General features: G+C 73.4%; 45 protein-coding genes and 1 pseudogene (1 of these 46 cut by a window edge). 21 read left to right on the top strand and 25 right to left on the bottom strand.

Translation table 11 applies throughout. The features are described from left to right. The 5 genes from AB0B76_RS32825 to AB0B76_RS32805 form a co-directional block, all read left to right on the top strand. Positions 1–471, top strand: a 471-nt coding sequence (locus tag AB0B76_RS32825; RefSeq protein ID WP_360382679.1) for an extracellular solute-binding protein, incomplete at its 5' end; no start/stop codon positions are given. Then, on the top strand, positions 472–1,347 hold the full coding sequence (locus tag AB0B76_RS32820) for a sugar ABC transporter permease (RefSeq protein WP_360382677.1): 876 nt from the start codon (positions 472–474) through the stop codon (positions 1,345–1,347). After that, entirely contained in the window at positions 1,344–2,147 is an 804-nt protein-coding gene (locus AB0B76_RS32815) for a carbohydrate ABC transporter permease (protein WP_360382675.1), read from the top strand. The genes AB0B76_RS32820 and AB0B76_RS32815 overlap by 4 nt, the downstream gene beginning before the upstream one ends. Before the next feature lie 9 nt (positions 2,148–2,156). Next, positions 2,157–3,992, top strand: a complete 1,836-nt coding sequence (locus tag AB0B76_RS32810) for a beta-L-arabinofuranosidase domain-containing protein (RefSeq protein ID WP_360382674.1) — start codon at positions 2,157–2,159, stop codon at positions 3,990–3,992. Between the two features lie 21 nt (positions 3,993–4,013). Beyond that, positions 4,014–5,711 carry a CBM35 domain-containing protein gene (locus AB0B76_RS32805; protein WP_360382672.1) on the top strand — a complete coding sequence of 566 codons (1,698 nt, stop codon included), beginning with the start codon at positions 4,014–4,016 and terminating at the stop codon, positions 5,709–5,711. A 2-nt stretch (positions 5,712–5,713) separates the two neighbouring features. Here AB0B76_RS32805 and AB0B76_RS32800 read toward each other — a convergent pair whose 3' ends face one another. After that, on the bottom strand, positions 5,714–6,103 hold the full coding sequence (locus AB0B76_RS32800; RefSeq protein WP_360382687.1) for a VOC family protein: 390 nt from the start codon (positions 6,101–6,103) through the stop codon (positions 5,714–5,716). A gap of 62 nt (positions 6,104–6,165) precedes the next feature. Between AB0B76_RS32800 and AB0B76_RS32795 the strand changes: the two genes are divergently transcribed. After that, entirely contained in the window at positions 6,166–6,603 is a 438-nt protein-coding gene (locus tag AB0B76_RS32795) for a VOC family protein (protein WP_360382671.1), read from the top strand. 163 nt (positions 6,604–6,766) lie between these two features. On the opposite strand, the gene AB0B76_RS32790 is transcribed toward AB0B76_RS32795, so the two are convergent. Next, complete coding sequence (locus tag AB0B76_RS32790) at positions 6,767–7,582, bottom strand: SDR family NAD(P)-dependent oxidoreductase (protein ID WP_360382669.1); 816 nt, start codon at positions 7,580–7,582, stop codon at positions 6,767–6,769. A gap of 61 nt (positions 7,583–7,643) precedes the next feature. Between AB0B76_RS32790 and AB0B76_RS32785 the strand changes: the two genes are divergently transcribed. Beyond that, positions 7,644–8,579: a helix-turn-helix transcriptional regulator gene (locus AB0B76_RS32785; protein WP_360382667.1), complete on the top strand. Its 936-nt coding sequence runs from the start codon at positions 7,644–7,646 to the stop codon at positions 8,577–8,579. Here AB0B76_RS32785 and AB0B76_RS32780 read toward each other — a convergent pair. The 3 genes from AB0B76_RS32780 to AB0B76_RS32770 form a co-directional block, all read right to left on the bottom strand. Beyond that, on the bottom strand, positions 8,556–9,671 hold the full coding sequence (locus tag AB0B76_RS32780; RefSeq protein WP_360382665.1) for a hypothetical protein: 1,116 nt from the start codon (positions 9,669–9,671) through the stop codon (positions 8,556–8,558). The genes AB0B76_RS32785 and AB0B76_RS32780 overlap by 24 nt on opposite strands. Positions 9,672–10,024: 353 nt before the next feature. Next, a complete protein-coding gene (locus AB0B76_RS32775; RefSeq protein WP_360382663.1) occupies positions 10,025–12,463 on the bottom strand; it encodes a glycoside hydrolase family 3 N-terminal domain-containing protein in 2,439 nt (812 codons plus the stop codon). Positions 12,464–12,531: 68 nt separating this feature from the next. After that, entirely contained in the window at positions 12,532–12,876 is a 345-nt protein-coding gene (locus tag AB0B76_RS32770; protein ID WP_360382661.1) for a helix-turn-helix domain-containing protein, read from the bottom strand. A 75-nt stretch (positions 12,877–12,951) separates the two neighbouring features. Between AB0B76_RS32770 and AB0B76_RS32765 the strand changes: the two genes are divergently transcribed. After that, entirely contained in the window at positions 12,952–13,809 is an 858-nt protein-coding gene (locus AB0B76_RS32765) for an alpha/beta hydrolase (RefSeq protein WP_360382659.1), read from the top strand. Between the two features lie 133 nt (positions 13,810–13,942). Here the strand turns inward: AB0B76_RS32765 and AB0B76_RS32760 are convergent, their stop codons facing one another. The 3 genes from AB0B76_RS32760 to AB0B76_RS32750 are packed head-to-tail and all read right to left on the bottom strand — an operon-like array spanning position 13,943 to position 17,129. Beyond that, positions 13,943–14,671, bottom strand: a complete 729-nt coding sequence (locus AB0B76_RS32760; RefSeq protein ID WP_360382657.1) for an ABC transporter permease — start codon at positions 14,669–14,671, stop codon at positions 13,943–13,945. Then, positions 14,668–16,200 (bottom strand): ABC transporter permease subunit, encoded by a 1,533-nt coding sequence (locus AB0B76_RS32755; protein ID WP_360382655.1) that lies wholly within the window; start codon positions 16,198–16,200, stop codon positions 14,668–14,670. Before AB0B76_RS32755 ends, AB0B76_RS32760 begins: the two co-directional genes overlap by 4 nt. Next, complete coding sequence (locus tag AB0B76_RS32750; protein WP_360382653.1) at positions 16,197–17,129, bottom strand: ATP-binding cassette domain-containing protein; 933 nt, start codon at positions 17,127–17,129, stop codon at positions 16,197–16,199. Before AB0B76_RS32750 ends, AB0B76_RS32755 begins: the two co-directional genes overlap by 4 nt. Before the next feature lie 86 nt (positions 17,130–17,215). On the opposite strand from AB0B76_RS32750, the gene AB0B76_RS32745 reads away from it, so the two are divergent. From AB0B76_RS32745 to AB0B76_RS32730, 4 genes are all read left to right on the top strand, one after another. Further along, complete coding sequence (locus AB0B76_RS32745; RefSeq protein ID WP_360382651.1) at positions 17,216–17,878, top strand: response regulator transcription factor; 663 nt, start codon at positions 17,216–17,218, stop codon at positions 17,876–17,878. A gap of 298 nt (positions 17,879–18,176) precedes the next feature. After that, positions 18,177–19,235 (top strand): HAMP domain-containing sensor histidine kinase, encoded by a 1,059-nt coding sequence (locus AB0B76_RS32740; RefSeq protein WP_360382649.1) that lies wholly within the window; start codon positions 18,177–18,179, stop codon positions 19,233–19,235. A 90-nt stretch (positions 19,236–19,325) separates the two neighbouring features. Then, entirely contained in the window at positions 19,326–19,778 is a 453-nt protein-coding gene (locus AB0B76_RS32735; protein ID WP_360382647.1) for a hypothetical protein, read from the top strand. Between the two features lie 77 nt (positions 19,779–19,855). Next, positions 19,856–22,042, top strand: coding sequence for a tetratricopeptide repeat protein (locus AB0B76_RS32730; RefSeq protein ID WP_360382645.1), 2,187 nt, complete (start codon positions 19,856–19,858; stop codon positions 22,040–22,042). On the opposite strand, the gene AB0B76_RS32725 is transcribed toward AB0B76_RS32730, so the two are convergent. From AB0B76_RS32725 to AB0B76_RS32715, 3 genes are read right to left on the bottom strand one after another with little or no spacing between them, the layout of a single operon-like run. Then, positions 22,039–22,791, bottom strand: a complete 753-nt coding sequence (locus tag AB0B76_RS32725; RefSeq protein ID WP_360382643.1) for a class I SAM-dependent methyltransferase — start codon at positions 22,789–22,791, stop codon at positions 22,039–22,041. The two genes, AB0B76_RS32730 and AB0B76_RS32725, sit on opposite strands and share 4 nt — an antisense overlap. Further along, complete coding sequence (locus AB0B76_RS32720; protein WP_360382642.1) at positions 22,788–25,073, bottom strand: excinuclease ABC subunit UvrA; 2,286 nt, start codon at positions 25,071–25,073, stop codon at positions 22,788–22,790. Before AB0B76_RS32720 ends, AB0B76_RS32725 begins: the two co-directional genes overlap by 4 nt. A gap of 9 nt (positions 25,074–25,082) precedes the next feature. Next, a complete protein-coding gene (locus AB0B76_RS32715; RefSeq protein WP_360382640.1) occupies positions 25,083–25,832 on the bottom strand; it encodes an aminoglycoside adenylyltransferase domain-containing protein in 750 nt (249 codons plus the stop codon). A gap of 385 nt (positions 25,833–26,217) precedes the next feature. On the opposite strand from AB0B76_RS32715, the gene AB0B76_RS32710 reads away from it, so the two are divergent. Next, on the top strand, positions 26,218–26,751 hold the full coding sequence (locus AB0B76_RS32710) for a helix-turn-helix domain-containing protein (RefSeq protein ID WP_360382639.1): 534 nt from the start codon (positions 26,218–26,220) through the stop codon (positions 26,749–26,751). A 90-nt stretch (positions 26,752–26,841) separates the two neighbouring features. Here the strand turns inward: AB0B76_RS32710 and AB0B76_RS32705 are convergent, their stop codons facing one another. Next, the gene (locus AB0B76_RS32705; protein WP_360382637.1) at positions 26,842–28,149 is read right to left on the bottom strand and encodes a pectate lyase; all 1,308 of its coding nucleotides are present in this window, start codon (positions 28,147–28,149) and stop codon (positions 26,842–26,844) included. Positions 28,150–28,302: 153 nt separating this feature from the next. On the opposite strand from AB0B76_RS32705, the gene AB0B76_RS32700 reads away from it, so the two are divergent. The 3 genes and pseudogenes from AB0B76_RS32700 to AB0B76_RS32690 all read left to right on the top strand — a co-directional run bounded on the left by AB0B76_RS32700 (position 28,303) and on the right by AB0B76_RS32690 (position 30,328). Then, a complete protein-coding gene (locus AB0B76_RS32700) occupies positions 28,303–29,544 on the top strand; it encodes an MFS transporter (RefSeq protein ID WP_360382636.1) in 1,242 nt (413 codons plus the stop codon). Positions 29,545–29,814: 270 nt separating this feature from the next. Continuing rightward, a pseudogene (locus AB0B76_RS32695) lies at positions 29,815–29,952 on the top strand (hypothetical protein); the annotation flags it as partial. A 190-nt stretch (positions 29,953–30,142) separates the two neighbouring features. Continuing rightward, positions 30,143–30,328 (top strand): hypothetical protein, encoded by a 186-nt coding sequence (locus AB0B76_RS32690; RefSeq protein ID WP_360382689.1) that lies wholly within the window; start codon positions 30,143–30,145, stop codon positions 30,326–30,328. Between the two features lie 167 nt (positions 30,329–30,495). On the opposite strand, the gene AB0B76_RS32685 is transcribed toward AB0B76_RS32690, so the two are convergent. From AB0B76_RS32685 to AB0B76_RS32665, 5 genes are all read right to left on the bottom strand, one after another. Continuing rightward, a complete protein-coding gene (locus tag AB0B76_RS32685) occupies positions 30,496–32,256 on the bottom strand; it encodes an ATP-binding protein (RefSeq protein WP_360382635.1) in 1,761 nt (586 codons plus the stop codon). Between the two features lie 3 nt (positions 32,257–32,259). After that, entirely contained in the window at positions 32,260–33,627 is a 1,368-nt protein-coding gene (locus tag AB0B76_RS32680; RefSeq protein ID WP_360382633.1) for a hypothetical protein, read from the bottom strand. 67 nt (positions 33,628–33,694) lie between these two features. Continuing rightward, positions 33,695–35,971, bottom strand: coding sequence for a hypothetical protein (locus AB0B76_RS32675; protein WP_360382632.1), 2,277 nt, complete (start codon positions 35,969–35,971; stop codon positions 33,695–33,697). Beyond that, positions 35,971–38,283, bottom strand: coding sequence for a hypothetical protein (locus tag AB0B76_RS32670; RefSeq protein ID WP_360382631.1), 2,313 nt, complete (start codon positions 38,281–38,283; stop codon positions 35,971–35,973). The genes AB0B76_RS32675 and AB0B76_RS32670 overlap by 1 nt, the downstream gene beginning before the upstream one ends. A 37-nt stretch (positions 38,284–38,320) precedes the next feature. Further along, the gene (locus AB0B76_RS32665) at positions 38,321–40,183 is read right to left on the bottom strand and encodes a ricin-type beta-trefoil lectin domain protein (protein WP_360382629.1); all 1,863 of its coding nucleotides are present in this window, start codon (positions 40,181–40,183) and stop codon (positions 38,321–38,323) included. A 103-nt stretch (positions 40,184–40,286) separates the two neighbouring features. Here AB0B76_RS32665 and AB0B76_RS32660 point away from each other — a divergent pair, with 103 nt between their 5' ends. Then, positions 40,287–41,123, top strand: a complete 837-nt coding sequence (locus tag AB0B76_RS32660) for a DMT family transporter (RefSeq protein ID WP_360382627.1) — start codon at positions 40,287–40,289, stop codon at positions 41,121–41,123. A gap of 44 nt (positions 41,124–41,167) precedes the next feature. Here the strand turns inward: AB0B76_RS32660 and AB0B76_RS32655 are convergent, their stop codons facing one another. From AB0B76_RS32655 to AB0B76_RS32640, 4 genes are all read right to left on the bottom strand, one after another. Continuing rightward, the gene (locus AB0B76_RS32655) at positions 41,168–41,626 is read right to left on the bottom strand and encodes a hypothetical protein (RefSeq protein ID WP_360382625.1); all 459 of its coding nucleotides are present in this window, start codon (positions 41,624–41,626) and stop codon (positions 41,168–41,170) included. Then, on the bottom strand, positions 41,623–42,012 hold the full coding sequence (locus tag AB0B76_RS32650; RefSeq protein ID WP_360382623.1) for a hypothetical protein: 390 nt from the start codon (positions 42,010–42,012) through the stop codon (positions 41,623–41,625). The genes AB0B76_RS32655 and AB0B76_RS32650 overlap by 4 nt, the downstream gene beginning before the upstream one ends. A 55-nt stretch (positions 42,013–42,067) precedes the next feature. Next, on the bottom strand, positions 42,068–43,126 hold the full coding sequence (locus AB0B76_RS32645) for an alpha/beta hydrolase (protein WP_360382621.1): 1,059 nt from the start codon (positions 43,124–43,126) through the stop codon (positions 42,068–42,070). Between the two features lie 369 nt (positions 43,127–43,495). Further along, on the bottom strand, positions 43,496–44,167 hold the full coding sequence (locus tag AB0B76_RS32640) for an SDR family NAD(P)-dependent oxidoreductase (RefSeq protein ID WP_360382619.1): 672 nt from the start codon (positions 44,165–44,167) through the stop codon (positions 43,496–43,498). Positions 44,168–44,420: 253 nt separating this feature from the next. Between AB0B76_RS32640 and AB0B76_RS32635 the strand changes: the two genes are divergently transcribed. Next, a complete protein-coding gene (locus tag AB0B76_RS32635) occupies positions 44,421–46,340 on the top strand; it encodes an elongation factor G (protein WP_360382617.1) in 1,920 nt (639 codons plus the stop codon). Positions 46,341–46,417: 77 nt separating this feature from the next. Further along, positions 46,418–47,317: a hypothetical protein gene (locus AB0B76_RS32630; RefSeq protein ID WP_360382615.1), complete on the top strand. Its 900-nt coding sequence runs from the start codon at positions 46,418–46,420 to the stop codon at positions 47,315–47,317. A gap of 2 nt (positions 47,318–47,319) precedes the next feature. Here the strand turns inward: AB0B76_RS32630 and AB0B76_RS32625 are convergent, their stop codons facing one another. The 3 genes from AB0B76_RS32625 to AB0B76_RS32615 are packed head-to-tail and all read right to left on the bottom strand — an operon-like array spanning position 47,320 to position 49,037. Next, positions 47,320–47,535: a hypothetical protein gene (locus AB0B76_RS32625; RefSeq protein WP_360382614.1), complete on the bottom strand. Its 216-nt coding sequence runs from the start codon at positions 47,533–47,535 to the stop codon at positions 47,320–47,322. 10 nt (positions 47,536–47,545) lie between these two features. Continuing rightward, positions 47,546–48,358: an SAM-dependent methyltransferase gene (locus AB0B76_RS32620; RefSeq protein ID WP_360382612.1), complete on the bottom strand. Its 813-nt coding sequence runs from the start codon at positions 48,356–48,358 to the stop codon at positions 47,546–47,548. 37 nt (positions 48,359–48,395) lie between these two features. After that, positions 48,396–49,037, bottom strand: coding sequence for a TetR/AcrR family transcriptional regulator C-terminal domain-containing protein (locus tag AB0B76_RS32615; RefSeq protein ID WP_360382610.1), 642 nt, complete (start codon positions 49,035–49,037; stop codon positions 48,396–48,398). 72 nt (positions 49,038–49,109) lie between these two features. Here AB0B76_RS32615 and AB0B76_RS32610 point away from each other — a divergent pair, with 72 nt between their 5' ends. Beyond that, positions 49,110–50,390, top strand: coding sequence for an FAD-dependent monooxygenase (locus AB0B76_RS32610; protein WP_360382608.1), 1,281 nt, complete (start codon positions 49,110–49,112; stop codon positions 50,388–50,390). Here AB0B76_RS32610 and AB0B76_RS32605 read toward each other — a convergent pair. Further along, positions 50,351–50,764, bottom strand: coding sequence for an SRPBCC family protein (locus AB0B76_RS32605; RefSeq protein WP_360382606.1), 414 nt, complete (start codon positions 50,762–50,764; stop codon positions 50,351–50,353). The two genes, AB0B76_RS32610 and AB0B76_RS32605, sit on opposite strands and share 40 nt — an antisense overlap. Before the next feature lie 57 nt (positions 50,765–50,821). Here AB0B76_RS32605 and AB0B76_RS32600 point away from each other — a divergent pair, with 57 nt between their 5' ends. After that, positions 50,822–51,517, top strand: partial view of a sigma-70 family RNA polymerase sigma factor gene (locus AB0B76_RS32600; RefSeq protein WP_360382605.1) — the 5' portion only. Its footprint extends 207 nt past the window's final position; 696 of the gene's 903 nt are visible here — the first part of the coding sequence; its start codon is at positions 50,822–50,824; the stop codon falls past the right edge of the window.

Here is a 51,517-nt window from a genome sequence, read left to right as displayed (position 1 = left end):
TTCGCGTTCGCGGAGAACGGCACGTGGCAGCTGGGCAACGCGAAGAAGGCGGGCTTCGAGTACGGGATCATCCCGATCCCGTCGAAGGCCGGCGGCACCGCGCCCGCCCCGACCGGCGGCGAGTTCGTCACCGCACCGGTGCAGAAGAACACCGGCAAGTACGCGACCACGCAGAAGCTCATCGCGTGCCTCAGCAACGCCGACAACGCCTTCACCACCGACACGACGCTGTCCTACATCGCCGCCACCGACGCCGTGCAGACCAAGCAGGTCGCAGCGAACGCTGAGCTGAAGGTGTGGGTCGAGGCGGTCAAGGCGGCCAAGGGCCGCACGAGCGACAACCTCGGCACGAAGTACCCGAAGATCTCCGAACCCATGTGGAAGGGCTTCCAGTCCGCCCTGTCCGGCGGCAAGTCGCCGCAGGACGCCTTCGCCGCAGCCCAGACCAGCGCCGCCGCGGCCACCAAGTAGATGCAACGAACGCGCGACGGGCGGTGGGCCGCGTGGGCGTTTCTGACGCCCGTCGCGGTCTACCTGCTCGCCTTCTACGCCTATCCGCTGTACCGCAACCTCGACCTGAGCCTGCACAAGTACACCGTCCGCTCGTTCGTGCAGGGCAACGCGCCGTTCATCGGCCTGGACAACTACGACACCGTCCTGTCCGACCCCACGTTCTGGCCGGCGGTCTGGCACACGGCCGTGTTCACCCTGGTCTCGCTGCTGTTCCAGTTCACCATCGGTATGGCCCTGGCGCTCTTCTTCCACCAGCACTTCCCGCTCTCGGCGACGCTGCGGGCGCTGTTCCTCGTACCGTGGCTGCTGCCGCTGATCGTCTCGGCGTCGACGTGGTCGTGGATGCTCAACAGCGACTCCGGCATCGTCAACGCGGCGCTGCGCCTGGTGGGCGTCGACCCGGTCAACTGGCTCACGTCGCCGGCCTGGTCGCTGGCCTCGGTGACGCTGGCCAACATCTGGATCGGCATCCCGTTCAACCTGGTCGTGGTCTACAGCGGCCTGCAGGCCATCCCGGGCGAGATCTACGAGGCCGCGGCCCTGGACGGGGCCAGGCCGTGGAGCACGTTCTGGCGCATCACGTTCCCGCTGCTGCGGCCGGTCTCGGCGATCACGCTGCTGCTCGGGCTCATCTACACGCTCAAGGTCTTCGACATCATCTGGATCATGACCAAGGGTGGCCCGGCCGACGCGTCCACCACCCTGGCGACCTGGTCCTACCGGCTCGGCTTCGGCAACCTGCTGCCGTCGTTCGGCCCGGGCGCGGCGGTCGGCAACCTGCTCATCATCGTCGCGATGGTCTTCGGCCTCGTCTACATCAGGACGCAGCGATGAAACTCAAGACCGTCATCGGTGTACTGCTCACCGCCGTCATGCTGTTCCCCGTCTACTGGATGCTCAACGTGTCCCTGACCCGGGACACCGACATGCGCGACGATCCGCCGCACCTGTTCCCGCTGCACGGCACCCTCGAGGGGTACCGCGCGGTGCTGGACCAGCAGCTGCCGTACCTGATCAACAGCCTGCTGGTCGGCCTCGGCACCGTGGCGCTCACGGTCGCGCTGGCCGCGCCCGCGGGCTACAGCCTGGCCAAGCTGCGCCCGCGCGGCGGCGGCGTGCTCAGCTTCGTGCTGCTCGTGGCCCAGATGATCCCCGGCATCATCATGGCGATGGGCTTCTACGCCATCTACCTGCGTCTCGGCGTGCTCAACAGCACGGGCGGGCTGATCCTGGCCGACTCGACAATCGCGGTGCCGTTCGGCGTGCTGATCTTCACCGCGTTCATGTCCGGCATCCCCGCCGAGCTGCTGCAGGCGGCCCGGGTCGACGGGGCGGGCACGCTGCGCACGTTCTGGTCGGTGGTCCTGCCGGTGAGCCGCAACGCCGTGGTCACCGTGAGCCTGTTCGCCTTCCTGTGGGCGTGGTCGGACTTCGTGTTCGCCAGCACCCTCGACGGCGGCGGCACCCAGCAGCCGATCACCCTCGGCATCTACCACTACATCGGCAACAACAACCAGCAGTGGAACGCCATCATGGCCACCGCCGTGGTCGCGTCCATCCCCGCGACGCTGCTGCTCATCGTGGCCCAGCGGTACGTGGCCGCCGGTGTGACCGCCGGCGCCGTCAAGGACTGAGGAAACCCCATGCACAACCCTTTCGGCCCCGCCGTGCCCACCGACCGCGCGATCAGCGCGCTGCGTCCCCTGCCCGCCGGCGCCATCCGCCTCGACCGCGGCGGCCTGCTCGGCGGCTGGCAGGAGCGTAACCGCGCCGCGACGCTGCCGCACTGCATCGAGCGGCTGCACGAGCGCGGCAACCTGGACAACCTGCACCGGGTCACCGGCGACTTCCACGGGCCCTTCGTGGGCTGGTGGTTCGCCGACACCGACGTGCACAAGACGCTCGAGGCCGCGCTGTGGGACGGCGGGTTCGCCGGGTTCGTGGCCGACGCCGCGGAGCTGCTGGAGAAGGTCCAGGACCCGGACGGCTACCTCGTGTCGTACTTCCAGGCCGGCGAGCGCGACCGCCAGTGGCGCGAGCTACCGTCCAGCCACGAGATGTACACCGCCGGGCACCTCGTGCAGGCGGCCGTGGCGGGGGCCCGCACCGCCCCCGCCGACCCGGCCGTCCAGCAGCTGCTCGGCGTCGCCCGGCGCTTCGCCGACCTGCTCGTCGAGCGCTTCGGCGCCGGCGGCGAGGACGCGGTCGACGGGCACCCCGAGGTCGAGACGGCGCTCGTCGAGCTGTTCCGGGTCACCGGGCACCGGCCGTACCTGGACCTCGCCGCCCGCCTCGTCGACCTGCGCGGCCACGGGCTGCTGGGCCCGGAGAGCCGGTTCGGCCAGCGCGCCTACTACCAGGACCACCGCCCGGTCCGCGACGCCACCGAGGTCACCGGGCATGTCGTCCGTCAGGTGTACCTGCTCGCCGGCGCCGTCGACGTGGCCGTCGAGACCGGCGACAGCGAGCTGCTGCGGGCGGCCGAGCGGCTGTGGGACTCGGCGCTGGCGTCGAAGACGTACCTGACCGGCGGGCAGGGCTCCCGGCACCGCGACGAGGCCTTCGGCGACGCGTACGAGCTGCCGCCGGACCGCGCCTACGCCGAGACGTGCGCGGCGATCGGCAGCTTCCACTGGGCGTGGCGGCTGCTGCTGGCCACCGGCCGGGCCCGCTACGCCGACGAGATGGAGCGGCTGCTGTACAACGGCATCGCCGGCAGCACCGCAACGTCCGGCACGGCGTTCTTCTACTCCAACCCGCTGCAGCTGCGCACCGGGCACGACGGCTCCGACGAGGACGCGCCCGGGGAGCGGCTGGCGTGGTACAAGTGCGCCTGCTGCCCGCCCAACCTCGCCCGGCTGATGGCGTCGCTGCACACCTACGCGGCGACCGGCGACGCGAACGGGCTGCAGCTGCACCTGTACACGCCGGGCACCTTCTCGGCCGGCGGCCACACGTTCACCGTCGCCACCGACTATCCGTGGGACGAGACGATCACGCTCACCGTCGGCTCCTCGGCGGGCGTCCCGTTCACCCTGTCGCTACGGGTCCCGGCGTGGTGCGCCGACGCCCGCGTGGTCGTCAACGGCACGCCCGCCGCCGCGTTCGTCGAGGACGGACACCTGCGCCTGGAGCGTGTCTGGCGGGCCGGCGACCGGGTCGAGCTCGTGCTGGCCATGGCGCCCCGGCTCGTGACCCCGCACCCGCGCGTCGACGCCGTGCGCGGTACCGCCGCCCTCGCCCGCGGCCCCGTCGTCTACTGCCTCGAGCACGCCGACGTGCCGGGCCGCTACTTCGAGGACCTCCATCTCGACGGCGACGCCCCGATCGAGGTGCGGCGGGACCATCCGCTCGCGCCGGTCGCCCTCGCCGTGACCGTCCGGGACGAGGCAACCGTCACCGTCCCGGCCATCCCCTATTTCCTGTGGGCCAACCGCGGTCCCGGACCAATGCGGGTCTGGATTCCGCTCCTTCCCTAATACACCCCCAGAGGTGATGCAGTGCGCATCCGAACCGCCGCTGCCACGGCGATCCTGACCACCCTCGTCACGACCGGCGTCTTCGCCGGAACGGCCCACGCGGCCGGCAACACCCTCACCGTCAACGTCGGCACCGTCGTACGCCCGGTCACGCAGGTCGCATCCGGCGGCCTCTACGGCGTCGACACCGGCAGCAAGCCGCCGCTGGCGCAGTTGTACCCGCTGCGCATGAACCACTTCACCCAGCCCCCGCCCGGCGGCCAGCAGCTCGGCAACGGCGCCACCCAGCCGTGCTGCGACGGCCTGCAGGTCGCGGGCAAGGTGACGAGCGCCGGCGCCCGGCAGTTCTACCGGCTGCCGGACATCTACCCGAACTTCCCGTACCGCTGGGTCAGCTGGGCGGACTGGGAGGCGAAGGTCCGCACCATGGTGAACGCCCGGGTCAACGCCACCGGCGTGACGAGCGTCGACGGCTACGAGCTGTGGAACGAGCCCGACTGGACGTGGAACACCGCCTCGGCGGGCTCGTTCAACGCCGGCTGGACCCGCACCTTCCAGCTCGTGCGCTCGCTCGACCCGGTGACCCCGATCGTCGGGCCGAGCCACTCGGTCTACAACCACAGCTGGATGGTGGACTTCCTCACCAACGCGAAGAACACCAACACGGTGCCCGACGTCGTCGTCTGGCACGAGCTGGACAACGACAGCTACCTCAACGTCGGCGCGCACGTGGCCGACTACCGGGCGATCGAGTCGTCGCTGGGCATCTCCCCGCGGCCGATCTCGATAAACGAGTACGCCTCGCCGAGCCAGGTCGACATCCCCAGCGTGGCCGTGCACTACATGGCGGTCTTCGAGCGCTACGGCATCCGTGACGCCGAGCGCGCGTACTGGTACGAGGCCGGCACCCTCAACGGGCTGCTCTACAACAACGCGCCGACGTCGTCGTACTGGGCCTACAAGTGGTACGGCGACATGGCCGGCAACGTCGTGCAGACGGTGCCCGGATCGTGGCTGGAGGGCGTCGCCGCGTACGACCCGAACCGCAAGTTCGTCAACGTCGTCTTCGGCGGCGACAGTGGCAACAACACCGTGCGCGTCACCGGCCTCGGCGCGCTCGGCTCCCAGGTGCGCGTGACCCTCTCGCGCACGGGCACCACGGGACGTACCACCAACCAGGGCGCGCCGACGACGGTGTCGACCGCCACCTACACCGTCTCCGGGGGCGCGATCAGCGTGCCCGTGAACGGCATGGACGCGTGGGCGGCGTACCAGCTGCTCATCACGCCCACGTCCGGGATCGCGACCTGGCAGCAGCGGTACGAGGCCGAGAACGCGGCGGTCGTCAACGCCAACCGGTTCTCGTCGTCGTCGGCCTCCAACGGCGGCTACGTCGGGCAGATCGACGGCATGGCCAACAGCCGCAACGACGCGTTCGTGGACTTCATCGTCAACGTCCCGCAGACCCGGTCGTACACGATGAACATCCGCTACGCGAACGGGACCGGCGCGACGGCGACGCAGGGGCTGGCGTACAACGGGGGCGGCTGGTCGACGGTCAGCTACCCGGCGACGGGTGCCTGGGGGTCCTTCGGCTCGTCGGTCAATGTGACGGTCGCGCTGACCGCCGGGTACAACACCATCCGGCTGGCGAAGGGTGCGCCCTTCTTCGCGGGCGGCACCGGCTTCGCCGAGCTGGACGCGATCACGCTGTCCTGACGTTATTTCTGGGCGGCGATCTGGATCAGGTTGCCGCAGGTGTCGTCGAACACCGCAGTGGTCACCGGCCCCATGTCGGTGGGCGGCTGGGTGAACACGACACCTGCGGCGACCAGACGGTCATACTCCCGCTGGACGTCCTCGACGGCGAAGGACGTCCACGGGATCCCGTCGTTGTTGAGGGCCTCGCGGAACGGGGCGACGGCCGGGTGGCTGGCCGGCTCCAGGACCAGCTCGACGCCGTCGGGCTGGTCGGCCGAGACCACGGTCAGCCAGCTCACGCCCGGGCCGAGCGGGATGTCGGTCTTCTTCACGAAGCCGAGGACCTCGGTGTAGAACCGCAGGGCCGCGGCCTGGTCGGTCACGAGCACGCTCGCCAGGTTGATTCGCATCGTCACGCCCGCCAGCATATGCAAGTCGCGGCTTGCCTATCAACCCCGGCACACTCCGGCGTATGACGACCCCGTTCACGCTGACCTTCGACTGCGCCTCCCCGGCCGCGCTGTCCGCCTTCTGGTGCACCGCCCTCGGCTACGTCCCGGCGTCCCCGCCCGCCGGGTTCGACAGCTGGGAGCAGTGGCTGCGGCACTTCGCCGTGCCCGAGCAGGAGTGGGACGACGGCGCCGCGATCGAGGACCCGACCGGCGCCGGGCCGCGCATCTCGTTCCTGAAGGTGCCGGAGCCGAAGACCGCGAAGAACCGGGTCCACCTCGACGTGCAGGCCGGCGGGGGCCGGGCGACGCCGTGGGAAGAGCGCTGGCCCCGGGTGCGGGCCGCGGCCGACCGCCTGGTCGCCGCGGGCGCCACCGAGCTGGCGGTCGCCAACCTCGACGGCCGCCCGGACCACGTCGTGCTCGCCGACCCCGAGGGCAACGAGCTGTGCGTAGTGTGAATGTCATTCGGATGTTCGGTACTCGATAGACCTGCGTCACTGTCGCGGCCGAGGGTCGGGCCCATGACGATCACTCGCCGGGCCGCCCTGGTCCTCACGGCGGCCCTGCTGGCCGGCGCCGCCGTCGCGACCCGCGCCCAGGCCCCCTGGCAACGCGGCCCTGTCAAGCGTCCGCCGTTGCCGCCAGGTCGCGCCAGGCCCGCCAGGTTTCGAGGCGCTGGGCGTACGCGCGCTCGGCGATCGCGTACGGGTAGGTGCCCAGGAACAGCCGCAGCGGCGGCTCCGGGGCGTCGACGAGCTCCAGCACCGCCTTCGCGGTCGCGCGGGGGTCGATCGGCTTGTGGCCGATCGCCGCCGTGCGCCGGGCCGCGCGGAACTTCTCGTACGCCGGGTCCGGCTCGGCCCGCACCGCCGAGTCGCCGCCCCAGTCGGTACCGTAGGGTCCGGGCTCGACGATCGTCACGCGCACCCCGGCCGGCGCCGCCTCCTGCGCGAGCGCCTCGGAGAGCCCCTCCAGCCCCCATTTGCTCGCGTTGTACAGCCCGAGCAGCGGAAACGCCGCGACGCCCCCGATGCTCGACACCTGCAGGACGTGCCCGCGGCCCTGGGCGCGCAGGATCGGCAGGGCGGCCTGGGTGACCCAGAGCGGGCCGAGCAGGTTGGTCTCCAGCTGGTCGCGGGCCTGCTCCTCGGACAGCTCCTCGACCGCCCCGAAGAGCCCGTACCCCGCGTTGTTGACCACGACGTCCAGCCGCCCGAACCGCTCGTGCCCGGCCGCGACCGCCGCGAACGCGGCCGCGCGGTCCCGCACGTCGAGGGCCACCGGGAGTACCGAATCGGCAAAACGCTCGACGAGGGCATCGAGGCTCCCGGTGTCCCGCGCGGCCGCCACGACCCGGTCGCCGCGCTCGAGGGCCGCCTCCGCCCAGACGCGGCCGAGGCCCCGGGACGTGCCGGTGATGAACCAGATCTTCGCCATGACCCGATCTTGTTCCGCCGGTGCGGTGGCAGCCAGTACCCGGCCAGGGTCACCATAGGGCGTGGACGACAACCGGCTCGGGGAGTACCTCAAGGCGCGCCGCGGCCTGATCCGCCCCGACGCGCCGACCGGCCGGCGGCGCGTGCCCGGGCTGCGCCGGCCCGAGCTGGCCGCGGCCGCCGGGATCAGCGAGCAGTACCTGGTCCGCCTCGAGCAGGGCCGCGACCGCCACCCGTCGGAGCAGGTCCTGGCCGCGCTCGGCCGCGCCCTGCGCCTCGACGGCGCCGCCCTGGCCCACCTGCGCCGCCTGGCCGCCCCGCCGGCGGTGGCGACCGGCCCGGAGACCCTCGCCGACGGCGTGGCGGAGCTGCTGGACGCGTGGGCGGGCGTGCCCGCGTACGTGCGCGGCCGCCGCTTCGACGTCCTCGCCGCCAACGCCCTGGCCCGCGCCCTCGTGCCCGCCCACCGCCCCGGCCGCAACCTGGTCCGCGACGTGTTCCGCGACCCGTCGATGCGCGCCTTCTACGCCGACTGGCCGGCGGTGGCCCGCTCGACCGTGTCCGCCCTGCGCGACGCGGTCGGGGCCGCGCCGGGCGACGCGGTGCTGGCCGCGCTCGTCACGGAGCTGCTGGCGGCGAGCCCGGAGTTCGGCGAGCTGTGGGCGCGCCACGACGTGCAGCCGACGCGCGACGAGCAGAAGCTGTTCCGCCACCCTTCGATCGGAACCTTTCCGTTGTACCGACACGTGCTGCACATCGCCGGCACGGACGGACAGGTGATCATCGCGTACCGCGCGGGGCCGGACTCGGACGTGCTCGCGCGTCTCGCCGCAGGCCTCGCGGAGGCCGACTCGGACGGTCCCTCCCACTCGGACACGCGCCTCGCTGGGCCCGGCTCCGATGTTCACCCCCGCCTCGCGGAGGCCGACCCGGGCGTTCCCTCCCGCCCGGGCGCACCCTCCGCGGGGCCCGGCTCAGGCCTCGCCGGTCTCCCGTAGCCGGGTCCGGAACTGCTCCAGCGTCTCCCCGATCCGATCCGGTCCGGCCTCGGTGGCCCCGCGCAGGGCGCCGAACACCGCGTCGAGCGGATCGGGATCGCGGGCCGCGATGACGGCGCTGATCGCGCTGACCGCCGGCTCGATGCGCGACGGCTGCGGACTCGGCCCGAACGTGACCGTCGCGTGGTGTGTGATCCGTTCCCGGGGCACGTCCAGCCACCGGCTGATCGCGGCGTCGAAGTCCGCGAACGAGGCCGGCGGCGGACTCCCCGTGTCGAGCGCGTCCAGCGCCGCGGCGACCCACCCCTGCGAGTCGAGCCCCGCGAGCACACACGCCCGCCGCGCCGCCCAGCCGGCCACCGCCCGCAACCGCCCGCCGTCGGCGTCGTCGGCGGCGGCCGCGGCGATCTCGGCGATCTCGTCGACCAGCGCCCGGTCGAGCCGCGCGATCCCGACCACGGACGGCGCGATCGCGAGCAGCCGCGGATCCTCGGGAACGGCCCCGCCCCAGTACCGCTCCTGATCCTTGCGCCGCAACTCCGCGTCGCGCCGCCGCCGCTGCTCCTCCTCGTCCCGCGCCCGCTCGGCCCGCTCGGCGGCGGTCGGCGGCGCGGCCCGCTTCCGGGCGACGCCGTGCCAGTACCCGGCCGCGGCGCTGGTCTGCCGCAGCACCGCATCGCCCGCGGCCGGGGCGGCCCAGAACTGCACCAGATAGCGTTCGCTCTCCTCGCGGTCGAAGTCCCGGCAGCTGTACCGCACGCGATACTCCCCACCCGGCAGCCCGAGCTCGATCGCGTCCCCTTCCCAGAGCGCGAGCACCACGTCCTCGTCGGGCGTCCGGTAGGACACCTCGACAACCTCGGTCCACTCGTCACCGGCCGGCCCGGGCGCACCGTCGAGCAGCTCGACCCGCAACCGCACCGGCCCGGAGTGCGTGCCGGCGAGGAACACGAGCATCCCCGGCTCGGCCGCCCCGCACAGCCCGTTGCGCTGCCCGCCGACACCGTCCGCGGTGCTGAGCTCGTCCTCCTCGCGGATCCAGAAGAGGTGGTACGCCACGGGAATCACGCCATCGAACAGCACCAGGCTCATAGACCGTCGATGGTATGCGGCCCGCCCCCGCCGGGCTGCCCCGCCCGCCGCCGCACCGTCTCGGCGACGAAGTCGCTAGCCCAGCCCTCGAACGGCGGCAGCAACTTCCCCGCCGCAACGCCTCGGCGACAAAACCGCTCGCCCAACGCTCGAACTGCGGCAGCACGCTCGCCGCCGCAACACCTCGGCTACAAAATCGCTAACCCAACGCTCGAACTGCGACAGCGAGTGGCGCCCGCGCTCACCCGGCGGCGCGAACGCCGAGTCGACGCCCGCTGGATTCCGCGCCATCCGGATGAGCAGCGCGTTCGCCGCCCGGGTCGCCCGCCAGCCCGGGCGCGAGCGCCGCCGGTCTACGACACGGTGCAGGCGGCTCCGTTCAGGGTGAAGGACGTCGGGCGCGGGTTGGAGCCGGTGTACGTGGCGTTGAAGCCCGCCGACTGCGACGCGCCCGGGGCCAGGGTGCCGTTCCACGCCTCGCTCTTCGCGGTCACCACCGCCCCCGACTGGGACCAGGCGGCCGACCAGCCCTGCGAGACCTTCTGGTTGCCGGGGAAGGTGAAGCTCAGCGTCCAGCCGTTCACGGTCGTGGTGCCCGTGTTCTTCACCGACACGGTGCCGGTGAAGCCGCCGCCCCAGTCGTTCACCGAGTACGTCACGGCGCACCCGGCCGCCGGCGGCGGCGTCGACGGTGAGGGCGACGTCGTGGTCGGCGGGGTGGTGACCGTGGCCGCCGCCGAGGCCGGGCCGGTGCGGCCCGCCGAGTCGGTCGCGACGACGGTGTAGGACGTGGTCGTGTTCGGGGTGAGACCGGTCAGCTGGTACGTCGTGGAGGCGACCGTGGCCAGCAGCGCCGAGCCGCGGTACACGCCGTACGACACGGCCGTCGTCCCCGTCGTCGGGACGGTCCAGGTCAGCGTGGCCGAGGTGCTGGTCACGGCCGAGACGGCCGGGGTGCCCGGCTGGCCCGGCGCGCCCGGCGGGGGCGTCGTGGTGTAGGTCAGGCCGTAGCCGTAGGCGAACAGCGGCGTCTTGCCGTCGCCGTCGTTGATCGGTTCCTGCGACGCCGACTGCATCCACGTCACCGGCAGCTTCCCGGTCGGCGCGTAGTCGCCGAACAGCACGTCGGCCACGCCGCCGCCCTCGGTGCCGGGCAGCCACGCGGCGACCAGGCCGCTCCAGTCGGGCAGCTGCGCGGCGATGTCCAGCGGCCGGCCGGAGACGAGGACCACGACGACCGGGACGCCGGAGGCCTTGAGGGTGTTGAGGGTCGCGAGGTCGGTGGCGTCCAGGCCGAGGGAGCTCGGGCGGTCGCCCTGGCCCTCCGCGTACGGGGTCTCGCCGACGACCGCCACGGCGACGCCGTAGCCGCGGTCGATGCCGGAGCCCGAGGAGTTGTACGTGACCGTCGCCGACGACCCCGCCGACGCGCGGATGCCCTGCAGGATCGTGGTGCCCGATGTCGTGTTGCCGGCCGCGCCCTGCCAGCTGACCGTCCAGCCGCCGCTCTGCAGGCCGATGTTGTCGGCGCTCTTGCCGGCCACGAAGATCTTGCCGCTCTTGGCCAGGGGCAGCACGCCGCTGTTCTTGAGCAGCACCTGGGACTCGCGCACGGCCTGCCGGGCGACCGTCCGGTGCGCGGCGTTGCCCACGGTGCCGGTGAGCGAGCGGTCCGCGTACGGGTGCTCGAAGAGCCCGAACTCGAACTTCTTGGTCAGGATGCGGCGCACCGCGTCGTCGATGCGGGCCTGCGGCACCCGCCCGGCCTGGACCTCGCCGCGGAGCGTGTCGATGAACTGCTTCCACGCCGTCGGTACCATCACCATGTCGATGCCCGCGTTGACGGCCCGCCGGACCTCGGAGGCGGTGAAGCCCTCGCCGCCCTCGATCTGGTCGATGCCGTTCCAGTCGGAGACGACGAACCCGTCGAAGCCGAGCTCGCCCTTGAGGACTCCGTTGATCAGGTAGTCGTTGCCGTGCAGCTTCTGGCCGTTGAACGACGAGAACGACACCATCACGGAGGCGACGTGGCGGCGCACCGCCTCCTGGAACGGCGGCAGGTGGATCGCGCGCAGCTCGGTCTCGGAGATCTGGGTGTCGCCCTGGTCGACGCCGCCGGTGGTGCCGCCGTCGCCGACGTAGTGCTTGGCCGTGGCCAGGATGCCGCCGGACTGGTACCCGTCGATGATCGTCGCCATCGAAACCGGCAGCTCGGGCTTCTCCCCGAACGACTCGTAGGTGCGGCCCCAGCGGTCGTTGCGGGCCACGCACAGGCACGGCGAGAACGTCCAGTGCACGCCGGTGCCCTTGACCTCGTCGGCGGTGACCCGGCCGACCTGCTGGGCCAGCGCCGGGTCACGGGTGGCGCCGAGGCCGATGTTGTGCGGGAACATCGTGGCCCCGACGACGTTGTTGTGCCCGTGCACGGCGTCGGAGCCGTACAGGATCGGGATCTTCAGCGGCGTGGCGAGCGCCCCGCGCTGGAAGTTGTCGGTCATGTCGGCCCAGGCGCTCGCGTTGTTCGGCGACGGCGCCGAGCCGCCCCCGGACAGGATCGACCCGAGCCGGTAGTTCGTCACGTCCGCGGCCGACGCCGACCCGCGCTCGGCCTGCGTCATCTGCCCGAGCTTCTCGTCGAGGCTCATGCGCGACATGAGGTCGGCGACCCGCTGCGACACGGGCAGGGTCGGGTCGAGATACGGCTCGGCGGCCGCGGCGGGCAGCACGCCGACGAGTGTGGCGGCGGCGACCGAGACGGCGGCCAGTGCGGCGATGACGACGGGGCGGCGCATGCCCGGAGATTAGGCCGGGGGTACGACACTTTTGCGCGGACTGATCGACGGGCGTGAAAGTGTGCAGGTCAGGACGCTGGTGACGGTGTAACATTCATCGCCGCCCAGTCGCAGATCGCCTGCAGCGGGCCCTCGAGCGTCTTGCCCAGCGGGCTCAGCGCGTACTCCACGTGCTGCGGCGCCGCCTCCTTCAGCACCCGCCGCTCCACCAGCCCGTCGGCCTCCATGCCGCGCAGGGTCTCGGTGAGCACCTTCTGCGTGATGCCGGGCACGCGCCGGCGCAGCTCGGCGTGCCGCTGCGGACCCGCGGCGAGGGCGTAAACCAGGAGCACCCGCCACTTGGCGGCGAGCCGCTCGAGGGCCTGCCGCGTCGCGCACGTCTCGTCGAGAACGTCGGGGATCACCAGCGCCACAAGGCCTCCCGCCGGCATGGGCACCACGAAGTGCCTTCTGGTTCGGTACCGCCGGCAAAGCCTAACGTTCGGCGCATGGCGGTACACCTCGAAGCAATTGCATTTGTAACTGACGGCATAGAGCTCGCCGGGCACCTGCGCCGCCCCGAAGGCGCCCAGCGGCGACCGGCGCTGGCGGTCACCGGCCCGTTCACCGGCGTCAAGGAGCAGGTAGCGGGCGCCTACGCGCAGCGCCTGGCCGAGGCCGGCTTCGTCACGCTCGCGTTCGACCACCGCGGCTTCGGCGCCAGCGGCGGCCGCCGCGGCCACGAGGACACCCAGGGCAAGCTCGCCGACCTGAGGGCCGCGGTGTCCGCGCTGGCCGCCCACCCGGCGGTCGACCCGGCCCGGATCGGCCTGCTCGGCGTGTGCCTGGGCGGCGGCTACGCGGTGCGCGCGGCGGCCCAGGACCCGCGGGTGAGGGCCGTAGCCGGTATCGCGGGCGGCTACAACAGCCCCGATTTCTCCGACGGGTACCGGGCGGCGCTGCAGACCTTCATCGAACGCTACGACGAGTACATCCCGGCCGTGGCGGACGACGGCACCGAGGCCGCGATGGGCGGCGACGAGCCGTGGGCCTACTACGGCACCGCCCGCTCCGCCGCCGCCACCTGGGAGAACCGGGTCACCCGCGGCTCCCTGCACAGCCTGATGACGTTCGACGCCCTGGGCGCCGCACCGCTGCTGGCCCAGACCCCGCTGCTGGTCGTGCACGGCAGGGTCGACGCGTACTGCTCCCCGGACCTCGCCGCCCGCCTCTACGAGGGGGCGACGGGCCCGAAGCGCATCGAATGGCTGGACTGCGACCTGCACATCGACCTGTACGACAACGAGCCCTACGTAGCCCGCGCCGCCCAGGCCGCCACCGAGTTCTTCACCGAGCACCTGGCCTGAAGCCCGCGCCGTACAAAGAACCACCCCCAGCTCCACAACACCGGCCTACCCGCCGCGACGGACACGCACGACCCGGCTCGCCACTTCTCCGGCGAACACCAGGCCACTCCGTCGCGACGGACCAGCACCAGGCCTATCCGTCGCGACGGACCAGCACCACCCAGCCCAGCAGCAGGGCGCCGAGGGCCCACAGAGCCAGCACCCCCAGCCCGGCCCAGGGCTGGATCGGCAGCGCCGCCAGGTCCTTCGTGGCCTGCACGGCGCTGCCGGCGGTCCCCGGCCCGACCTGCTCCAGGTGCCGCCGCCACGTCTTGTCGGACATGGCCAGGGCGAGGATCGGCCAGGCGTACAGCAGCCCCAGCACGATCCCGGCCGCCGCCGCGGGGCTGCGCACGGCCGTCGCCAGACCGAGGCTCAGCAGCGCGATCAGCTCGAGGTACAGCACCGAGCCGACCACCGGCCGCCACACGAACTCGTGCGCGGGCAGCAGCGCCCGCCCGGCGAGGACCGACCCGGCGACACCCACCACCGACGCCGCCGTGGTCGTGGCGAGCAGCACCGCGGCCTTGGAGGCGAGCAGGCGGGTGCGGCGCGGCACCGCGGCGAGGCTGACGCGCACCATGCCGGTCGCGTACTCGTTCCCGATCACCAGCGCCGCCAGGATCGCGATCACGGCCTGCCCGAGCTGCACCCCGGTGAGCGAGACCTTGCCGAGATCGGCGGAGCAGCGCACGGCGCACGAGACCGCCCCCGAGGCGAACGCGCTCAGCCCGATCGTCGCCGCCGCGGCGCCGAGCAGCAGCCACCAGGTGCCCGGGGCCGTGCGCAGCTTCGTCCACTCGGCGTGCAGTGCGGTCCTCACGCGTCCCTCCGCCCCAGCCGGTACCCGGCCCCGCCGAGCACCACGGCGACCCACACGGCGAGCACGGCCAGGCCGCCCCAAGCGGAGAGCGGGAAGTACCCGTCGGCGGGCGAGTAGATGTTGTCGACCTGCTCCCAGCGCGGCTCGCTCTGCTGCAGCGCGAAGGCCGCCGCGGGGGTGAACCGCAGCAGCCAGTCGCTGGCCCGCAGCGGCAGCACCGTGACCGACAGCAGGTACGGCAGCACGATCACGACGATCGACACCGTGACCGCGGTGACGCCCCGGCGCACCAGCGACCCGACGCCGACCGCGAGCGCCGCGCACCCGGCCAGCAGCAGCCCGGTGCCGGCCATGACCCGCAGCTCGGTCGCGGCCGAGACGTAGGCCACCGCGACCCCGTTGCCGCGCAGCACCGCCTGCCCGCCGGTGACCACGACGGCCGCGACGGCCAGGCCGAGCCCGAACACCGCGGCGCCGAGGACGAGGGCCTTCGCGGCCAGGACACGTCCGCGGTGCGGTACGGCGGCGAGCGTGGTACGGATCATGCCGCGGCGGTACTCCCCGGTGACGTAGACCGCCCCGACCACCACGATGAAGATCAGCCCGAGGAAGGTGCCGACCAGCGTCTGGCTGATCGTCACGCTGCCGCCGGACGCGCCCGACACGGCGGGCCCGATGTCCCCGGACCCCGTCACGGTCCAGCCGCCGGCGGTCTTCACGAAGCCGGTCTGCGGCCCGGCCGACCGGGCCCGGGTCGCGTCCGGCGCGCTCGGCGCCGCCGGCTCCTGCGGGGCGACGCCGGCGGGCCCCTCCCAGTCCGGCGAGAAGGCGCCGCTGGTCGCCGGGTTCTCGAACGTGCCGGTGGCGATGCTCGGGCCGCCCGAGACGCCGGAGAGCACGACGGACTCGTCGACCTGCTCGGAGTACTGCGGCGAGGTGGCGAACATCCCCGCGGTCACGGTCGCGGGCAGGCCCGGCAGCCGCGCGGTGCCGACCTCGGTCCACGCGCTGCCGTCGGTCGACTGCTCGGCCTTGACCGTGTCGCCGGTGCGGGTCAGCCGCAGCCACACCGGTTGCGGCTTGATCTTCGCGCTGCCGGGGCGGCCCTGGTCGTGGACGTAGTTGTACTGCATCCGCACGCCGTGCTCGCCGGTCAGCATCACGGCCGCGTACGCCGAGCCGGCCTTGGTGCCGTCCTTGATCATGAGGCCGGCCTTGGACCACGGCGCGAGCCCGTCACGCATCTGCGGCCCGTCGAAGGCCGGCAGCTGCCCGGTGAGGTGCGCGACCCGCACAGTGATGCTGCCGTCGCCGGTGAGGGTTCGGTGCACGTAGGTGGAGTTGTCGGCGACGGCCTGGCCCTCGGGCCCGAGCGCCGGGGTGCAGTCGGAGACGTCGCACGAGCCCATCCGGCCCGGGGCGAGGCCGAGCGCGACGATGACCGCGGCCCCGGCGAACAGCCCCAGCACCCAGCCGCGCAGGGTGCGCAGCTTCGTCCACTCGGCGTGCAGTACGCGCAGGAAGCTCATCGGTCCTCCCCCGGGGTCGTGGCGCGGAACTCGACCGCGTCGCGGGTCAGTTCGAGGTAGGCGTCCTCGAGGGTGGCGCGGTGCGCGGCGACCTCGGAGAAGGGGACGCCGGCCCGGGTGAGCGCGGCGATGACGTCCTCCGCGGCCGAGCCGGTGACGGTCAGGGTGCCGTCGCCGTTGGGAACGACGGTTTCGGCTTCCTGCTGCAGTACCGCAGAAGCCCGCTCGATCGCGGCGGACCGCACGACGATCCTGCCGTTGGCGGCGCCGGCCAGCAGCTCCGCCACGCCCGCGTCGGCGATGACCCGACCGCGGCCGACCACGACCACGTGGTCGGCGGTGCCCTGCAGCTCGCTCATGAGGTGGCTGGAGACGAGCACCGCACGGCCCTCGCGGGCCAGCTCGCGCAGGAACGTCCGCATCCAGATGATGCCTTCCGGGTCCATGCCGTTGAACGGCTCGTCGAGCATCAGCGCGGGCGGGTCGCCGAGCAGGGCGGCGGCGATGCCGAGCCGCTGCCGCATGCCGAGGCTGTAGCCGCCGGCGCGCCGCTGACCGACACCGCCGAGGCCGGCCAGCTCCAGCACCTCGTCGACGCGGCGGGACGGCAGCCCCTGCGAGTGGGCGAGCCACAGCAGGTGGTTGCGCGCCGTGCGGCCCGGCTGCAGGGCCGCGGCGTCCAGCAGCGAGCCCAGGTGGCACAGGGGGCGGTCAAGGGCGCGATATGGCCGCCCGCCCACGAGCGCGGCGCCGGCCTCGGCGGCGTCGAGCCCGAGGATCACGCGCATGGTGGTCGACTTCCCGGCCCCGTTCGGTCCGACGAACCCGGTGACAAGCCCGGGCCGGACCGTGAACGTCATGCCGTCGAGGGCGAGGGTGGGGCCGAACCGCTTGCGCAGCCCGTCGACGGTGATGGTGGCGTCATGCATGGTTTCGGTTCTACGCGGCGGGCGGTGGCAGCCAGGTGTCATCGGGTGTCACCTCGTTGACACCAGGGGCCTGGCAAGGTGGAGGCATGCGCGTGCTCGTCGTGGAGGACTTCGAGATTCTGGCCCGGACCATCGGAACCGGTTTGCGCCGCGAGGGCCTGGCCGTGGATGTGGTCCTCGACGGCGCCGAGGCGCTCGAGCGTATGGCGGTCACGCGGTACGACGTGGTCGTCCTCGACCGCGACCTGCCCCGCGTCGCCGGCGACACGGTGTGCCGGCACATCGTCGCCGAGCACCCGGCCAGCCGCGTGCTCATGCTGACCGCGTCGGGCACCGTCCGCGACCGGGTGGAGGGGCTCGGCCTGGGCGCCGACGACTATCTGCCCAAGCCGTTCGACTTCGACGAGCTCGTGGCCCGCATCCGGGCCCTGGGCCGCCGCCCGACGACCGCACTGCCGCCGGTGCTCACCGTCGGCGATCTCACCCTGGACCCGTCCCGGCACATCGCCACCCGCGGCGGGCTGCGCCTGGACCTGAGCCCGAAGGAGTTCGGCGTGCTGGAGTGCCTCATGGCCGCGGGCGGGCGCCCGGTCTCCGCCGAGGACCTGCTGGAGCGGGTCTGGGACGAGGCCGCGGACCCGTTCACGACGGCGGTGAAGACGACGGTGCGAAGGCTGCGCAGCCGCCTCGGCGACCCGCCCGTCATCCACACGGTCCGCGAGGCCGGCTACCGGGTCGGCCCGGCATGAGGAGAGCGATGGACGGCACGTCGTCAACTGACGTTCCCGGTGCCGGGCGCCGGGCTGCCGGTCGGCCCGGCACGAGACCGGCGATGGACAGCACGCCTTCGACTGACGCGGTCGGTCGCCGGGCTGCTGGCCGGCCCGGCACGAGACCGGCGATGGACAGCACGCCTTCGACTGACGCGGTCGGTCGCCGGGCTGCTGGCCGGCCCGGTTCGGGGTGGCGATGGACGGTGCGCTGTCAGCTGCCCTTCCCGGTGTCGGGCGGCGTGCTGGTGGTCGGCGCGAGCGAGGGTGGCCCGGCATGAGATGGCGATGGACGGTGCGCCGCCAGCTGACGTTCCTGTACGCCGGCCCGTTCCTGGTGTCCGGCATCGTGCTGCTGCTCGTACCGCTCTTCGGCGCGAGCCAGAGCTCACCCGTCGGCGACGGCACCGTGCCGCCGGAGGGTGCCGACGTGGAGACGCCCTCGCGGCTCGTGCCGCTCGTGGTCTTCTCGATACTGGCCATGCTGGTCGTCGCGATCGCGCTCGGCTGGTTCGTCGCCGGCCGCTTCCTGCGGCCCCTGCGCAGCATGGTCGACACGGCCCGGGAGATCTCGGCGACCAACCTGCACCGCCGCCTCGGCCCGACCGGGCGCCGCGACGAGTTCGGCGAGCTCGCCGGGACCCTCGACGACCTGTTCGCCCGGCTCGAGGCGTCCTTCGCCGCCCAGCGCCGGTTCGTGGCCAGCGCCGCGCACGAGCTGCGCACACCGCTGACCGCCCAGCGGGCCCTGCTGCAGGTGACGCTGGCCGACCCGGATGCCTCGCGGGACGAGCTGCGGGCCGCGGCCCACGAGGTGCTCGCGCTGGGCGAGAGCCAGGCCCGTCTCATCGACTCCCTGCTGACCCTGGCCACCGGCGAGCAGGGCGTCGAGCACGCCGCCCCCTTCGATCTCGCCGAGGCCGTCGCCCGCACGCTCGACGTGGTCCCGCTGGACGGCCCGAGGCTGCGGCCGACCCTGCGGGCGGCCCCGCTCACGGGGGACGCCGACCTGGTGGAGAGCATGATCGTCAACCTGATCGGCAACGCGGTCAAACACAACGTGGAGGGCGGCACCGTGACCGTGGCGACGGATCTCGTCGACGGCCGGGCGACGCTGGTGGTGGAGAACACGGGCCCGGTGGTACCGCCGGACGAGCTGGACCGCCTCTTCCAGCCCTTCCAGCGCCTCGGCGCCCAGCGCGTGCGCGCCGCCCGCGACGGCTACGGTCTCGGCCTGGCCATCGTGCGCGCGATCGCCAACGCCCACGGCGCCGACCTGTCCGCGCAGCCACGGCCCACGGGCGGTTTACGTGTCACGGTGACCTTCCCGCCCTGATCCGGCTGACCGTCCGGGCGATCAGATTTGAGCCGGACGGCCGCCCTGGTCCGGGTTCCGCCGTGGTGCCCGGCTGCGACAATCGACGGCATGACCGGCCTGGACATCATCATCGCCGCGCTCGTCGCCGGGGCCGCCTCGGGCACGTCGGCGGCGGCGAGCACCGCGGTCGGCGACGCGTACGCGGGTCTGCGCAGCGCCCTGCGGCACCGGCTCGACGGGCGCGCCTCCGCCGTGCAGCTCGACGCCGAGCCGACCGCCGATCCGCAGGTGTGGCAGGCCCGGCTCGGCGCGGACCTCGGGGCGAGCGGCGCCGACCGCGACGAGGCGATCCTGGCCGCCGCGCGCAAGGTCCTCGACCTGGCCCGGCCGGCCGCCAAGTACCAGGTGGACGTGCGCGACAGCCACGGCATCCAGATCGGCGACGGCAACACCATGCAGGTGGGCACCAGCTACGGCCCGGCCGCGGCCACCATGACGGGGCCCGTGACCGTGCAGTACGGCCAGGTCCCGAGCCCCCCAGCCCCGCCGGCGGCGGAGTAGGGTCCTCCCCCGCCGGGCCCGTCCTCGGCCCGACCGGCAACTTCTACGGCCCGGTCACCGTCACCGAGCGGCGGGCGGTGACGTGGCCGGTCCAGGTCGGCGTCGTGCCGGTGCTGGCCGACCGGCGGCTGGACCGGCCGGTGGACCGGAGCCTGGCCACGAAGGTCGCGTCGAACGACGCCCGCCCCGTCGTGGTGTGTCAGGTCCTCGCCGGCATGGGCGGGGTCGGCAAGACGCAGCTCGCCGCGGGGCTGGCCCGCCGCCAGTGGGACGAGGACCGCATCGATCTGCTGGTCTGGGTCACCGCGGGATCCCGGGCGAGCGTCATCACCGCCTACGCCGACGCGGCCGCGCGGGTGACCGGCGCCGACGAGGCCGACCCGGCGCGGGCCGCGAACCGCCTGCTCGAATGGCTGGCCGAGCCGCACACGCACCCGGGCACGGGCCGCCCGATCCGGTGGCTGGTGATCCTCGACGACCTCACCGACCCGGCCGACCTGACCGGCCTGTGGCCGCCCACGACGCGGGCGGGCCGCACGGTCGTGACGACCCGCCGCCGCGACGCCGCGCTGACCGCGGGGCGCCAGCTGATCACCGTCGACGTCTTCACGCGCGGGCAGTCGGTCGACTACCTGCGCGGCAAGCTCGGCGACAACCTCGGCGGGGCGGCCGAGCTCGCCGAGCGGCTCGGGCACCTGCCGCTGGCCCTGGCCCAGGCGGCCGCGTACATCGCCGACCAGAACATCAGCTGCACCGAGTACCTGGACCGGCTGAGCGACCGGGCGCGCCGCCTGGCCGAGCTGCAGCCGCACGCCCTCCCGGACGACCAGCACCGCGGGGTGGCCGCCACCTGGGACCTCTCGCTCGACCTGGCCAACGGGATGACGCCCGAGGGCCTGGCCGGACCGCTGCTGCGGCTGGCGAGCGTGCTGGACCCGAACGGCATTCCGCAGGCGGTGTTCGAAACCCCGGCGGTGACGTCCTGGCTGACGACGCTGCGCATCCGGGCGGCCGTTCTCACCATCGGTACCGACAAGCTGCGACACAGCCTGCACCACTTCGTCTTCACCGAGGACCACGCCAGCTGCCCGGACCGCAAGAAGCTCCGGCATCGCATCACGCAGCGAGTCATGCGCTACGTGATGCGCACCTTCGACGATCTGACGGTGGCGCCCGCCGACGCCTACGCGGCGCTGCGGCGGCTGTACCTGCTTCACCTCATCGGTCACGACCCGGAGAGCGCGGCCCGGCCCGTCCGGGTGCACGCCCTGGTCCAGCGGGCCACCCGCGAACGGATCGCGCCGACGGACCTCGGCGCCGTGGTGCGGGCCGCCGCGCAGGCGGTCGCCGATGCCTGGCCCCATCCGGAACCGGACCAGGAGCTGGCCCAGGTCCTGCGGACGAATACCGAGGCACTGCTCGGGAACGGGGTGGAGCACCTGGTGAACCGGCTGATCGGCGTCCATCCGGTGCTGTTCCGGCTGCGCCGCAGCCTCGGTGAGGCCGGGCTGCTCGACGCGGCCGGCCAGTTCGACCGGTTCCTCGTCGCCGAGACCACCGAGCGGCTCGGCCACGAGCATCTGGGCACGCTCACCGCCAGAGAGTATGCCGCCGACGGGCGCGGCGCGGCGGGCGACGCCGGCGGTGCACGTGCCGCGCACGAAGAGCTGCTCGCCGACCGGCTGCGAATCCTCGGCGCCGACCATCCCGCCACCCTCGCCAGCCGGCACTACCTCATCTTCTGGCGCGCGAAGACCGGCGACGCGGCCGGCGCCGTGGCGGCGTTCCGTGCTCTGCTCGCGGACGAGGTCCGGGTACTGGGGCCCGACCATCCGGCCACGCTCAGCACGCGTGGCGAGCTCGCGACCTGGAGCGGACGAGCCGGCGACCCGAGCGATGCCATCGCCGCGTTCGAGCAGCTCCTGGCCGATCGGATTCGGCTGCTGGGCCCCGACCACCCGCAGACTCTCATCACCCGCAGCGGCCTGGCCAACCAGCGCGGGATGGCCGGCCATGCGGACGCCGTAGCCGCGTTCGCGGTACTGATCCCGGACATGGTTCGCGTCCTGGGCCGTGACCATCCCGATACCCTCAAGGCCCGGAGCAACCTGGCCTACTGGCGCGGCAAGCACGGCGACCCGGACCGAGCCGTCGCCGATTTCGAGGTCCTGGTCGTCGATTTCCTGCGCGTTCTCGGCCCGGGCCATGAGACCACGAGGATCGCCCAGACGAACCTGGCCTTCTGGCGGGAGCGGGCGGGCTAAGCCGTTGCCGTGGCGAAGACGCGGCGCATGGAGTCGAACGTGGCCAGGGAGCGGCGGGCCTCGTCCTGCAGTGCGCGTACCGCTGCGTCGTCCTCCGGGGCCTCGAGCGCCTCCTCCCACAGGGAGCGCTCGGCGCGGCGCCAGTCCGGTTTGTTGTGTACCTCGACGCCGGTGAAGCCGGCCAGCGGGAGGTCGCGGGCGAGGTCGACGCCGCGGATGCGGGCCGGTACCGCCTCGTCGGCCGGGTCCGCGGCGTCCCAGCAGGTCAGGACGAGGCGGCCGCCGGGCTTCAGGAGGCGGCGGAACTCGTTCAGGGCGGCCAGCGGCGGGGCGGCGAACTGGACCGCGTCGATGCACATCAGGCCGTCGGCGCAGTCGTCGGGCAGGCCGGTCTCGGTCAGGGTGCCGACGCGGAACTCGGCGCGGCCGGGCAGCCGCTCGGCGGCCAGCGGGACGGCCGCGGCCAGGGCCACGGCGGCGAAGTCGACGCCGACGAGGCGGGCCTGGGCGCGGCGTGCGAGCTCGATGCCGTACCCGCCGCGGCCGCACGCGATGTCCAGCAGCAGGCCGTCGCCGGGCAGGCGCAGGGCCGCGCCCACCTCGGCCAGGCCCGGGCCGGTGAGGATGCCGGGCAGGCGCAGGTCGGCCGGCACGTCGAGGGTCCGCGCGATGATGGCGTCGCGCACCGGGGACTCGGCGATGTTCGCGTACCAGTCGTCGAAGTACTCGGCGTCGAGGCTCTTGGTCATGCCGGCCTTTCCGTGGCGACGTAGTCGGCCAGGTGGCGACCGGTCAGGGTGGAGCGGGCCCGGACCAGGTCGGCCGGGGTGCCCTGGAACACTACAGTGCCGCCGTCGTGGCCGGCGCCCGGGCCGATGTCGATGATCCAGTCGGCCGAGGCCATGACGGCCAGGTGGTGCTCGATCACGATCACCGACTTGCCCGCCTCGACCAGGCGGTTCAGCAGGCCCAGCAGCTGCTCCACGTCGGCCAGGTGCAGGCCGGTGGTGGGCTCGTCGAGGACGTACACCCCACCCTTCTCCGCCATGTGGATGGCCAGCTTGAGCCGCTGGCGCTCGCCGCCGGAGAGGGTCGTCAGGGGCTGGCCGAGGCTGATGTAGCCGAGGCCGACGTCGGCCAGCCGGGACAGGATCGTGTGGGCGGCCGGAATGCGCGACTCGCCGGTGGCGAAGAACTCGTGCGCCTCCGTGACCGGCATGGCCAGGACCTCGGCGATGTTGCGCCCGCCCAGCCGGTACTCCAGCACCGAGGCCTGGAAGCGCTTGCCCTCGCACTCCTCGCAGACCGTCGCCACGCCGGCCATCATGGCCAGGTCGGTGTAGATGACGCCGTTGCCGTTGCAGTTCGGGCAGGCGCCCTCGGAGTTGGCGCTGAACAGGGCCGGCTTCACCCCGCCGGCCTTCGCGAAGGCCTTGCGGATCGGCTCGAGCAGGCCGGTGTACGTCGCCGGGTTGCTGCGCCGCGAGCCGCGGATCGCGCCCTGGTCGACGGAGACGACGCCGGCGCCCTTCGGGATGGAGCCGTGGATGAGCGAGCTCTTGCCCGAGCCCGCGACGCCGGTGACCACCACGAGAACGCCCAGCGGGATGTCGACGTCGACGTCGCGCAGGTTGTGGGTGTTCGCGCCCCGCACCTGCAGGAACCCGTTCGGCTTGCGGAAGGAAGGCCGCAGTCCGGCACGGTAGTCCAGGTGGCGGCCGGTCAGGGTACCGCTGCGCCGGAGCCCTTCGACGGTGCCCTCGAAGCACACCGTGCCGCCCGCCCCGCCCGCGCCCGGGCCGAGGTCGACGACGTGGTCGGCGATCGCGATCGTGTCGGGCTTGTGCTCCACCACGAGCACCGTGTTGCCCTTGTCCCGCAGGCGCTGCAGCAGGCCGTTCATGCGCTCGATGTCGTGCGGGTGCAGGCCGACCGTCGGCTCGTCGAAGATGTACGACACGTCGGTGAGCGACGAGCCGAGGTGCCGGATCATCTTGGTCCGCTGGGCCTCGCCGCCGGACAGTGTGCCCGACGGCCGGTCGAGCGAGAGGTACCCGAGGCCGATCTCCACGAACGAGTCGAGCGTGCGCTGCAGGGTACCCAGCAGGGGCCCGACCGATCGGTCCTCGACGCCGCGCACCCACTCGGCGAGGTCGCTGATCTGCATCGCGCACGCGTCGGCGATGTTCACCCCGCCGATGCGCGAGGCGAGCGCGGCCTGGTTGAGCCGGGTGCCGCCGCACTCGGGGCAGGCGGTGAAGGTGACCGCCCGTTCGACGAAGGCGCGCAGGTGCGGCTGGAGGGCCTCCTTGTCCTTCTGCAGGAAGGACTTCTGCACGCGGGGCACGAGCCCCTCGTACGTCATGTTGATGTTCTCGAGCTTGACCTTGCACGGCTCCTTGTAGAGGAAGTCGTGCCGCTCCTGCTCGGTGTAGTCCTTGATCGGCTTGTCGGGGTCGACGAAGCCGGAGGCCGTGAAGATGCGCACGAGCCAGCCGTCCACGGTGTACCCGGGGATCGTGATCGCGCCCTCGGCGAGGGACTTCTCGCGGTCGAACAGCTCGTCGAGGTCGATGTCGGTGACCGCGCCCATGCCCTCGCAGCGGGGGCAGGCCCCGGCGGGCACGTTGAAGCTGTAGTGGAACGCCGGGCCGGCGCTCGGCGTGCCGAGGCGGCTGAACACGATGCGCAGCATGGCGTTGGCGTCGGTCGCGGTGCCGACGGTGGAGCGCGAGTTCGCGCCCATCCGCTCCTGGTCGACGATGATGGCCGTGGTCAGGCCCTCGAGCAGGTCGACGTCGGGGCGGGCGAGGCTGGGCATGAAGCCCTGCACGAACGCGCTGTACGTCTCGTTGATCAGCCGCTGCGACTCCGCGGCGATGGTGCCGAACACGAGCGAGCTCTTGCCCGAGCCGGACACGCCGGTGAACACGGTGAGCCGGCGCTTGGGGATCTCGACGCTGACGTTCTTCAGGTTGTTCTCGCGGGCCCCGTGCACCTGGATGAGGTCATGACTGTCGGCTACATGCACCCGGACACCCTAGCCAGCCTCTGTGACGATTGCATGGACCCTCGTCAGGAACGACTCGGCCGCGGCCCGGTCCACGGAGTGCCCCGCCGCGCGGCTCTCGGCGTGGCTGGCGAGGGCGGCCCGGATCACCGGGGCCTGCGCCGGGAGGTGCTCGACGGCCCACGCGGCGGCGGCGCGCTTGGGCGACCAGGTGTGCTCGGCGTGGTACCGCAGCGCCCGGCACCCGTTGAGGACCGCGTTGTCGCCGTGGTCGCCGAGGCCGGCGAGCTGGGCCGCGACCGACTCCGCGACGACGGGCAGCAGCCGGCGCGGGCGGACCCGGGTGACGAGGTCGGGGAAGGGCGGGCCGATGAGCGCGCGGCGCTGCTGGCGGACCATGTCGCGGTCGATCGGGTACCAGAAGGTGAGCCCGCCGCCGGGGTCGGTCTCGGCCTTGTAGGGCAGCTCGGCGCCGGTGTTGAGGTTGAGCGCGAAGCCGGCCTCGGTGGCCAGGCGGGCGAGGGTGGCCCGGTCGTACAGCACGAACTCGAGGCCGGCGGCGGGGCACGGCAGCGCGCGGTGGTCGAGGGCGGCGACGACCGCGGCGATCTCGGCGGGTGCGGGGTGGTCGGCGACGGCGAGCAGGTCGATGTCACTGCGGCCGGGGACGTACGCGTCGAAGGCGAGCGAGCCGGCCGGGTACACCCCGACGAGCCGGCCGTGGAAGACGCTCTGGAGGCGGCCGACGACCGCGCCGAGGTATCCGTCGAGTGAGCTCACCGCTCAGTTGTAACTGCCGGAGGTGTGCCGGGTCGAGGGCTACTCGACCCGAGCCACCGTCCCGGGCAGGATTACTTCTTCTTGCCCTTCTTGTCCTTCTTCGACTTCTTGGACTTCTTCGCCATGGGAATCACCTCCTGCGGCTCGCTGACGCAACAGAGACTACGACCAAACTGCCGGTGAACAAAGGGTTTCCCGAAGATTTCCTAGGCCCTCAAACGATCACCGACTGTCCATAAAGGACTTCAGAAGAGCCGAACCCCGCGGTTGTACCCCACTGATCCGGGCCTTCCAGCAGCAGTTCTCGTGTTCGGTATAGTCGCCCTGAAGTGAGGTGAGCATGAGTGCACCGAATGCGGTGAGAAATTATCACGCGCCCCGGCGTGTGGCGCAGGCCGCAGCCACGCGGGAGGCGATCGCGGTCGCGGCCGAGCGCCTCTTCGCCCGGCACGGGTACGCGGGCACGACCATCGCGGCCGTCGCGGAGGAGGCGGGGGTCACCCCGAAGTCGGTGTACGCGCTCGCCGACAAGCCGGGCCTGCTGCTGCTCGTCGTGCGCCGGGCCGAGGCGGCGCCCAGGCCCGAAGACACCGCGGGCGCGCTGCTGCGGCGGTACCCTGTGGAAAGGGCCTTCGAGGAGGCCGCGCAGGCCGAGCCCGTGCTGCGCGAGGCGTGGCGGCGGCACGAACGCGCACGCCGCGCCGGGCTCAAGGCGCTCGTGCGCGCGGCGGCGGACGCCGGGCGGCTGCGGCCCGGGCTGACCGTGGGGCGGGCCACCGACACGCTGTGGGCGCTCGTCACGTGGCACGCGGTGGCGCTGCTGGTGGAGCAGCGGGGCTGGACGCGGGCGAAGCTGGCCACCTGGCTGGACCAGCTCATCGAGACGACCCTGAGCGGGCCGCCCACCCAGGGTTCCTGAGAGACGACGCCGAGCGGGCCGCCCACCCAGGGTTCCTGAGACGCCGCGCCGGCCGGCCGCCCACCCGGACGACCGGCCCGCGCGTTTCAATCAGGCCGGGAGCTTGCCCGGGCCCGCGTTCTTGGTCACGATCCCCGGCACGTCGGCCGTGGCGTCGAGGCTCGCCCGCAGGGTCGGGGTCCAGCCGGCGTCGGTCGCGATGTCCGGGTCGAATGCCGCGTTGTACTCGTTCAGCAGGTTCACCGCCACGACCGGCCCGGTGCCGACCCGCGCGAGGGTGCCCTTCTCCGTCATCTGCGTGCCGCCCCAGTTGTAGACGAACGCGCTGAGCGGGGTGTCGGCGCTGCGCAGCACGAAGTTGTTCTCGGCGTACACCTGCGACTGCACGCCCACGCCGATCGCGTAGACGAACGTGTCCTCGTCGGTGGCGTAGTAGTAGTTGTCGTACACGTCCACCTGGCCGAAGCGGACCCGCGGCACCCGCTGGCCGACGCCGGCGAACCGGTTGTGGTGCAGCGTGACGCGCAGCTTGCCCACGTCGACGCCCGGCGTGTTCGTCGAGCCGATGAGCATCGTCTTGTCGTGCTCGAAGTAGTTGTTGTACGACACCGTCACGTAGTCGGAGCCCTTGATGATGTCCGAGGAGCCGTCGTGCACCTGGTAGGGCCGGCCGAGGTAGATCGGCTGGTTCACGTCCTGGTTCGCGCCGTCGGTGAACGAGTTGTGGTCCAGCCAGACGTTCGTGGCGCCGCTGAGCGACACGCTGTCGTACAGCGAGTTCCAGTTGCCCGTGGCCCCGTCGGTCGGCGTCCAGGCCGGGAAGCAGTCGTACGCGTCCTCGAAGGCCACGTTGCGGATGATCACGTTGTTGACGTTGGTGAGCAGCAGGTCGCCGCCCTTGATCCGGGCGTTGCGCAGCCCGTAGATCGTCGTGTTGGCCCCGACGTCGATCTTGACCTTGAGGCCCTGGGTCTTCGCCGAGCGGACCCGGGCGTCCTCCAGCGGCCCGGTGGGCGCCACGCGGCCCCAGGTCGCCGGGTCGTACGCGGTCAGATACGCCTGCAGGTTGTACTCCGGGTCCGCGTAGTCGGTGCAGCTGCGGCCCTCGTTGGCGTCGATCGTGCCCGCCACCAGCACGATCTTCGGCGTGCTGCCGGCCACCGCGGCGGCGAGCTCGTCGCGGGTCCGCACGACGATGACGTGCGCGTCGTCGGCGGCGGAGCCGCCCGTGGTGCCCGCGCCCGCCGAGCCCCAGCCGTCGTTGGCGGCCAGGACCCCGCGTGCCAGGGCGGGCACCGCCGGCGAGCCGGCGTTGGCCTGGGCGGCTAAGACCACGCCGGTCGCGACCAGCCCGGCTACCGTGGCGGCGGTAAGGCCGGCCCGGATCCCTACGTGCATCGGTCCTCCAGTCACAGGAAAGCGCATTCCTGGCGACCAGGTTGGCACCGGCGCTGCGGGGAGTCAACGCGTGGCGTTTGCAGGTTTGTTGCAGTCGTCACTTCCAGGCCCTCTGCCGCCACGTGGCTGTAAGGACCATTGGAGGCTTACGCGGTGACCACCGCCGCCGCCCCGGCCGCCCGCCGTTTCGCCGCCCTGCGCAACCGCGACTGCCGCCCGTACCTCTTCGGCGCGGCGCTGTCGATGATGGCCGACAACGTCGAGCACGTGATCACGTACTGGGTGCTGTGGCAGAAGTTCCACTCCGAGGCGCTCGCCGGCTTCCAGGTGATCAGCCACTGGGTGCCGTTCCTGCTGTTCTCGGTGTGGTTCGGCGGGCTCGCCGACCGCTACGACTGCCGCCGGGTCATCCAGGCCGCCCAGGGGCTGTTCATGCTGGTCTCCCTGCTCTGGGGCATCCTGTTCATCACCGACTCGCTGCAGGTCTGGGAGGCCTGCGTACTGCTGGTGCTGCACGGCATGGCGGGGTCCCTCTGGGGCCCGGGCGAGCAGCTCATGCTGCACGACTTCGTCGGCGACGAGGAGCTCGTCTCGGCCGTGCGCCTCAACGCGACCTTCCGCAGCCTCGGCGTGCTGTTCGGCCCGGCGGTCGGCTCCGGCCTGCTGCTGTGGCTCGGCCCGAAGGCGGGCATCCTCACGAACATCGCGTTCTACCTGCCCCTGACGCTGTTCCTGTTCCGCACCAGGTTCACCGGCCACACCCGCCACGGCCGCCCCGCCGGCCCGCGCGTCGGCCTGCTCGACACCGTGAAGGTCCTGCGCCGCGTGGCCGGCGACCACACCCTGATCAGCATGATCATCCTGGCCGGCCTCGCGTCGTTCTTCGTCGGTACCGCGATGCAGGCCACGATGCCGACCTTCGCCGAGGACCTGAGCCCGGGCAGCGCGGACGTGTACGGCATCCTGCTCTTCGCCGCGGGCGCCGGCGGGGTGGCCGGCGGCCTGCTCCTCGAGGCGACGGGCTGGATGCGCCCGACGGTCCGGGCGGCGATCGTGACGACGCTGGCGTACGGCCTCAGCAGTCTCCTCTTCGCCGTCGCCGGCAACCTCTGGCTGGCCGTCGTCCTGCTCTTCATCGGGGGCGTCGCGAACCTCGCGGCGATGTCGATCGGCCAGACCGTGACCCAGCTGCTCGCCCCGCCGGACGAACGGGGCCGCGTCATCGGCGTGTACAACGTCGCCTCGGCGGGCCTGCGCGCGGGCAGCGGCCTGACGGTGGGCGTCCTGGGCGCGGCGATCGGCGTGCACTGGTCACTGGGGCTGAGCTCGGCGGCCCTGTGCGTGGGGACGGGCTTCGCCGCGCTGTACACCCGCCACGGCCAGCGGGTGTCCTGAGCGCACTGCCGGGCGCCGTTTCCAGGCGTGCCCGAGGCGCCCCGCACCGCCGCCATGTCGCACGCTCGCGCACCGCGAGCCGGAGTGTCCCGAACGCTATGTCGGGCGCTCCGCGCCGCGACATAGCGGATTTTTCGCCCGACGGGGTATTTGCCCGATTCTCTCGAACCTGTGCGCACCCGCACGGCACCGGCCCACGACTCTTCTGTCGGGCGAACGGTCCGATGTCACCCCCGACGGCGTCACAACGACCTGAAGGGGGCCGCCGACATGAGCGGTGGACACGCGGCGAAGGCCGGCGCGCACACCAAGCACAAGAAGGGCGGCCACGACGAGGAGGAACACGCCGACATGATGACCCTGCTCATGGTCCTGTTCATCGTCCTGTTCATCGTCCTGTTCGCCATCTCCCAGGTCGACCGGAAAAAGTTCGCCGAACTCAAGAACGGCCTCGCCGTCGGCTTCGGCAGCCCCTCCATCGCCGCCCTGCCCAACCACATCGAAGTCGACGGCCACACCAACCAGCTCACCGGCGGCACCGGGCACCTACCCCTCCGGCTGGGAACTCTCCTCCGCCCGCGCCTCCGCCCTCGTCCGCATGCCCCACACCGACGCCGGCATCACCGACACCCGCCTGCAAGCCGTCGGCCACGCCGACACCAAACCCCTCTACCCCACCACCGACCCCCGGGCCGAAACCCTCAACCGCCGCGTCGAGGTCATCGTCCTGTCCACCCTGCCGGCCGACACCCGGGCACTGCTGCCCTCGGCCTCAACCAACTGAGGAGAGCGCAATGGCCAAGGACGAGCAGACCACCGAAGAGACCCCCACGAAGAAAGCGAGGCCGCCCTCCGGGGCGACCTTCCGGCGTTCCAGCGCGTAGCCGATCTCGTCACCGGCTGGTGCTTGCCGAGCATCACACTGGACAGGAATACGCGGACGGCGACAGGTCAGCGCAGCGCACGCATGGCCTTGACCGCGTCGATCCAGAAGCGCAGCTTCTCGGGGGTCTGGCCGACCAGGTACGTCGCGCGCAGCTTCGGGGGCAGGTGCCGCAGGAGCACGACGACGACGTCGAGGTGCTCGCGCAGCTGGGAGACCTCCGCGTTGGAGAAGACCTGGTGCACGAGGTCGGTGTCGTCCGTGCCCTCGTCGCAGTCGGCGAGGCCCCCGGCCAGGCGGGCGGCCCAGCCGTCCGGGTCGTCGGCCAGCTCGCGCAGGCCCAGGCGGCGCTCCCCCGATAGGCGCGCCTCGAGGCCCGCGAGCGGGATCGGCGCGTACTCGCCGTCGCCGAGGTAGATCAGGCCCGCCTGCAGCGGCTGCTCGTGCAGGTGCAGCTTGATGAGCCGCTCCAGTGTGCGCTTGCTGACCCAGTCGCGGCCCTCGTCGTCGATGTCGTACCTCCACCAGTCCAGCGCCGCCTCGGCCGGGCGGCCGTAGGTGTCGATGAGCCACTGGCCGGACGGGATGTCGTCGGGGCCGACCTCGATGCTGGCGGTGAAGCGGCTCGCCTGGGCCAGGTTGTTCGGGGTCACCTGGAGCTTGCGGCCCACGTGGTAGGGCGGGTTCTGCAGCGCGAACTGGGCCCGCAGCCCCTCGATCGGCCGCCCGGCCAGGGACCACTCCTGCGTGATCTCCATGAGCCGGGCGAACGCCGCGCGGTCCTTGGGCCGGTTGTACTCGTCCCACACGATCACCTTCGGCCGCGGGCCGAGCAGGGCCCGGGTCAGCAGCGTGTCGAGGGTGCCGTCGGGGGCGGGCACGGGCACGCAGAGGTCCTCGACGTTGGTGACGGGCAGCGAGAAGTACACCGGGTCGGCGCCCGTCTCCTCGCGCACGATCTGCTTGGCGATCTCCGTCTTGCCGCAGCCCGGCGGGCCCTGCAGCAGCACCGCCCAGCGACGGGCGATCGCGGTGCGCAGCAGCCGGCGGACCGGGTCGGCGACGGTCACGGGGTCGCTGACGCCGAGCTCGGCGGCGAGCTGCTTGAGGATCTCGTCGGTGCGGTCGGTGCCGTCGTCCTCGGTGAGGCGCAGCCGGGCGCCGTCGAGCAGCGGCAGCCCCCACCGCATCGGCAGCCCCTCGGCCGCGCAGTCGAGCACGTGCTGCAGCGTGCGGGGCGAGAGCAGCTTGCGCACCGCCGGGGTCTGCGCTGCCCACACGCGGAACGCGCCGTCGAGCTCCCAGCGGGCGTACCGCGCGGTCAGGCTCTCCCGCCACGAGGTGTCGTTCGCGCCGATGTGCAGGGTCGCCATCCGGTCGAGCACCGCCAGGTCGGTGCGGCGGGCCGAGGTCTCGGCGGCCGACTCGTTGTCGGTGAGGAACACCCCGACGCAGCCGAGCGCGCGCAGGTCGTGCTCGCCGAGCGTCCAGTTGCACGCCACCTGCATCAGCTGCGACTGGATGGTGTCGCCGGCCTGCAGCGAGTCGTCGATGAGCAGTACGAAGCGCCGGCCCGGGTTGAGCTGCTTCATGATCAGCTGGTGCAGGGCCAGCTCGCCGGTGGCCGCGTCGCGCACGGGCGCGTTGACGAGCAGGTCGTCGGGGGTGAGGTTGGCGGCGGGCACGAGGACGACGTCGAGGCCGTGCTCGCGCGGCACGTACGACAGGAACGTCGACGTCTTGCCGATGCCGTGCTCGCCGAACACCTGCCCGGTGATCCCGGCCGCGATCATGCCGTCGATGAACCGTTCCAGCAGCGACTCGCCCACGCGTCAGTCCTCTCCCGTCCGCACCCGGTGGCAGGCCATCGGCGGGATCTGCCGCTCCGGCCACGTGTCGCCGCCGTCGGTGATGAGCCAGATCCACTTCCCGGGCTCGGCCGGGCGCACCACCGGCGCGTGGCCGTCGGTCACCACGATCACCGCCTCGACCCGGTCCTCCAGCCGCTTGCCGCCGACCTCCAGCCGCCCCTCGGCGTAGTCGACGACCCCCTGGAAGCTCGTCCCGCCACCGCCCAGAACCCGCTCCCCCGGCTGGAACGGCATGACCAGCGCGTCGAAGCTGAGCCAGTGTGCGCGCACGCCCTCGATCCGCCCGACCAGGGTGGTGAGCCACTCCACGACCGCGTCGGGCATCGAGCCCGAGGTGTCAAAGGCGATGAGCACGGTTTTGTACCGTGTCTCGCCCCGCCGGTGCAGCATCGGCTCGTGGCCGAGGGCGAGCAGCACGGCGCCCAGCTTCTTGGGGTACACCATCCGCTCCCCCGGCTGGAGCCGGTCGGCGAGCACGTCGGCGAGCCAGCGCCGCCACCACTCGACCCGCCGGGTCTTCTGCGTCGTGCCGCGCAGGGCCGCCAGCCCGAGGTCGCCCCACAGCTTGGCGATCCGGTCCCCGCCGTCGTCGGTGCGTGCGGCGAGCTCCAGCAGCTCCGCGCGCGCCACCGGGTTGCCGGCCCGGGCCTGGCGCATCAGCGACTCCAGCACCGCTCCGGCGAGGCGCTCGACGGTCTCCGGGTCGAGGGGCACCCCGCCCTCGCCCATGTGCACGCACAGCACCACGGTCACCGGCGGGTCGGCCATGCGCCGCAGCTCCCGGTAGATCCCGAGGTCGGTCGCGACGAAGGCCGCGTAGCCGAGCGGCTCCCGCCCCTGCCCGCGCAGGTCGGCCTCGTAGGACCGGTGCACCGCGACCGGGTCGACGCCGACGGTCTCCCCGTCCAGCCGCGGCATCGTCGTGCCCAGGCGCCGCATCGCCACGTGGTTGACGCTGACCTCGGTGGCCAGCGTGAAGAGCGGGTCGTCGCGCAGCTCCCGATCGGTGTGCAGGTGCCGCTGGATCAGGTGCCGGGCCTCGTGGAACAGCACGAACTTGACCCCGGACGGCCCGAGCCGGGCGAAGAACTCGGGGTTGTACAGCAGGCTGCACACCCCGTCGCCGGTCGCCACGACCGCCGCCGTGGCCACCGCCGTGGTCGGGATCTGGTGGCGGCACTTGGCGTAGATCCACGACCCGGCGACGCTGTCGCGCACCCCGAAGTCGAGCAGCGCCGCCTCCTTCAGCTGCCGCGCCCGCTCGGTGACGGCCGGGTCGGGGTGGGCCATCGCGGCGACGGCGCGCCGGTCGCGCAGGTCGGCTCTCACGATGCCCCCTTCCCGAGTCCGGCTGCCTTCTCGGGGCGAGACATTACCAACGGGGTACGACAGAAAATCAGCCGGAAACCGCGGCGGCCGCGACCGTCAGCAGCTCCGCCACCGGGCCCGGGAAGTCCCCGGCCATGCGCACGGCGAGCACGATCGCCTCGGCGTCGCCGCCGCAGGCCTCGCCGACCAGGGCCGCCAGCGCGGCCCGCGCTTCCGGGACCGAGTGGTTGGCGCCGATGAGCTTCAGCGGCAGCTCGGCCGGCACCGCGTGGTGCAGCACCTGCTCCCAGGTGACGGCCCCGGAGGCGGCGGCGCGCTGCAGCCAGCCGTTGTAGGGCACGTCGCGCGGCGTGGCGAGCACCTCCGCGGCGGGGCGGCCGGCCGCGAGCTCCGCCTCGGCCTCGTGCTGCCACGGCCGCAGCTGCGTCCGCCCGGCCTCGGCGAGCTCGGGCGGGCAGCCGCGGGCGTCGCCGATGTCGGCCAGGGCCGGGCCGGGCAACGGCGAGCGGCGGTGCTCGGCGAGGATGGCGTCCCAGTGCCAGTGCCGGGTCTCGCCGTACACCTTGCCGAAGTCCAGGCCCTCGGTGCGCAGCAGCGCGATCTGCCCCTCCGGCGACTCGGCCGCGGCGATCTCGGCCTCGAGCTCGTCGAGGCGGGCCCGGCGGGTGGCCTCGTCGCGCGCGGCGAGGACCTTCCGGACCCGGCTGCGGGCCGTGGGCGTGATCACGGCCGCGGAGAAGCCCACGGGGTTGAGCTTGGCCTCGATCAGCTCGGCGACGGCGGCGGGGCCGTTGCGGTGCCACAGGTTGAGCAGCAGCCGGAGCTGGGCGGTCTTGCCGCGCACGCGCACGTGCCGCAGGATGTGCCGCTGCAGCTGGAGGTCGGCGCAGTCGAGCGGGTCGGTGCCGTGCCAGCCGGCGGCGAGGGTCAGCAGCTGCTCGCGGACCGCCGGGTCGAACGGGCCGCCGGCCAGCAGCCGCCGGCGCAGCGCGTGCGAAGTGCCGGTGCGGCGGAACAGCTTGCCGTTGACCTCGGCGTCGTCGAGGGTTGCGAGCCGCTCGGCGGCGCCGGCGTCGAGCGTGAGCCGCGACGCGAGGGCGAGCGCGAGCGCGCGGCGCGGGTCGGCCAGGGCCCGGTCCACCCATTCGGGCCGCCACGAGCCCTGCGTGAACAGGCCGTGCACCGTCTGGTCGTCCATCGTGCCGAGCAGCGCCAGGTGGGTCTCGACCGGCGCGTGGTCCAGCAGCGTGACGAACGCGGCGCGGCCGGTGGTGGTCCGGTCCGGCCACGCGGCCGTCCCGGCCGACTCCAGCAGCTCGGCGACCGGCCCCGGGAACGCGTTGAGCCTCCCTCGCACCCACGCCCACTTCCCCGGGTCGGCGCCCAGGTGGGCCTCGACGAGCTTCGCGAGCTCGTCGAGCCGGACCGTCTCCAGCACCGCGGCGGCCGGGCGCATCCGCTGCAGCAGCAGGGCCGGGTCGAGCCCGTCGGCGACGGCCCGCTTGGCGACGATCCGGGCCGTGCGGGCCGCGCCCTTCTTCGGCACCGGGGCGAGCGCCATCGCCTCGGTCAGCCGGGGCACGGCGACGGCCACCGCGGCCGGGTCGGCGAGGAACAGCTCGAACCGCAGCGCCGCCGGGCAGTCGGGCCGGGCGGCGAGCGCGGCCGCGGCCGGCCCGGCGAACGGCCCGGCGGCGGCGACCGCGTCCCAGTCCAGCGTTTCGCGCAGCCCCAGGTGGTCGGCGAACCCGCCGCGCAGCTCCTCGATCGCCCCGGCCGTGCCCTCGGCCTCGGCGACCAGCTCCTCCAGCCGCTCGGCCGGCACCGCGGGCAGCCACTCCGGCCGCCACTCGGCCAGCCCGCCGAGGCGGTGCAGGCTCAGCATCGCGCGCAGCTGCTCGGCCCGGGTCAGGTCCGGCCCGACGCCCCGCAGGATCTCGCGGACGACCGGGATCCGGGGCCCGACGACCGCGGCCCGGTTGTGGCGGTACTGCCCGTACTCCGGCGCGTTGCGGGCCACCAGCATCCGCTGCAGCCGCAGCTCCCACCGGCGCTGCAGGGCGACGTCGGCGACGCGGACCCCGCCGGCCCGGGCGAGCCGCTCGCGCAGGCCGGGATGGGCGCCCAGCGCGGCCTCGTTCTGGGCGAGCGCGCCGAGCACGTCGTCGTCGCCGAGCTCCAGCAGCGCGGCGACGGCGGCCGCGGGGAGCCGCTGCTGGTCGTAGGCGATCGGGTGCAGCAGGTCGCGCGCGCCGCTCATCAGCCGGGGCCAGTCGAACGCGGCCCCGCCCGCCTGCGCCGCCGCCTCCATGAGCGCCCACGGTCCCGGCGTCCGGTTGAACATCAGGCCGCCACCGCCGCCGTGGCCACCGCGAGCAGCTCGGCCGGCGGCCCTGGGAACCCGGCGACCATCGCCGCGGCGAGCACGATCGCCTCGAGGTTGCCGTCCCACACCTCGGCGAGCAGCGCGGCCAGCGCGGCCCGGGCCTCGGGCGGCGAGGCGCTGCCGCCGGCGATGTCCAGCGGCAGCCCGGCCGGGACGCAGTGGCGCAGCAGCTGCTCCCAGGTGACTACGCCGGCCGCGGTGAACTTGCCGATCCAGCCGCCGTAGTGCCCCTCCCGCGGGGCCGCCATGATCTCCTCGACCGGCCGGCCGGCCGCGTACTCGGTCGCCTGCTCGCTGTCCCACGGCCGCAGCTTGTCCCGCCCGGCCTCGACCAGTTCCTCGGGCACCTCGCGGGCCTCGGCGATGGTGGCCAGGATCGGGTCGGGCAGCGGCTCGCGGCGGTGCTCGGCGACGATGACGTCCCAGTGCCACAGCCGGGAATCCTTGAACAGCAGCGTGTGGTCGGTGCGCTCGGCCCGCAGCAGCGCGAACTGGCCGGCCGGGCTCTCCTCGGCGGCGACCTCGGCCTCGAGCTCGTCGAGGGCGGCCTGCCGGGCGCCGGGCTCGGCGATGGCGAGGACCTGCTCGACGCGCTTGCGCACCGGCGGGGTGATCGGCGTGACGCGGTAGTTGGCCGGCTTGAGCTCGGCGGCGAACAGGTCGCGCACCGCGTCGGGGCCGTGCCGGTGCCACAGGTTGAGCAGCAGCCGCAGCTGGGCGGCCTTTCCGCGGACGCGCACGTGCCGGATGATGTGCCGCTGCAGCTCCTGGTCGGCGCAGTCCAGCGCGTCGGTGCCGTGCCAGCCCCCGGTCTGCTGGAACAGCTGCGCGCGGGCCTGCGGGTCGAACGGGCGGCCGGCCAGCAGCCGCATGCGCAGCCGGTGCGGGGTGTTGGTGCGGCGGAAGACCAGGCCGTTGACCTCAGGGTCGTCGAGGGCGGCGAGCCGCTCGGCCGAGGCGGCGTCCAGCGACGGGCGGGAGGCGAGCGCCACGCGCAGCACCCGGCGCGGGTCGGCGATCGCCCGGTCGAGCCACTCGGGCCGCCAGGCGCCCCGGGTGAACAGGTCGGCGACGGACTGCTCGTCCATCCGGTCGAGCAGGGCCAGGTGGGCCTCGGCCGGGGCGTGGTCGAGCAGCGTGACGAAGCCGGCCCGGGCGCTGGTGGTCCTCTCCGGCCAGGCGGCGGTCCCGGCCGCCTCCAGCAGCTCGGTGACGGTGCCCGGGAACGCGCTGAGCCTCGCCCGCACCCACGACCACTTGTCCGGATCGGCGCCGAGGCGGGCCTCGACCAGCTTCGCCAGCTCGTCGAGCCGGACCGTCTCCAGCACCGCGCCGGCGGGCCGCATCCGCTCCAGCAGCAGGCCCGGGTCGAGGCCGTCGGCGACGGCGCGCTTGGCGACGACCTTGGCCGCCTTGGCCGCGCCCTTCTTGGGCAGCGGGGCGAGGGCCATCTCCTCCGTGAGCCGGGGCACCGCCGGGGCCACGGCGGCGGGCTCGGCGAGGAACAGCGTGAACCGGAAGTCGTCGGGGCAGTCGGGCCGGGCGGCGAGCGCAGCCGCGGCGGGCCCGCCGAACGGGATCTGCGCGTGGCGCTGCGCCACCGCGGCCCAGTCCAGCTCGGCGCGCATGTACAGGTGGTCCGGGAAGCCCCGCCGCAGCTCGTCGATCGCGCCCCGGGTGCCCTCCCACTCGGCCGCGTGCGCCTCGAGCTCCTCCAGGTCGAGCGGCAGGTGCGGCCAGACGTCCTGGTGCAGGCTGGAGTCGGGGAAGCCCGAGTCCGGCCCCTCCAGGCGGCTCAGGGTCGCCAGGGCCCGCCAGTGCTCGGCGACGGTGAGCTTCACCGGGCCGAACCGCCAGGCCTCGCGGACCGCGTCGCCGGTCGGGCCGACGACCCCGGCGCGCTGCTGCTGGATGAGCCGGCCGAGGTCGGGGCCGTCGGGCGGGTAGGCGGCCAGGGCGAGCCGCTGCAGCCGCAGGTCCCACGAGCGCAGGGCGCGCTGGGTGACCCCCGGGGTGCCGCGGCGGGCCAGGCGCTCCTTGAGGTCGGGGTGCTCGGCGAGGTAGAGCTCGTTGTCGGCGAGCGCGTCGAACAGGGCGGGGTCGCCGAGGTCGAGGGCGGCGTCGACGAACGGCCGCGGGAGGCGGTGGTGGTGCCGCAGCAGCGGTGTCAACACCTCCCGCGCGCCGCTGACGAGGCGGGGCCAGTCGACGGACCCGCCGCCGACCTCGGCCGCCGCCTCGAACAACGCCAGCGCCGCATTCGCTCTCACGGCCCCGGACACTACCAACCGGGTACGACAGAAACCGCTAAGGCAAGATCCACTGCTGGTTGGCCGCGCCCGTGCACGACCAGATCTGCAGCTGGGTGCCGTCCGCCGAGCTCGGGCCGGTCGCGTCGAGGCACTTGCCGAGCGCCACGAGGCCGCCGTTGCTCGCGGCCGACCACTGCTGCGCGGCCGAGCCGTTGCAGTCGTACAGCTGCACCTTCGTACCGTTGGCGGAGTTCGCCGCGGCCACGTCGAGGCACTTGCCGAGCGCGCGCACGGTGCCGTCGGTGCCGACCGTCCACTGCTGGGCGGCGGTGCCGTTGCACGTGTACAGCTGGATCTTCGTCCCGTTCGCGGAGCTCGCCCCCGCGACGTCGACGCACTTGCCGCCGTAGCCGCTGATCCGCCCGGTGCGGCTCGTCGGGGTGCCGCTGTCCGCGCCGGCCCAGAGGTAGGTGCCGACCGTCTTCGCGGGCAACGTGCTCGCCACCTGCTGGGCGCCGACGCGCAGGGTGAACGCCTGGCTCGCGGCGGTCTGGTTGACCACGACGGCCACGAGGGTGCCGTCGGGGTTGCGGAACGCGACGTTCGTGACGCTGCCGGTCGAGCCGTAGCCGGTCGCCACCCGCTGCGCGCCGGGCTGCACGAACTTCGAGAACTGCGCGACCATGTTGTAGTCGGGCAGCGCCCAGAAGGTGTCGCGGTTCGAGGTGCTCTGCACGAGCATGGTGGGGTCGGGCGAGCCGGACCAGCGCTCGGGGGCGCGGTTCTGGTCGAGCATGCTGACCCAGCCCTCGTACAGGGTGGCGGAGTTGCGGAAGTACTGCACGATGCGGTCGGCGCCCGCGGTACCCCAGACGGAACGCTCGGTCATGAGCACGTCCTTGTCCGGGTAGCTCGCCTTCACCTGGGCCATCGCCGACGGGTCGCCCGCGTAGTCGTGGAAGGCGATGCCGTCGACGGCGGCGTAGCCGTCACCGCCCAGCACGCCGGCGGCGTAGGAGACGCCCTCGCTGAAGTTATGGTCGAAGGCCCAGATCTTGACGGTACCGAGGGCAGCCGACGACAGCTCCGCCCGCAGCGCCTTCGCCAGCTGCCGCTCCTGGTCCGCGCTCACGAGCATGCCCGGGTAGTCCGCCGGCGAGAACAGCGGCTCGTTCTGCAGGGTGAGCGCGTGGATGGGGATGCCCTGCGCGGCGTACGCCTGGACCGCCCGGCGGTAGTAGGTCGCCAGCGTCGGGATGTAGGTGCTGTTCAGGCTCCCGCCGATGATGTTGTTGCTGGTCTTCATCCACGGCGGCGCCGACCACGCGCTCGCGAAGATCTTGAGGTTCGGGTTGATCGCCAGGGCCTGCTTGAGCGTGGCGATGATGTTGTAGTCGATGTCGCGCTGGATGGAGAAGCGCGCCAGCGACGGGTCGGCCGCCCCGTCGTCGTACGTGTAGAAGTCGTGCGAGGTGAAGTCGCTGGTGCCGAAGGTGATGCGCACGACGTTGAAGCCGGCGCCGGTGGCGGGGTCGACGAGCGCGCGCAGCGCCCGGTCGCGGCCGGCCGCGCTCATGCGCGACAGGTTGAAGATCGTCGACTCCTCGAGGGAGGAGCCGACACCCAGGATGCTCTGGTACCGCGTGTTGGTGTCGACGGTGATCGTGGCGCTCCCGGACGCGGCGGCGACCGGGACGTCGGACTGGCGGGACAGCTGGTACGGGGTGCCGGCGAGGCCGGTGGCGGGGTTGGTGTACCAGTTGCCGTTCTTCGGCTCGTAGCCCGCGGTGCGCGACTCCGAGCTCCAGTAGACCTGCACGCTGGTGGCCGCGGCGGATGCGGGCACCTGGGCGGACGTGAGCAGGGCGGCCGCGGTGGCCGCCACGAGCAGTGCAGACAGTGGCCGGGTTGGGACCATGTGCACGCCTCCTTAACTTCAGGACTTGTATTAAGCCCCGGCCAAATAGGACTGTCAATATTCCTAACAGATAACGGGCCGGGCCCGGCCGTGCGAGGCTCGGATGATGCTCATGGTGTCGATCTCCTGCGCCCTCGTGGCGGCGGTCGGCTACGGCGCGGCGACCGCGGTCGAGCACGCCGCGGCGTCCGGCAGCGACCGGCGCGACCGGCGGTGGAAGCTGGGCATCACGCTCGACGGCGCGGCCGCCCTGCTGCAGGCCGCGGCGCTGGCCACCGGCCCGGTCGTGCTCGTGCAGCCGTGCCTGGTCCTGGCCCTGCCGGTGTCGCTGCTGGTCGCCTGGCGGATGGGCGCGGCCCGGCCGACCGGCGGGCAGTACGGCGCCTGCGGCCTCATCGTCGCGGGCCTGGCGGCGTTCTTCCTGCTCGTCGGCGACCCGGGCGACGCCGACCCGCTGCGCCTGCGCACGACCCTGCTCACCGCGGCGACCCTGCTCGCGGGCGGCACCGCCCTGCTGAGCGCGGCCCGCCGCTGGCCGGCCCGCGCCCGCGCGACCGCGTTCGGCCTCGTCGCCGGCTGCTGCGCGGGCCTCGCCGCCGTGCTGCTCGACGCCGTCGCCGCGGCCTGGCACCAGCTCGGCCGCGGCGCGCTCACCGACGCCGACGCGATCGTGGCGGCGGTACTGCTGGTGCCGTCGGCGGCGGCGAGCTTCGTCCTGCTGCAGCTGGCGTTCGCCGCGGAGGGCCTGGGCGTGGGCTACCCCGCGGACCTGATCGCCAACCCGATCACGGCGGTGCTGCTCGGGGCCCTGCTGCTGCACGAGGAGATCCCGCACAGCCCGCGCGACGTGGCCGTCTTCGCCGCGTGCCTCCTGGTGGTGGTCGCCGGCGTGGTGCGCCTGGCCACCCGGGCGTCCTTGGCCGGCCGGCAGATCGGCTAGCTCGCGGCCCGGCCGGCTCGCGGCTCGGCCAGGTCGCGGCTCGGCTAGGTCGTGGCTTGGGTCAGCCGGCGCCGCACGCCCTGGGCCGCGACCGCCAGCAGCGCGACCAGCCCGAGGCGCGCGAGCAGCACCGGAACCATCCACTCCAGGCGCGCCGTGAACAGCCCGTCGCCGATGAGCCCGGTGTGGGGCAGCGCGAACGTCGCCGCGACGGTCGCCGCGGCCCCGAGCCGCCACGCGACCGCCGGCCCGGTGCGCAGCCCGGCGCCGTGGCCGCGCTCGACGTACGCGAACCAGGCGACCGCGGCCGCCGCGTGCGCATAGAAGAGCACCGTCTGCGCCGTGCCGAGCCGCTCGCCCAGGTCGAGCAGGTCCGGCGACGGCGACGGCAGCCGGGGCAGCACCACGAGCGCCGCCACCAGGTCGGCCACCGCGGCGACGGCGAACAGCCCGGCCAGCCCGAGCACGCCCCAGAGCGCGCGCTGCCACATCGGCCCGGTCACACCCACCACCCCTTGACCTCGGCCAGCAGGTGCCGGGCGCCGGCGAAGTCGTCGGTCTGCACCGCCCACCGGTCCCCGGTCAGCAGCAGCTCCCCGCTGCCGGCGGCGAACGGCCGGTGCATGCGCGCGACCCAGTCGTCGCGCAGCCGGTTGTCGTCGAACGTCACCACGGTGCCGTGCCGCCCCGCGCGCCGGCACGCGATGGTGTCCCGCACACCCGCGTCGGAGTGGATGGGGTCGGCGGCGTCGGTGCACAGCAGCGCGGTGGCGAGACGGGCCGCGGAGGGCGGCGGGTCGGCCTGCGTGAGACCGCGCGCCGCCCACGCCCCGAGGCCGGCGGCGAGCACCACGCCCGCGATCACGAGCTCGGTCCGGACAGAGATCACGCGCGGCACAGTAATGGTTCGCCGACCACCCGGCGACCCCATATGCCGTGGCGGCCTACGGGATGAACTCCACCTCCGGGAACGCCGGGCTCGGGCCGTCGAGCAGGGGTGCCGGCCGGCCGCGCAGGTGCCGGTCGAAGAACGCCAGCGGGTACGCCTGCTGGATGCGCACCGCCCGTGCCGGGTCCAGGATGCCGACCGGCTGGCCCATCTGCGGCAGCAGGACCTGGTAGTCGGTGTACGACGAGTGCTCGGCCCCCGTGACCTGCACGTTGCGCCGCCAGCCGTGCAGGTGCGACCACAGGGTGGCCACGCTCGGGTACGCCGCGCGCGTGAACTCCGCGGTCATGAGCATGAGCGGCCGGTCGAGGACGTCGGGCACCTCCGGTTCCATGGGCCCGTCGAGGCTCAGCCCGGCCCGCACCCGCCGCTCGGCGAACATGACGTGCGTGATCGCGGTGGCGCCCTTGGACCAGCCGAACAGCCCGATCCGGTGCGGGTCGTGCCGGCCCGCGGTGAGCTCGCCGAGGTGGTCGAGCACGAAGCGGATGTCGGCCGCGAAGTCGTCGGGGTACATCGGCACGTCGGGGTCCGGGGTGAGCACCCGCCCGTCGGGCAGCTGGGTGAACGCGTCGCCGGTGTGGTCGACCGTCACCACGAGGTACCCGTGGCTGGCCAGCTCCTGCACGACGACGGTGTTGCCGGCCCGGTGGTCGTGGGCCCCGTGCGAGTAGAGCACGACCGGCAGCCGCTCGCCGCCGCGCCGCCCGGGCGCACCGAGCCGCCCGGCGGTCAGCGGCCCGAGCACGGCGTCGGGCGGGAACCCGGCCGACACGAGCAGCTCGCGCACGACGGCGGGCGCGAGCCAGGGCGCCCGCGGGTACCGCCCGGCATCGCGCGCCGGGTACCAGAGACTCGTCATGAGCACGCGGTCACCGCGCACGAGCGGCCGCACGGTGGTCCCCACGGGAAAAGGCCCGGTGGGCGGCGGCAATGTCAATCGCGGCGGAGCATCGGCGGCGGAGGCCCGGGACGCGAGCGGCACGGAGGCGGCAACGGCGAGCGCGGCCCCGAGCGCGCCGCGACGGGTGAGCGTGACGCGGTCGATTGTCATGCCCCTACCGTCCCGCCCGCCGCCCGGCCCGTCGTCCATCCACGGAGCTATCCACGCACGGCGATGTCATACGACGGATGTACGCCACCGGGCCGGCGTCACCCGATCGTGGCGGCGGGGCCGACGCGGGGCGGCTGCAGCGGCGGACCGGATTCTCGGCGGCGTCATCCTGGGCGCGGGGGTCGCCGGCCAGCTGGCCGCGCTACGCCGGCTATCGGTCGCTGCTCCTGCCGGTGTGCTCCGGGTGGGAGGACGAGCCGGCTCGCCGGCCTCGAACGACCTGCGCGCACTGTTCGCCGCCCCGGATGCCGCGTAGCGAAGCGGATCAGATCGATGTCGACGCGCGGGACAACCGGCTGCGGTTCCGGGCTAGCGCAGGCTGAGGCGCGACACCCCGCGCAGGGCCCGGGCGGCGACGGACATCCGCCGGGGGTACGACACCACCGCCGGTCGTCTGCGGACGGCGCGCATGAGCACCGTGACCGCCTCGTCGACACCGATCTTGAACGGCGTGACCGGGGACTTGGCCATCTTCGTGTCCACGAACCCGAACCGGACCGCGGTCACCGCCACCCCGCGGCGGCGCACCGCCTGGCCGAGGCCCAGCAGGTACGACGTGAGGCCCGCCTTCGATGCCGCGTACCCGGGCGCGTCCGGCGAGATGACCACGTCGGCCAGGCTGGACAGCCCGATGAGGTGCCCGCGCCCGGCCGCCAGCATCGCGGGCAGCACCGCCTCGGCGGTGAGCGCGGCCCCGAGCAGGTTGACCCGGATGGCCGCGGTCTGCTCCCCCAGCGCGTCCACGTCGAGGGGCTCGCCGATGCCGGCCGCGTACACGCACAGGTCGAACGCCGCCAGCCCGTCCAGCGCCGCCGGATAGCCGGCCGCGGCCACATCGGCGACCAGGTGCTCGTAGGCCGGGTGGTCCAGGCCGGACGCGCGGCGCGAGACGCCCACGGCGCTCCAGCCCTCGTCCAGCAGGCGGCGGGTCAGGGCGAGGCCGATGCCGTCGGTGTTGCCGACGATGAGCGCTCGGGGCATCGGCGAAATATACGCTTGCGGCGCGACGTTACTGTTGTCGTAGTCGATCGTGTCAGTCGAGTGTGGAGGGAGACCGCCGTGCAGTACCGCACCGCCGTCGTCGTCCCCCGCTCGCTGTACGAGGTGATTCGCGTGTCTTCGTCGCTCCCGGTGCCCGCTCGCGCGGCGGCACTGGGTCGTCCCGCCCGGAGCTGAGCCCGGCGGGGCGCAATCGCGCTGTCCAAGTCCGAGTGACGAGCCCAGAGGGGCAACAGTGCGTAACGAACTGCGACGCGTCCGCAACATCGGCATCCTGGCCCACGTGGACGCGGGGAAGACCACGACCACCGAACGGATCCTCTACGCCACCGGCGCGACGTACAAGCAGGGCGAGGTCCACGACGGCACCACCGTCACCGACTTCGACCAGCAGGAGCGCAACCGCGGCATCACCATCTTCGCGGCCGCCGTCAGCGTCGACTGGGACGGCCACCGGATCAACCTGATCGACACGCCCGGCCACGTCGACTTCGCCGACGAGGTCGAGCGCTCGCTGCGCGTGCTCGACGGTGCGGTCGCCGTGTTCGACGGCGTCGCCGGCGTGGAGCCGCAGAGCGAGTCGGTGTGGCGGCAGGCCGACCGGTACGGCGTGCCCCGGATCGCGTTCGTGAACAAGCTCGACCGGGCGGGGGCCGACCTCGGGGCCGCGGTGGCCTCGATCCGCGACCGCCTCGGCGTGACCCCGCTCGTGGTGCAGGCCCCGGTCGGCACCGAGTCCGGCTTCACCGGCGTCCGGGACCTCACCGAGCCCTCGGACGCGCCGGAGCGGGCCGTGCTGGTCGAGCAGGTCGCCGAGCTGCATTCGGAGGCGTTCGAGGAGTACGTGGCAACGGGAGGCCTGAGCCGCTCGACGCTGCGCAAGGCGCTGCGGGACCTGACACTGAGCCGGGAGGCGGTCGTCGTGCTGTGCGGCTCCGCCTACCGCGACAAGGGCATCACGGAACTGCTCGACGCGGTGGTGGCGTACCTGCCGGCGCCGGCCGGGGACCCGGACGCGCCGCTGACGGCGCTCGTGTTCAAGGTGCACGCGGCGACGACGGGGCGGTACACGTACGTCCGCGTCTACTCCGGCACCCTGCGCAAGGGCACCGACGTACGACTGTCCAACGCCGGCAAGGAGGAGCGCGTGTCACGCATCCTGCATGTGCAGGCGGACCGGTACACCGACGTCGACCGGGCCGTCGCGGGCGACATCGTGGCGCTGGTCGGGCTCAAGCCGGCCCGCGTCGGCGAGACGCTGTGCGACCCGGCCCACCCGGTGGTCCTCGAGCCGCCGAGCCGGGCCACGCCCGTCGTCTCGGTCGCGATCGAGGCCCGCAGCCGCGCCGAGACCGGCCGGCTGGCCACGGCGCTGGCGCGGCTGGTCGAGGAGGACCCGTCGCTGGTCGTGCGGGTCGACGCCGAGACCGGACAGACCCTGCTCAGCGGGATGGGCGAGCTGCACCTGGAGGTGGCGGTGGAGAAGATGCGCCTCGCCGCCAACGGGCTGGACGTCGCGGTCGGCCGGCCCCAGGTCGCCTACCGCGAGACCCTGGTCCGCGGGGTCAGCGGGTTCTACCACCGTCTCGTCAAGCAGGACGGCGGCTCGGGCCTCTACGCCCACGTGGCCATCGACGTGTCCCCGGTGGACGGTGAGGAGTTCGTGTTCGAGTCCACTGTGGTCGGTGGGCACGTGTCGAAGGAGTACGTGCGGGCCGTCGAGGCCGGCTGCCGCGACGCCCTCGCGGCCGGCCCGGTCGCCGGGTATCCGGTCACGGGCGTCAAGGTGACGCTCACCGACGGCAAGATGCACGACCACGACTCCTCCGACCTGGCCTTCCGCCTCGCCGGGCGGGAGGCGCTCCAGCTGGCCCTGCGCGAGTCGCAGATGGTGCTGCTGGAGCCGGTCACCGAGGTGACGGTGACCGTGCCCGAGGACATGGTCGGCGGCGTGCTCGGCGACCTCATGGCCCGCCGGGCCCAGGTCGGCGGCACCGCGCCGCGCGGCCGGACGGTCGTGGTGACGGCGACGGTACCGCTGGCGGAGCTGTTCGGCTACGCCACGCGGCTGCGCAGCCGCACGCAGGGCCGCGGCGTGTTCACCACGCGCCCGGCCGGCTACGCGCCCGCTCCGGCGGGGGTGTCGGCCGGGTAACACTGTTTGACACATGACAAATTGGGTAACGGGCGCCTCTCGTCCATTAATGTCAGAGGATTGATGGGAGGCGTCCGTTGCTGCTCGCCGTGCTCGATGTCGGGTCGAACTCCGCGCACCTGCAGATCGTGCAGGCCCGCCGGGGACGGCCGCCCCGGCCGGTGTACCGCCTGAAGGCCCCGACGCTGCTAGCCGAGGAGGTCACCGCCGACGGTGCGCTCTCCCCCGACGGCGTGGAGCGGGTCGTGGAAGCGGTGACGTGCACCATCGAGGCGTTCCGCCGGCACGAGGCCGAGGACCTCATCCCGCTGGCGACCGCGACGATCCGCGACGCGACGAACAACACCGAGATCTGCCGCCGGGTCCGCGAGGCGACCGGGGTGCAGCTGCGCTCGCTCACCGGCGAGGACGAGGCCCGCGTGACGTTCGAGGCGGTCCGCCGCTGGCACGCCGCGACCGAGGGCCTGTGGCTGCTCGACATCGGCGGCATGTCGATGGAGATCGCGGCCGGCGCCGGCCCCGAGCCCGACCTCGCGGTGTCGCTGCCGGTCGGCTCCGGGCGGCTGACGAGACAGTTCCTGCCCGAGCACCCGGCCGGCCGGGACGCGGTCGAGCGCCTGCGCCGGCACGTGCGGGGGGTGGTGAAGCCGGTCGCGCGGGAGCTGGCCCGGGCCAAGCGCCCGCGCAGCGTCGTGGGCACGTCGAAGACGTTCAAGCAGCTGGCCCTGCTCACCGGCGGCGACGGGAAGCTCGAGCGGCGGGCGCTGCGCCGCTGGCTGCCGCGCCTGGCCGCGATGAGCCCGCGGGAGCGCGCCCAGCTGCCCGGGGTCGCGGCGGCCCGCGCCCGGCAGCTGCTGGCCGGCGCGGTCACCGCCGTGACCGTGATGGAGGCCCTCGACCTGCGCTCGCTGGACGTCTGTCCATGGGCGTTGCGCGAGGGCCTGCTGCTGCGGCGGTACGCCGAGCTGCGGGGCTGAGTTCAGCCGCGCTGCCCGGCGTCACGCGGAAGGTGGAGCTTGCCGTCCGAGTCGACCTTCTCGTCGAACGGCATCAGCGGGTCGTCCGGCTCGCCGCCGAGGCTCGGGGTCTTCACGCCCCGCGCCGAACCGTTGGGCTTGTCCTCTTCGTCGATGCGCGACGCCCCGTCGCCTCCCGGCGTGCCGGTCGTGCCCATCGTGGCGTTCTCGTCGTTCATGAACTCCGACTTACCCAGCGGCCTTGCGCCCAACCGCGCCCCACACCGCGACCTGGTCGAACGTCGGCCGCGGCCCGGCCTCGGCCTCGGCGCGCCACTCGGCCACCGACACGATCCCGGGCTCCAGCCGCTCCAGCCCGGCCGTGAACTGCGCGAACTCGTCGCGGCTGCGCAGCTTGCCCGGCCCGTGGCGGCCCGACTGGATCTGCGCCGCGAGCTCCGGGGCGAGCCCGTCGGTCGTGGCGTGCGACATGACGAGGAAGCTGCCGGGCGCGAGGGCCGACAGCAGCCGCGCGACGAGGTCGTAGGGCTCGTCCTCGTCCGGCAGGAAGTGCACGACCGCCACGAGGATGAGCGCGACCGGCCGGCTCAGGTCGATGGTGGCCTTGAGCGCGGGGTCGTCGAGGATCCGCTCCGGGTCGCGCAGGTCCGCGTCGACGTACGCGGTCGCGCCCTGCGGCGTGCTGGTCAGCAGCGCCCGGGCGTGGGCGAGCACGATCGGGTCGTTGTCGACGTAGACGACCCGGGCGTCGGGCGCCACGCCCTGCGCGACCTCGTGCACGTTGGGGCTGGTCGGGATGCCGGTGCCGATGTCCAGGAACTGCCGGATGCCGTGCTGCTCGGCGAGCACCTTCACGACCCGGCGCATGAACGCCCGGTTCTCCACCACGGCGGTGCGGATCGCCGGGAACGCCGCGGCGATCGCGTCGCCGGACTCGCGGTCGGCCGCGAAGTTGTCCTTGCCGCCGAGCCAGTAGTCGTAGCGCCGGGCCGGGTGCGCGACCGTGGTGTCCACGCGTTCCGCCCAATCCGATGATGCCACCGCAGTCTCCGTCCGTGGTCGGCCCGTGCGGCTGGAATCATAGTCCGGCCTTGGCCGCCATCCCGGTGAGGATGTAGTCCAGGCCCGCGTCGAAGTCGGTGTCCGGGTCGGGGCCGAGGAAGACCTCGGTGGCGGCGCGGGCGGCGAGCGGGTACAAATCCGGCCGGAACGCCTCGGCCAGGGCCTTCGGGTCGTACGGGTTGTGCTCGTACCCGGCGCCGAGGCGGGCCTGCTCCTCGATGGTGTGCCCGACCGTGTAGTGCAGCACGGCGGCGAAGCCCCGGGCGGCGTCGGGCAGCGTGAAGCCGGCGTCGAGGAGCACCCGCAGGGTCAGCTCCATCGCGGCCGGCAGGTCGGGCCCGGTCAGGTAGGTGCCGGCGAAGACGCGGGCGCCGTCGCGGTACCGCAGCAGGACCTTGCGCAGCGTCCGGGCGCGCGTGGCGACCCAGTCCGGCCACGCGGCGGCGTCCGCGGGCGGCCGGAGTCCCTCGATCGCGTCGGTGAACATGACCGCGGCCATGGCGTCGAGCAGGTGCTGCTTGTTCTTGACGTGCCAGTACAGCGTGGGCGGGCGCACCCCGAGCCGGTCGGCGACGAGCCGCATCGTGAGCCCGTCGAGCCCGGTCTCGCCGAGCAGCTCGAGTCCTGTGCGGGCGATCACGCCCGGGTTGATGGCCACACCTTGACACTCTAACAGCGTTAGAGGGATGCTGGGCTCTCTAACGCCGTTAGAGAGACTTGGGGGACGAACATGGTCATCATCGTCGGCGCCGGCCCGACCGGCCTCTGGCTGGCCAGCGAGCTGCGCCTGCACGGCATCGCGGTCACGGTGCTCGACCGCCGCGCCGCCCGGATGGGCGAGTCGCGGGCCGGTGGGCTGCACGCGCGGAGCATGGAGATCCTGGAGTCGCGCGGGATCGCCGGCCGTTTCGTGGCCGCGGGCCGCCGGGTTCCCTACGCGCACTTCGCCGGGCTCTGGCTGGACCTCAGCCGCCTGGACACGAGGTACCCGTACGTCCTGGGCCTGGTCCAGTCCCGCATCGAGGCCCTGCTGGAGGAGCACCTGCGGGAGCACGGCACCGAGGTGCGCTGGAACACCGAGGTCGCGGCCGTGCACCAGGCCGAGGGCCACGCCGAGGTGACCACCGCCGCGGGCGAGACCCTGCGCGGCGACTACGTCGTGGGCTGCGACGGCGGCCGCAGCACGATCCGCCGGCTGCTCGGCGTCGCCTTCGACGGCACCGACGCCACGGTGAGCTCCATGCTCGCCGACGTCAAGCTGGCCGCCCCGCCGGACGGCGTGATCTTCCAGCAGCGCACGCCGCTGGGCGACTTCACCGCGCTGCAGCTCGAGCCCGGGTACCACCGCCTCATGGTGAACCGGTACACCGCCCCGGCGCCCGGCAGCGACCTGGAGTTCGACGAGTTCCGTGCGGTCTTCACCGCGATGGCCGGCACCGACTACGGCATGCACAGTCCGAAGTGGACCTCGCGCTACCACGACGCCGCACGGCTGGCCGCCCACTACCGCCGCGGCCGCGTCCTGCTCGCCGGCGACGCCGCGCACATCCACTGGCCGTCGGGCGGCCAGGGTCTCAACACGGGCCTGCAGGACGCCACCAACCTGGGCTGGAAGCTGGCCGAGACCATCCGCGGCCTGGCCCCGGCCCCCGGCGCCGACGTCCTCGCCGCCGCTCCCGCCGCGGTGGCGGGCGGCTCCGACCCGGCCCGGATGAGCGCGGCCGAGCTCAACGCGCTCGCCACCGGCGCCGTGACCGCGCGGCCGCACATCGACATCGAGGGGCTGGCGCTGCTGGACACGTACGAGGCGGAGCGGCGGCCGGTCGCGGTCCGGGTGCTCGCCAACACGCGGGCGCAGGCGGCCCTGTCCCGCCCGGGCCCGCAGGCCGACGCGCTGCGGGCCACGATGGCCGAGCTCCTCACCGTGCCCGAGGTCAACGACGGCCTGGCCGCGATGGTCGCCGGCCTCGATCAGGCCGAGCCCTCCAGGAGCGCCTTCAGCCGGGCGTAGCTGCGCGGAGCCGCACGGGCCGCCAGCCGGCGGACCACCGGGAGGAGCAGGTCGGCCGCGCCCCCGGCGGTGAAGTCGAGGGTGAAGGTCACGCGGGAGCGGCGGCCGTCGTCCAGCGGCTCCACGGTCACCGTCGCCTCGGGCCGCACGGCGCCGCCGACCGCCCGGGCCGCCCAGCGCCACGGCGCCTCGGCCACGGTGACCTGCTGCAACATGCCGCGGTCGGCGCCGGCGATGCGGCGGACGGTGGTGAAGCGGCCGTCCGCGTGGACCTCGACGCGGCGGACGTCGGCCTGCCACTCGGGGAACCGGGCGGGGTCGGTCGCGTACGCGTACACCTCGGCCGGCGGTCGGTCGATCTCGATCGTGGTCACGGTATGCCTCCCGGATTCGTCTCCCATCAGGACGTGTGCCGAGCCGAGGATGTGACCGTGGAGTTCGTTTTCGAGGAGTACCGCAGCTACCTGCAGGCGATCGCCTACCGCCTGCTCGGGTCGAGCGCCGAGGCGGAGGACGCGGTGCAGGAGTGCTGGCTGCGGTACCGCCGGGCCGGGCCGTCGATCCAGGATCCGCGCAAGTGGCTCGGGACCGTTGTCGCCCGCATCTGCCTCGACCAGCTGCGGGCCCGCGGCGCGCGCCGGGAGGTACCGCTGCTGCCGGATCCGATCGTGGCCGACGACGATCCGGAGCGGGCCGCCGTCGAGGCGGACGCCGTGGGGATCGCCCTGCTCGTCGTGCTCGGCACACTCTCCCCCGCCGAGCGGGTCGCGTTCGTGCTGCACGACGCGTTCGGGGTGCCGTTCGACGAGCTCGCGCCGATCCTGGACCGGACGCCGGCGGCGGTGCGGCAGCTGGCCAGCCGCGGGCGGCGGCGGGCCCGGGAGGCGCCGGTGCCCGACCCGGACCTGCGCCGGCAGCGGCGGGTGGTCGGGGCGTTCCTGGCCGCGGCCCGCGACGGCGACCTCGACGGGCTCGTCGCGGTGCTCGACCCGGAGCTGGAGCTGCGGGCGCTGACGCCGGGCGGCCTGCGGACGCTGCGCGGGGCGGCGGACGTTTCGCGGGAGGCGGCGCTGTTCGCGGGCCGGGCCGTCCAGGCGACGCCGGTGCTCGTGAACGGGTCGGCCGGG

It is taken from the genome of Dactylosporangium sp. NPDC049140 (assembly GCF_040648435.1).
Note: the sequence above shows the minus strand (reverse complement) of the source record. Positions and strands in the feature narration are given on the sequence as shown.

What these genes read in the sequence shown, in the direction of transcription:
- AB0B76_RS32820 (WP_360382677.1), top strand. Translation starts at nt 472, where the DNA reads ATGCAACGAACGCGCGACGGGCGGTGGGCCGCGTGGGCGTTTCTGACG.
- AB0B76_RS32815 (WP_360382675.1), top strand. Translation starts at nt 1,344, where the DNA reads ATGAAACTCAAGACCGTCATCGGTGTACTGCTCACCGCCGTCATGCTG.
- AB0B76_RS32810 (WP_360382674.1), top strand. Translation starts at nt 2,157, where the DNA reads ATGCACAACCCTTTCGGCCCCGCCGTGCCCACCGACCGCGCGATCAGC.
- AB0B76_RS32800 (WP_360382687.1), bottom strand. Translation starts at nt 6,103, where the DNA reads ATGCGAATCAACCTGGCGAGCGTGCTCGTGACCGACCAGGCCGCGGCC.
- AB0B76_RS32795 (WP_360382671.1), top strand. Translation starts at nt 6,166, where the DNA reads ATGACGACCCCGTTCACGCTGACCTTCGACTGCGCCTCCCCGGCCGCG.
- AB0B76_RS32790 (WP_360382669.1), bottom strand. Translation starts at nt 7,582, where the DNA reads ATGGCGAAGATCTGGTTCATCACCGGCACGTCCCGGGGCCTCGGCCGC.
- AB0B76_RS32780 (WP_360382665.1), bottom strand. Translation starts at nt 9,671, where the DNA reads ATGAGCCTGGTGCTGTTCGATGGCGTGATTCCCGTGGCGTACCACCTC.
- AB0B76_RS32775 (WP_360382663.1), bottom strand. Translation starts at nt 12,463, where the DNA reads ATGCGCCGCCCCGTCGTCATCGCCGCACTGGCCGCCGTCTCGGTCGCC.
- AB0B76_RS32765 (WP_360382659.1), top strand. Translation starts at nt 12,952, where the DNA reads ATGGCGGTACACCTCGAAGCAATTGCATTTGTAACTGACGGCATAGAG.
- AB0B76_RS32755 (WP_360382655.1), bottom strand. Translation starts at nt 16,200, where the DNA reads ATGAGCTTCCTGCGCGTACTGCACGCCGAGTGGACGAAGCTGCGCACC.
- AB0B76_RS32750 (WP_360382653.1), bottom strand. Translation starts at nt 17,129, where the DNA reads ATGCATGACGCCACCATCACCGTCGACGGGCTGCGCAAGCGGTTCGGC.
- AB0B76_RS32745 (WP_360382651.1), top strand. Translation starts at nt 17,216, where the DNA reads ATGCGCGTGCTCGTCGTGGAGGACTTCGAGATTCTGGCCCGGACCATC.
- AB0B76_RS32740 (WP_360382649.1), top strand. Translation starts at nt 18,177, where the DNA reads ATGAGATGGCGATGGACGGTGCGCCGCCAGCTGACGTTCCTGTACGCC.
- AB0B76_RS32735 (WP_360382647.1), top strand. Translation starts at nt 19,326, where the DNA reads ATGACCGGCCTGGACATCATCATCGCCGCGCTCGTCGCCGGGGCCGCC.
- AB0B76_RS32725 (WP_360382643.1), bottom strand. Translation starts at nt 22,791, where the DNA reads ATGACCAAGAGCCTCGACGCCGAGTACTTCGACGACTGGTACGCGAAC.
- AB0B76_RS32705 (WP_360382637.1), bottom strand. Translation starts at nt 28,149, where the DNA reads ATGCACGTAGGGATCCGGGCCGGCCTTACCGCCGCCACGGTAGCCGGG.
- AB0B76_RS32690 (WP_360382689.1), top strand. Translation starts at nt 30,143, where the DNA reads ATGCCCCACACCGACGCCGGCATCACCGACACCCGCCTGCAAGCCGTC.
- AB0B76_RS32675 (WP_360382632.1), bottom strand. Translation starts at nt 35,971, where the DNA reads ATGTTCAACCGGACGCCGGGACCGTGGGCGCTCATGGAGGCGGCGGCG.
- AB0B76_RS32665 (WP_360382629.1), bottom strand. Translation starts at nt 40,183, where the DNA reads ATGGTCCCAACCCGGCCACTGTCTGCACTGCTCGTGGCGGCCACCGCG.
- AB0B76_RS32660 (WP_360382627.1), top strand. Translation starts at nt 40,287, where the DNA reads ATGATGCTCATGGTGTCGATCTCCTGCGCCCTCGTGGCGGCGGTCGGC.
- AB0B76_RS32645 (WP_360382621.1), bottom strand. Translation starts at nt 43,126, where the DNA reads ATGACAATCGACCGCGTCACGCTCACCCGTCGCGGCGCGCTCGGGGCC.
- AB0B76_RS32640 (WP_360382619.1), bottom strand. Translation starts at nt 44,167, where the DNA reads ATGCCCCGAGCGCTCATCGTCGGCAACACCGACGGCATCGGCCTCGCC.
- AB0B76_RS32625 (WP_360382614.1), bottom strand. Translation starts at nt 47,535, where the DNA reads ATGAACGACGAGAACGCCACGATGGGCACGACCGGCACGCCGGGAGGC.
- AB0B76_RS32610 (WP_360382608.1), top strand. Translation starts at nt 49,110, where the DNA reads ATGGTCATCATCGTCGGCGCCGGCCCGACCGGCCTCTGGCTGGCCAGC.